Annotated in this window: 54 protein-coding genes and 5 tRNA genes (2 of these 59 cut by a window edge); 30 read left to right on the top strand and 29 right to left on the bottom strand. The window is 59.3% G+C overall.

From position 1 onward, the window contains the following. From sdaAA to PY311_RS03120, 5 genes are all read right to left on the bottom strand, one after another. A protein-coding gene (sdaAA, locus tag PY311_RS03140; protein ID WP_286147224.1) for an L-serine ammonia-lyase, iron-sulfur-dependent, subunit alpha crosses the window boundary here: on the bottom strand, positions 1 to 355 show its beginning. Its footprint begins 521 nt before the window's first position; 355 of the gene's 876 nt are visible here — the first part of the coding sequence; it begins with the start codon at positions 353 to 355; its stop codon lies off the left edge, out of view. Between the two features lies 1 nt (position 356). Beyond that, complete coding sequence (gene sdaAB, locus PY311_RS03135) at positions 357 to 1025, bottom strand: L-serine ammonia-lyase, iron-sulfur-dependent subunit beta (protein WP_286147223.1); 669 nt, start codon at positions 1023 to 1025, stop codon at positions 357 to 359. A 169-nt stretch (positions 1026 to 1194) separates the two neighbouring features. Beyond that, positions 1195 to 2064, bottom strand: coding sequence for a DegV family protein (locus PY311_RS03130; protein ID WP_286147222.1), 870 nt, complete (start codon positions 2062 to 2064; stop codon positions 1195 to 1197). A 99-nt stretch (positions 2065 to 2163) separates the two neighbouring features. Continuing rightward, positions 2164 to 3615, bottom strand: a complete 1452-nt coding sequence (locus PY311_RS03125; protein ID WP_286147221.1) for a DUF1576 domain-containing protein — start codon at positions 3613 to 3615, stop codon at positions 2164 to 2166. A gap of 120 nt (positions 3616 to 3735) precedes the next feature. After that, entirely contained in the window at positions 3736 to 5505 is a 1770-nt protein-coding gene (locus PY311_RS03120) for an ABC-F family ATP-binding cassette domain-containing protein (RefSeq protein WP_286147220.1), read from the bottom strand. A gap of 105 nt (positions 5506 to 5610) precedes the next feature. On the opposite strand from PY311_RS03120, the gene PY311_RS03115 reads away from it, so the two are divergent. The 4 genes from PY311_RS03115 to PY311_RS03100 all read left to right on the top strand — a co-directional run bounded on the left by PY311_RS03115 (position 5611) and on the right by PY311_RS03100 (position 7906). After that, positions 5611 to 6456: a patatin-like phospholipase family protein gene (locus PY311_RS03115; RefSeq protein ID WP_286147219.1), complete on the top strand. Its 846-nt coding sequence runs from the start codon at positions 5611 to 5613 to the stop codon at positions 6454 to 6456. Next, positions 6456 to 7337: an RluA family pseudouridine synthase gene (locus PY311_RS03110; protein ID WP_286147218.1), complete on the top strand. Its 882-nt coding sequence runs from the start codon at positions 6456 to 6458 to the stop codon at positions 7335 to 7337. The genes PY311_RS03115 and PY311_RS03110 overlap by 1 nt, the downstream gene beginning before the upstream one ends. Positions 7338 to 7397: 60 nt before the next feature. Further along, positions 7398 to 7556 carry a hypothetical protein gene (locus tag PY311_RS03105; protein ID WP_286147217.1) on the top strand — a complete coding sequence of 53 codons (159 nt, stop codon included), beginning with the start codon at positions 7398 to 7400 and terminating at the stop codon, positions 7554 to 7556. Between the two features lie 65 nt (positions 7557 to 7621). After that, complete coding sequence (locus PY311_RS03100) at positions 7622 to 7906, top strand: putative quinol monooxygenase (RefSeq protein ID WP_286147216.1); 285 nt, start codon at positions 7622 to 7624, stop codon at positions 7904 to 7906. A 103-nt stretch (positions 7907 to 8009) separates the two neighbouring features. Here the strand turns inward: PY311_RS03100 and PY311_RS03095 are convergent, their stop codons facing one another. From PY311_RS03095 to PY311_RS03080, 4 genes are all read right to left on the bottom strand, one after another. Further along, a complete protein-coding gene (locus PY311_RS03095) occupies positions 8010 to 8909 on the bottom strand; it encodes a GerMN domain-containing protein (protein WP_286147215.1) in 900 nt (299 codons plus the stop codon). After that, the gene (locus PY311_RS03090; RefSeq protein WP_286147424.1) at positions 8906 to 10255 is read right to left on the bottom strand and encodes a sensor histidine kinase; all 1350 of its coding nucleotides are present in this window, start codon (positions 10253 to 10255) and stop codon (positions 8906 to 8908) included. The genes PY311_RS03095 and PY311_RS03090 overlap by 4 nt, the downstream gene beginning before the upstream one ends. A 67-nt stretch (positions 10256 to 10322) precedes the next feature. Continuing rightward, positions 10323 to 11000, bottom strand: a complete 678-nt coding sequence (locus PY311_RS03085; protein WP_286147214.1) for a response regulator transcription factor — start codon at positions 10998 to 11000, stop codon at positions 10323 to 10325. Beyond that, positions 10997 to 11374: a ComEA family DNA-binding protein gene (locus PY311_RS03080; protein ID WP_286147213.1), complete on the bottom strand. Its 378-nt coding sequence runs from the start codon at positions 11372 to 11374 to the stop codon at positions 10997 to 10999. The genes PY311_RS03085 and PY311_RS03080 overlap by 4 nt, the downstream gene beginning before the upstream one ends. Positions 11375 to 11494: 120 nt before the next feature. On the opposite strand from PY311_RS03080, the gene PY311_RS03075 reads away from it, so the two are divergent. Both PY311_RS03075 and PY311_RS03070 read left to right on the top strand, forming a co-directional pair. Then, positions 11495 to 12853 carry a D-alanyl-D-alanine carboxypeptidase family protein gene (locus PY311_RS03075; protein ID WP_286147212.1) on the top strand — a complete coding sequence of 453 codons (1359 nt, stop codon included), beginning with the start codon at positions 11495 to 11497 and terminating at the stop codon, positions 12851 to 12853. 341 nt (positions 12854 to 13194) lie between these two features. Beyond that, positions 13195 to 14382, top strand: coding sequence for a M20 metallopeptidase family protein (locus PY311_RS03070; RefSeq protein WP_286147211.1), 1188 nt, complete (start codon positions 13195 to 13197; stop codon positions 14380 to 14382). Positions 14383 to 14481: 99 nt separating this feature from the next. Here PY311_RS03070 and PY311_RS03065 read toward each other — a convergent pair whose 3' ends face one another. From PY311_RS03065 to PY311_RS03050, 4 genes are all read right to left on the bottom strand, one after another. Then, positions 14482 to 15435, bottom strand: a complete 954-nt coding sequence (locus PY311_RS03065) for an aldo/keto reductase (protein WP_286147210.1) — start codon at positions 15433 to 15435, stop codon at positions 14482 to 14484. Positions 15436 to 15555: 120 nt separating this feature from the next. Continuing rightward, positions 15556 to 16662 carry a CdaR family transcriptional regulator gene (locus tag PY311_RS03060; RefSeq protein ID WP_286147209.1) on the bottom strand — a complete coding sequence of 369 codons (1107 nt, stop codon included), beginning with the start codon at positions 16660 to 16662 and terminating at the stop codon, positions 15556 to 15558. 423 nt (positions 16663 to 17085) lie between these two features. After that, positions 17086 to 17703 carry a cytidylate kinase-like family protein gene (locus PY311_RS03055; protein ID WP_286147208.1) on the bottom strand — a complete coding sequence of 206 codons (618 nt, stop codon included), beginning with the start codon at positions 17701 to 17703 and terminating at the stop codon, positions 17086 to 17088. A 21-nt stretch (positions 17704 to 17724) separates the two neighbouring features. Then, entirely contained in the window at positions 17725 to 18321 is a 597-nt protein-coding gene (locus tag PY311_RS03050) for a TetR/AcrR family transcriptional regulator C-terminal domain-containing protein (RefSeq protein ID WP_286147207.1), read from the bottom strand. Positions 18322 to 18550: 229 nt separating this feature from the next. Here PY311_RS03050 and PY311_RS03045 point away from each other — a divergent pair, with 229 nt between their 5' ends. Next, on the top strand, positions 18551 to 21127 hold the full coding sequence (locus PY311_RS03045; RefSeq protein ID WP_286147206.1) for an efflux RND transporter permease subunit: 2577 nt from the start codon (positions 18551 to 18553) through the stop codon (positions 21125 to 21127). Beyond that, on the top strand, positions 21124 to 24375 hold the full coding sequence (locus PY311_RS03040) for a coiled-coil domain-containing protein (protein ID WP_286147205.1): 3252 nt from the start codon (positions 21124 to 21126) through the stop codon (positions 24373 to 24375). Before PY311_RS03045 ends, PY311_RS03040 begins: the two co-directional genes overlap by 4 nt. Before the next feature lie 164 nt (positions 24376 to 24539). Here PY311_RS03040 and PY311_RS03035 read toward each other — a convergent pair whose 3' ends face one another. The 3 genes from PY311_RS03035 to PY311_RS03025 are packed head-to-tail and all read right to left on the bottom strand — an operon-like array spanning position 24540 to position 26403. After that, positions 24540 to 25664 (bottom strand): hypothetical protein, encoded by a 1125-nt coding sequence (locus PY311_RS03035; RefSeq protein ID WP_286147204.1) that lies wholly within the window; start codon positions 25662 to 25664, stop codon positions 24540 to 24542. Then, entirely contained in the window at positions 25645 to 26181 is a 537-nt protein-coding gene (locus PY311_RS03030) for an RNA polymerase sigma factor (RefSeq protein WP_286147203.1), read from the bottom strand. Before PY311_RS03030 ends, PY311_RS03035 begins: the two co-directional genes overlap by 20 nt. Positions 26182 to 26235: 54 nt before the next feature. Continuing rightward, positions 26236 to 26403, bottom strand: coding sequence for a hypothetical protein (locus PY311_RS03025; RefSeq protein WP_286147202.1), 168 nt, complete (start codon positions 26401 to 26403; stop codon positions 26236 to 26238). A gap of 293 nt (positions 26404 to 26696) precedes the next feature. Between PY311_RS03025 and PY311_RS03020 the strand changes: the two genes are divergently transcribed. The 10 genes from PY311_RS03020 to PY311_RS02975 all read left to right on the top strand — a co-directional run bounded on the left by PY311_RS03020 (position 26697) and on the right by PY311_RS02975 (position 36444). Continuing rightward, complete coding sequence (locus tag PY311_RS03020) at positions 26697 to 28037, top strand: glucose-6-phosphate isomerase (RefSeq protein ID WP_286147201.1); 1341 nt, start codon at positions 26697 to 26699, stop codon at positions 28035 to 28037. An 18-nt stretch (positions 28038 to 28055) separates the two neighbouring features. Then, positions 28056 to 29000 (top strand): GTP 3',8-cyclase MoaA, encoded by a 945-nt coding sequence (moaA, locus tag PY311_RS03015; protein WP_286147200.1) that lies wholly within the window; start codon positions 28056 to 28058, stop codon positions 28998 to 29000. A 3-nt stretch (positions 29001 to 29003) separates the two neighbouring features. Further along, positions 29004 to 29483, top strand: coding sequence for a cyclic pyranopterin monophosphate synthase MoaC (gene moaC / locus PY311_RS03010; RefSeq protein WP_286147199.1), 480 nt, complete (start codon positions 29004 to 29006; stop codon positions 29481 to 29483). A 2-nt stretch (positions 29484 to 29485) separates the two neighbouring features. Beyond that, positions 29486 to 29920 (top strand): MOSC domain-containing protein, encoded by a 435-nt coding sequence (locus PY311_RS03005; RefSeq protein WP_286147198.1) that lies wholly within the window; start codon positions 29486 to 29488, stop codon positions 29918 to 29920. Beyond that, complete coding sequence (locus PY311_RS03000; RefSeq protein WP_286147197.1) at positions 29917 to 30936, top strand: molybdopterin-binding protein; 1020 nt, start codon at positions 29917 to 29919, stop codon at positions 30934 to 30936. Before PY311_RS03005 ends, PY311_RS03000 begins: the two co-directional genes overlap by 4 nt. 118 nt (positions 30937 to 31054) lie before the next feature. Beyond that, a complete protein-coding gene (gene modA, locus PY311_RS02995; protein ID WP_286147196.1) occupies positions 31055 to 31933 on the top strand; it encodes a molybdate ABC transporter substrate-binding protein in 879 nt (292 codons plus the stop codon). A 102-nt stretch (positions 31934 to 32035) separates the two neighbouring features. Beyond that, positions 32036 to 32722, top strand: a complete 687-nt coding sequence (modB, locus tag PY311_RS02990; protein WP_286147195.1) for a molybdate ABC transporter permease subunit — start codon at positions 32036 to 32038, stop codon at positions 32720 to 32722. Continuing rightward, a complete protein-coding gene (locus tag PY311_RS02985) occupies positions 32719 to 33765 on the top strand; it encodes a sulfate/molybdate ABC transporter ATP-binding protein (RefSeq protein WP_286147194.1) in 1047 nt (348 codons plus the stop codon). Before modB ends, PY311_RS02985 begins: the two co-directional genes overlap by 4 nt. Positions 33766 to 34244: 479 nt before the next feature. Beyond that, complete coding sequence (locus tag PY311_RS02980; protein ID WP_286147193.1) at positions 34245 to 34604, top strand: BlaI/MecI/CopY family transcriptional regulator; 360 nt, start codon at positions 34245 to 34247, stop codon at positions 34602 to 34604. A gap of 10 nt (positions 34605 to 34614) precedes the next feature. Further along, on the top strand, positions 34615 to 36444 hold the full coding sequence (locus PY311_RS02975) for a M56 family metallopeptidase (RefSeq protein ID WP_286147192.1): 1830 nt from the start codon (positions 34615 to 34617) through the stop codon (positions 36442 to 36444). Between the two features lie 65 nt (positions 36445 to 36509). Here the strand turns inward: PY311_RS02975 and PY311_RS02970 are convergent. After that, positions 36510 to 36597, bottom strand: a tRNA-Leu gene (locus PY311_RS02970). A gap of 57 nt (positions 36598 to 36654) precedes the next feature. Next, positions 36655 to 36746, bottom strand: a tRNA-Ser gene (locus PY311_RS02965). A gap of 260 nt (positions 36747 to 37006) precedes the next feature. Here PY311_RS02965 and PY311_RS02960 point away from each other — a divergent pair. The 4 genes from PY311_RS02960 (at position 37007) to PY311_RS02945 (ending at position 39923) form a co-directional block, all read left to right on the top strand. Next, complete coding sequence (locus tag PY311_RS02960) at positions 37007 to 37942, top strand: SPFH domain-containing protein (RefSeq protein ID WP_286147191.1); 936 nt, start codon at positions 37007 to 37009, stop codon at positions 37940 to 37942. 143 nt (positions 37943 to 38085) lie between these two features. Beyond that, positions 38086 to 38646, top strand: a complete 561-nt coding sequence (locus PY311_RS02955; protein WP_286147190.1) for an ECF transporter S component — start codon at positions 38086 to 38088, stop codon at positions 38644 to 38646. A 129-nt stretch (positions 38647 to 38775) separates the two neighbouring features. After that, complete coding sequence (locus PY311_RS02950; RefSeq protein ID WP_434059926.1) at positions 38776 to 39327, top strand: chromate transporter; 552 nt, start codon at positions 38776 to 38778, stop codon at positions 39325 to 39327. After that, positions 39324 to 39923, top strand: a complete 600-nt coding sequence (locus tag PY311_RS02945) for a chromate transporter (RefSeq protein ID WP_286147188.1) — start codon at positions 39324 to 39326, stop codon at positions 39921 to 39923. Before PY311_RS02950 ends, PY311_RS02945 begins: the two co-directional genes overlap by 4 nt. Positions 39924 to 40182: 259 nt before the next feature. Here PY311_RS02945 and PY311_RS02940 read toward each other — a convergent pair whose 3' ends face one another. Then, complete coding sequence (locus PY311_RS02940) at positions 40183 to 40611, bottom strand: DUF3842 family protein (RefSeq protein WP_286147187.1); 429 nt, start codon at positions 40609 to 40611, stop codon at positions 40183 to 40185. After that, positions 40608 to 41675 (bottom strand): uridine kinase family protein, encoded by a 1068-nt coding sequence (locus tag PY311_RS02935; protein WP_286147186.1) that lies wholly within the window; start codon positions 41673 to 41675, stop codon positions 40608 to 40610. Before PY311_RS02935 ends, PY311_RS02940 begins: the two co-directional genes overlap by 4 nt. Positions 41676 to 41928: 253 nt before the next feature. Here PY311_RS02935 and PY311_RS02930 point away from each other — a divergent pair, with 253 nt between their 5' ends. The 3 genes from PY311_RS02930 (at position 41929) to spoIIP (ending at position 44247) form a co-directional block, all read left to right on the top strand. After that, positions 41929 to 42090 carry a hypothetical protein gene (locus tag PY311_RS02930; protein ID WP_286147185.1) on the top strand — a complete coding sequence of 54 codons (162 nt, stop codon included), beginning with the start codon at positions 41929 to 41931 and terminating at the stop codon, positions 42088 to 42090. Between the two features lie 66 nt (positions 42091 to 42156). After that, positions 42157 to 42987, top strand: a complete 831-nt coding sequence (locus tag PY311_RS02925; RefSeq protein WP_286147184.1) for a deoxyribonuclease IV — start codon at positions 42157 to 42159, stop codon at positions 42985 to 42987. Positions 42988 to 43083: 96 nt separating this feature from the next. Continuing rightward, positions 43084 to 44247: a stage II sporulation protein P gene (spoIIP, locus tag PY311_RS02920; RefSeq protein ID WP_286147183.1), complete on the top strand. Its 1164-nt coding sequence runs from the start codon at positions 43084 to 43086 to the stop codon at positions 44245 to 44247. 67 nt (positions 44248 to 44314) lie between these two features. Here the strand turns inward: spoIIP and PY311_RS02915 are convergent, their stop codons facing one another. The 5 genes from PY311_RS02915 to PY311_RS02895 form a co-directional block, all read right to left on the bottom strand. Then, complete coding sequence (locus PY311_RS02915; protein ID WP_286147182.1) at positions 44315 to 45679, bottom strand: MATE family efflux transporter; 1365 nt, start codon at positions 45677 to 45679, stop codon at positions 44315 to 44317. A gap of 144 nt (positions 45680 to 45823) precedes the next feature. Continuing rightward, complete coding sequence (locus tag PY311_RS02910; protein WP_286147181.1) at positions 45824 to 46300, bottom strand: gamma carbonic anhydrase family protein; 477 nt, start codon at positions 46298 to 46300, stop codon at positions 45824 to 45826. Between the two features lie 38 nt (positions 46301 to 46338). Further along, the gene (locus PY311_RS02905) at positions 46339 to 47568 is read right to left on the bottom strand and encodes an aminopeptidase (protein WP_286147180.1); all 1230 of its coding nucleotides are present in this window, start codon (positions 47566 to 47568) and stop codon (positions 46339 to 46341) included. Between the two features lie 41 nt (positions 47569 to 47609). Beyond that, positions 47610 to 48464, bottom strand: a complete 855-nt coding sequence (locus PY311_RS02900; protein WP_286147179.1) for a YihY/virulence factor BrkB family protein — start codon at positions 48462 to 48464, stop codon at positions 47610 to 47612. Between the two features lie 25 nt (positions 48465 to 48489). Further along, entirely contained in the window at positions 48490 to 48825 is a 336-nt protein-coding gene (locus tag PY311_RS02895; RefSeq protein ID WP_286147178.1) for an arsenate reductase family protein, read from the bottom strand. Positions 48826 to 48863: 38 nt separating this feature from the next. Between PY311_RS02895 and PY311_RS02890 the strand changes: the two genes are divergently transcribed. The 3 genes from PY311_RS02890 to PY311_RS02880 all read left to right on the top strand — a co-directional run bounded on the left by PY311_RS02890 (position 48864) and on the right by PY311_RS02880 (position 49898). Next, positions 48864 to 49580 carry an NAD-dependent protein deacylase gene (locus tag PY311_RS02890; protein ID WP_286147177.1) on the top strand — a complete coding sequence of 239 codons (717 nt, stop codon included), beginning with the start codon at positions 48864 to 48866 and terminating at the stop codon, positions 49578 to 49580. Positions 49581 to 49700: 120 nt separating this feature from the next. Continuing rightward, positions 49701 to 49786 (top strand) — tRNA-Leu (locus tag PY311_RS02885). A 24-nt stretch (positions 49787 to 49810) separates the two neighbouring features. Then, positions 49811 to 49898 (top strand) — tRNA-Leu (locus PY311_RS02880). A 336-nt stretch (positions 49899 to 50234) separates the two neighbouring features. Here PY311_RS02880 and PY311_RS02875 read toward each other — a convergent pair. Both PY311_RS02875 and PY311_RS02870 read right to left on the bottom strand, forming a co-directional pair. Then, positions 50235 to 50311 (bottom strand) — tRNA-Val (locus PY311_RS02875). A gap of 255 nt (positions 50312 to 50566) precedes the next feature. Further along, the gene (locus tag PY311_RS02870; protein WP_286147176.1) at positions 50567 to 52171 is read right to left on the bottom strand and encodes an ABC-F family ATP-binding cassette domain-containing protein; all 1605 of its coding nucleotides are present in this window, start codon (positions 52169 to 52171) and stop codon (positions 50567 to 50569) included. A 311-nt stretch (positions 52172 to 52482) separates the two neighbouring features. On the opposite strand from PY311_RS02870, the gene PY311_RS02865 reads away from it, so the two are divergent. Next, positions 52483 to 53844 carry an MATE family efflux transporter gene (locus PY311_RS02865; protein ID WP_286147175.1) on the top strand — a complete coding sequence of 454 codons (1362 nt, stop codon included), beginning with the start codon at positions 52483 to 52485 and terminating at the stop codon, positions 53842 to 53844. Positions 53845 to 53847: 3 nt separating this feature from the next. Further along, a complete protein-coding gene (locus PY311_RS02860) occupies positions 53848 to 54678 on the top strand; it encodes a MerR family transcriptional regulator (protein WP_286147174.1) in 831 nt (276 codons plus the stop codon). Positions 54679 to 54888: 210 nt separating this feature from the next. Here PY311_RS02860 and PY311_RS02855 read toward each other — a convergent pair whose 3' ends face one another. After that, entirely contained in the window at positions 54889 to 55683 is a 795-nt protein-coding gene (locus PY311_RS02855; protein WP_286147173.1) for an ABC transporter ATP-binding protein, read from the bottom strand. Further along, positions 55676 to 55699, bottom strand: partial view of an ABC transporter permease gene (locus PY311_RS02850; protein WP_286147172.1) — the final stretch only. It continues 966 nt past the right edge of the window; the window shows 24 of its 990 coding nt (coding positions 967-990); the start codon falls outside the window, past its right edge; its stop codon occupies positions 55676 to 55678. Before PY311_RS02850 ends, PY311_RS02855 begins: the two co-directional genes overlap by 8 nt.

The following is a 55699-nucleotide window of genomic DNA, read 5'->3' as shown; positions in this document are numbered from 1 at the left end:
AGGCGCCCGCCGTAGGCGCCGCCACGATTTTTCTCATGCAGGCGTTGCACTCCCCCACGCTGAGGGCCGTGGCAATGACCTCCTGCACATAATCGCCGCTGTATGCCTTGCCGGAGGCGGCATACGCCCGCATCCGCGCACCGTTGCCGCCCACAAGGCCGCTGCGGGAGCGCTGCTCCGCCCGATAGCTCACAGCAGATTCCAGCATGGCCTCCCACGTCTGGCGCATTTTCTCCCAGGACTGCGCCTCCGTGACCTGCCGCTCCTCCATATCGGTCTCCAGCACCACCCGCCAGAAGGGGATGGCTTCGGCCTCCGCTCTTTCAAAAATTTCCTGCATGGAATCCAAGGCCATCTCAGTCGCCCTCCTTTTCGTAGTACACCACGCCGATCACGTGGGGCACTTCCTTCAGCTTTTCAATAACACCCGCCGGTACCGGCTGGTCGATCTCAAAAATCGTCATCACGCTGCCGCCCCGGCGGTCCCGCACAAGGCTCATGTTGGCGATGTTGATATCCGCGTTGGAAATCTCCCGGGTCAGCGTTGCCAGCTCACCCGGCACATCCATGTGCCGGACAATGAGGGTATTGAACGCACCGGTGAAATTCACCGCCACACCGTCCAGCTTGTCCACCCGAATGCGTCCGCCGCCGATGGAGACTGCCTGCACGCAGGTCTTTTTCCCGCTGATGCCCTCCACGGTCAGCACCGCCGTGTTGGGGTGCGCCTCCCGCAGCTCAACAGGGTGAATCGTAAAGGTCAGCCCTTCCTCCGCCGCCACGGTGAAGCTCTCCGGGATGCGAAGATCGTCGGGCCGCATTCCCAAAAGGCCCGCCACCAGCGCGCGGTCCGTGCCGTGGCCCTTTCCGGTCTCGGCAAAGGAGCCGTATAGACCGATGTCCGCCTTTACCGGCTTTTCTCCCAGCAATGTCCGGGCCATCCTGCCGATTCGCACGGCCCCTGCCGTGTGAGAGCTGGAGGGGCCGATCATAATGGGGCCCAGAATGTCAAAAATATCCAGCATATCCGTTCCTCCCATTTTCTGTTTCTGTTCCATGGCCCGCCATGTGGGCCTATTAAAATCATGGTATCACACCGCCGATGGCTTTGCAAGCATTTTCGCCGCATTCTGTCTTTGTTATAAAGACACCCCGCCCGGATTACCCGGCGGGGTGCTGCTCGTATTTCACTTGTCAGTCCAAAACCTGAACGGCGGCGCCCAGCACACCGTCCCCGATGTAAACGCTGAGAGTTCCGTCGATCTCCCCGTCCCAAAAATGCTCCCAACCGGGCAGCAGCGACGCCACCTGTTCCCGGAGCTTTTCCATTTCCTCCGGTGAGCCGCCGTTGGCTACCGCCAGATTGAAGCGCCGGTGCGCTCCCTTGCGGTTTTGCACCAGCTCCGCCAGCTTTTTCATGACCTGCTGGTGTCCCCGGACCTTGGCGATGGACTGGAGCTGTCCGTCCTCCGCGAAGGTAAGGATGGGCTTGATCTGGAGCATGGTACCGGCCATGGCCGTTACCTTGCCGATACGCCCGCCCTTTTGCAGATATTCCAGCGTATCCAGCGTGAAGAACGGATAGGTGTTGGCAATGAGCTGCGGTGCGCGGTGCTGCGTCAGCTCCTCCCAGCCCATGCCTTTTTTGATGTCCTCTGCAAGCTGCAAAACCGTCATGCCAAGGCCCAGAGAGCCGCTGAGAGAATCAAAGGCCGCCATGGCGCGGCCCTGCTCCTTGCATTCCTCCGCCACCAGCCGCGCCAGATTATACGTGCCGGAAAGGCCGCTGGAGAGCATGACCGCAATGACACCGTCATAGCCCTTTTCAAAAATCTCGTGGAGCTTTGCCGCAAAATCCTCCACCCGGGGCAGTGAGGTCTGCGGCAGCTCTCCCGCGTGAAGCCGCTGGTACACATCCGTTCCCCGGATGTCCACACCGTCTAAATATTCTCCGTCCCGACACAAAATCCGCAGCGGGACAAAAAAGATATTATTTTCCTCCGCAGTCTCCCAGCGCAAATCGGCGCTGGAATCTGTCAGCAGAGCGATTTTCTTGGGAGTCATGTTTTCAAGTTCCGCCTTTCTCCGTCAAACAATACTCAAAGCTATGCTATAAGGTGTAAAGAGCATTATGCCACACATTTCAAAAAACCGCAACAGCGTTTATTCCTGTTTTTCTCCCGGCAGCAGGTCATCCGCGCTGCGCAGGTCCGTGGCATCCGGCTCATCCTCCGGCATTTTGGTATCCGGCTTCTCCTGCAAATGGGTCTTTTCATCCGTTTCCGGCTTATGGGTGTGCCAATAGGACATATTGATAGGCGCCTGCTCGCCGAACAGGTCGAAGTAATCGGCGTCCCGCATCTTGGGCCGGCGGTGACGGACGATAGCTGTCAGCGTGGGGTAGAGCACAATGGCGATGAGGCCGCCGGAAAAGCCGTTGTTATAAAGGTTCAGCCCCGCCACAGGGCCGCCGGTCTGCAGCACCAGCGCCGAATGGATAAAGCCCGCCAGCACGCCGAAGGGCGCGCCGAAGTGGCCGGAAATGGGAGCCAGCGTTGTTCCGAAGAGACCCGCCAACTGTAAGGCCGGGTAATTCGGCTCATAGTGCATTCCGTAGGCCCCCATCCAGACTCCGACCATCACCGGAATGATGTTCCGGGGATGCTTGCCGAAGGCAGAAAAGCCCATGATGGTGAAGATACCGCCCAAGGTCGGGCCGTTGAGGTCGCCGCCGATGAGCAGGATATACGCCATACCGATGAGACCGTTGACGCCAATGTTCACCAGCACCGGCCCGGTGCCGAACATACGCAGATAATCGCTGGGTACCCGGCCGGTGGTGGTCAGAAGCCGCCGGTAGCCGGCCCACACGGCCCATGACGGTACGCCGCTGCCAAAAAAGCCCACCAGAATAAACGCCGTGCACAGCACGGTGAGCACCGTCACCAGCTCCGTGTTATGCCCCGTGGACCAGTAGAGCGCGGAGTCCGGCTTATCGCCGAAGGCCGTGAGAATCGGCACCACCATCATGGCGAACAGTCCGCAGGCAAAGCCCATGTTGTAAAGGTTCATGCCGTTTTGAATTTTATAGGTGTAGGCCGAAAGGCTGGGCAGCAGAAAGCCCACGGCCACGCCGGTCAGCACCCCCAGCGGGATACTGGCATGAACGCTGCCCAGCGCCATATAGCTCACCAGCGGCGCAAGGGATGTAGAAAGCAGCGCCACGGAGGCGTATTTGGAAAACGGCTCCCGCTGATACCGGGCGTACAGCCACGTTCCCAAAATGATGGGCCAGATATTAAAAAGATTCTTGCCGAACAGGGAAAAGCCCGCCATCAGTCCCATCTCCACAATGGTGAAGCCGTTAAAGGGGTCCTTGGCAAGCCAGATGAGGCAGATGGAGATGATGGTCACAAGCCCCGCGTTGACAAACGCCGCAGCCGGGCCCGCAATGTCGATATAATCCGTGATGAGCAGATCCTGCATGGTCACGATTTTCCAAAGCCCCGGCAGAATCTCCGAGGCATCGCCGATGCAGATGCCGATCAGCATTAAAAAAATAGAAAAAACGATGGTTCCGGGCAGAATATACTGGTATGAGCGGGTATGCTTCACTGTGCGTTCCCTCCGTTTTCCTAACGGTTTCTAAATACCATTATACAGGCTCTCCGCCTGCGCGGCAACCCAATTCGTGAAATTTTTCACCACTTTTTTCATTCTGCCCCAAAATGCCGATTACTGCGCGTCGATTTTCTCCTTCAGCTCTGTGAGATACATCCACCGCTCCGTTTTTTCCTCCAGCGCGGCCTCCAGTTCTGCCTGCCGAGCCTGCAGCTCCTGCAGCTTCACATAGTCGCTGCCGCAGGCGCTCTGCGCTGCCTCACAGTCCTTGATCTGCTGCTCCAGCGCCGCAAGGTCCGCGTCAATGGTCTCAAACTCCCGCTGCTCCTTGAAGGAGAATTTCAGCTTCCGCTCCCGGGGCCGCTCCTGTGCCGCCTTGGGCTTTTCCGCCTTGGCGGGCGCTTCTTCCTCTTTCCGCTTGGCCTTCCAGTCGGACCAGTTGCCGCTGTAACGCAGCACCTGCCCGTCCCGCACCTCAAAGACCTGCTCCGCCAGCTTGTCCAACAGAAAACGGTCATGGGACACGATAAGGATGGGGCCCGGGAAGCCCTGCAAATAGTCCTCCAGAATGGAAAGGGTCATCACGTCCAGATCATTGGTGGGCTCGTCCAGCAGCAGGACGTTGGGGGCTTCCATCAGAATGGACAGCAGGTACAGCCGCCGCCGTTCTCCGCCGCTGAGCCGTCCGATGGGGACTGACTGCAAATCGCTGGGGAACAGGAACCGCTCCATCATGGCCTTAGCGGTGAAGGTACCCTCGTCGGTGCGGACCTCGTCGCCGATGTCATGGATAAAATCGTAGACACGCTGGTTCAGATCCAGCTCCCGGCCCTCCTGAGAAAAGTGGCCGATCTTCACAGTAGTGCCGATGTCCACCGTGCCGCTGTCCGGGGACAGCTCCCCGGCAAACAGCCGCAGCAGCGTGGATTTTCCGGCGCCGTTGTGTCCCACAATGCCGATGCGGTCATTCCGCAGCAGATTGTAGGAAAAGTCCCGGATGACGGTTCGGCCCTCGTAGGACTTGCTGACATCATGCAGCTCAATGAGCTTTTTGCCAAGGCGGCTGGACGCCGCAGCCATCTGCACTGTATCGTCCGTCTCCGGGGCGTCCTGATTTTTCAGCGCCTCGTACCGCTCGATACGGTCTCGGCTCTTGGTGGTCCGGGCCCGGCAGCCCCGCATGATCCACTCCCGCTCCGTTCGCAGAATGGACTGCCGCTTCCGCTCGCTGGCTTCCGCCATCTCCGCCCGCTGGGCCTTCAGCTCCAGATATTTCGAGTAATTTGCCTCGTAATGGTAGAGCTTGCCCCGGGAAAGCTCCGTGATGTGGTTCACCACCCGCTCCAAAAAGTAGCGGTCATGGGTCACCATCACCAGCCCGCCCTTAAACCGGCGGAGCCAGTCCTCCAGCCACATGGTCATCTCCGCGTCCAGATGGTTGGTGGGCTCGTCCAAAATCAGCACATCCGCCGGGTGGATGAGGGCCGCCGCCAGCGCCACCCGCTTCCGCTGTCCGCCGGAGAGAGTGCCCACCCTCTGCTCGTAGTCCGGCAAGCCCAGCTTATTGAGCATGGTTTTTGCCTCGTACTCGTTCAGCTCCCGGAATTCCTTGGGAAAATGCAGAAATACCTGCTCCAAAACCGTGGCGTCATCCTCCATGGGCGGATTTTGCTCCAAAAGGCTCACCTGCACATTGGGGTTTCGGGAGATCGTCCCGGCGTCGGCCTCCAGCCTCCCGGCCAGTACCTTCAAAAATGTGGACTTTCCGGTGCCGTTGATGCCGATGACACCAACCTTGTCCCCCTCATTCAAATAAAAATTCACATCCTCCAGCAACTGGCGGCTGCCGAAGTTAATGGAAAGATGCTCTGCGGATAGCAGCATAACGGTTCTCCTTTTCCGGCAATCCATGATTGCCGTTTTATTTTTTCCGTGGTATACTATACCGTAAATTCACTCATCAGGCAAGTGCCGCGAGGAGGCTTATCTATGAAAACCTGTCTTGTTTTGGAAGGCGGCGCCATGCGGGGAATGTACACCGCCGGGGCGCTGGACGTCTTTTATAACGCCGGAATCAAATTTGACGGAATCATTGGCGTGTCCGCTGGGGCGGCTTTCGGCGTCAACTATCTCTCCGGCCAGCCGGGGCGGGTCATCCGCTACAACAAGCGCTTCAACGCCGACCGTCACTACATGGGGCTGATACCCCTGCTGAAAACCGGCAACATCGTGGACACGGACTACGCCTACGATAAGGTCCCCCGGGAGCTGGACCCCTTTGACGGGGACACGTTTGACGCCTCCGGCGTCCCGTTCTGGGCTGTGGTCACCAATGTGGAGACCGGCAGGGCGGAGTATATCCGCCTTGAACACGCTATGGAGCAGATGGACGTGATTCGGGCCTCCGCCTCCATGCCCTTTGTGTCCAAGCCCGTGAAGCTGGGCGGAAAGCTGTATCTGGACGGCGGCGTGGCGGACTCCATTCCCTTCAAGGCCGCCGAGAAGCTGGGCTTTGACCGGGTAGTGGTCATCCTGACCCGGGACCGGAGCTATGTAAAAAAGCCCATGGCATCGGGGCCCATTGAGGTCTGGTACAAGCACTATCCCGCGTTTATGGAGCAGCTCAAAAACCGCCACAGCACGTACAACAACGCGGTCCGCGAGCTATTGAACTGGGAGCAGCAGGGCAAGGCGTGGGTGCTGCACCCCAGCCTCCCCATTGAGATCGGGCGGCTGGAGCGCCATGCCGACCGGCTTCAGGCGGTCTACGATCTGGGGACCGGGGACGCGAAGGCGGCGCTGCCCGCCCTGCGGACCTATCTCGGACAGCCCTGATGGAGCGCATCACCTATACCGTGCCGCCGGAGGAGGATGGAGTCTGCGTCCGGCACATTCTGAAAGCCAGGCTCCATTTTTCCACCCATGCCGTCGCCCGGCTCACCCGGGCCGAAAACGGCATCACGGTCAATGGCGCTCACGCCCGGACGGTAGACATCGTTCACGCCGGGGACACCGTATCGGTGCGCTCCGATGATTTGCGGCCGCCAAGGCTCCTGCCGACGCCGGGGGACTGGCCGCTGCCTGTCGTCTATGAGGACGCCCATCTGATGATCGTCAACAAGCCTGCCGGCATGACCGCCCACGCCTCCAACTTTCTGCCGGACACGCCTACGGTGGCCGGTGCGCTGGCCTACCGGCGGGGGAGCGATTTCATTTTCCATGTGGTAAACCGGCTGGACAAGGGCACCACCGGCCTCATGGCCGTGGCCAAAAGCGGATATATCCATGACCGTCTGCGGCGGATGCTCCACACCACTGACTTTCACCGGGAATACCGGGCGGTGTGCGTGGGCTGCCCCGCGCCGCCCGTTGGAACCGTCAACGCCCCCATCGGCCGGGACGAGACCTCCGCTGTCCGCCGCATGGTGCGGCCGGACGGGCAGAGCGCTGTCAGTCATTACGAGGTCCTCTCCCGGCGGGACGGTCTCTCCCTTTTAAAGCTGATACCGGAAACGGGCCGCACCCACCAGCTTCGGGTCCACATGGCCTATCTCGGCTGCCCCTTAGCCGGGGACTGGCTTTACGGCACGGAGGACACGGCCCTCATCGCCCGCCCCGCGCTCCACGCCTATGCCCTGTCCCTGACCCACCCCGTCACCGGGGAACACCTGTCCTTTACCGCCCCCATTCCGGCGGATATGGAAAAACTGATTTAAAGAAAGAATGTCATTTACATAAAAAAATTAATTCTCGGCTGCACCCTGATGCTTTGCGGAGTGATTGACGGAACCGGCTGGCTGATGACAGCTATGACTCTGATTTCACACAATTTCCTTAAATTGGGCCGTGAAAGCCTGATTATCCTTCTTCCCTTCTATATTCTTGCCATTGCCGGTGCGGTCATCGCTGTCAAGGCGATGAAAGAGGAAAAGTAAGCGCCCGTTCGAGCGCTGCGGCAATACGCCGATAACCCCCAAAAATATTTTACGGAGGAACCCTTATGCTGACTTGGAATGTCACCTATCACTGCAAGCCCGGCAAGCGCGACGCCTTCTATCAGGCCATCACGGAGCTGGGCGTCCGGGCCAATTCCCGGAGCGAGGACGGAAACGTCAAATACGATTACTTCTTTGACGCGCAGGACCCCGATGTACTCCTGTTGGTGGAAACATGGACGGAGCCTGCCTTGCAGGAGTCCCACTGCCGCACAGAGACCTTCGACAAGCTCCAAATCCTGAAGGCGGAATACTGCGACAGCGTCACCGCCGACAAGTTCTATGACTGAGCGCCGCACCAAGCTATCAGCGAACGCGCCCCGGCTCTGCGATCTTGCAGAGCCGGGGCGCTGTTATGCTTCTTTTCTTCTGCCTCTGTCACTTTCCGCTCCGTCAGGGCAGCGGCACCGGGCCGTAGGCGTCGGCAAACTCACCGTCCACAAGGAAGCGCACCTCCTCCACGGACTCCAGCGACAGCAGCGACCGCTCCAGCGCGTCAATGGCCAGCGTCAGCGCCGCCGGGTCCGGGCGGCCCTCCAGCAGCGCCGAGGAAAGGCTCACGTAGCACACGCCCTCCTCCGCCCACACCTTGCGGACCTTAAAGCCCTCCGGCAAGGCGCTCTGCAGGCCCTTTGCCTCCGGGCCGTTTTCCAGCGCCCGAATCACGGCGCCGCCCTGTGTGTCACCCTCATAGAGATTCAGCGTCCGCTTTTCCTCCGTCAGCACACCGTCCCCATCCGGGAAGTACAGCGACACCGCCACGGTGCTCACAACATCCTCCTTGGGGGCCAGCAGCACATCCCGGCTCAAAAATACCTGCCGGCTGCGGTAGTCCAGCTCCTCCCCCAGCACGGTGATTCGCACCCGGGCCACATCCGGGAGCTGGGTCAGTGTCAGCGTGATGGCATAATCCGCCAGCGACAGTTCCACGCCGGAAAGCCCGCCATAGGCCGCCGAAAGGTCCACCCGCAGCTCCGTTCCCACCCGCTCCGCGGATACAAGGGACGTTCCCTTGGGAAACGGACTTTCCAGCAGCGGGTCCTTCGGTCCCCGCAGCAGCGCTTCCAGCAGCAGCCGGGCCGTTTCCTCCGCCGTGCAGCCGGTATCGTCGATGGCCCGCTCCTCCGCCCGGAGGGCGTCACCGCCATCGGCGTCCGCCAGCGTCCGCTCCAGAAAATAGAGCTGATACGCCGTTCCCTCCGGCTCCTGCCGGACAGTGGCCGTTCCCACGGCGCAGCCGATGACCAGCAGCACCAGAGTGCAAAGCGTCAGCACGATCCATCTTTTCCTCACGGCTCCCGGCCCCCTTCCGCGTCCGGCCAGCGGACGGTGAACACCGCGCCGCCGCCCGGGGCGTTGGTGGCCGTTACCGTGCCGCCCCGCTTGTGCACCGTGTCCTGCACGATGGAAAGGCCCAGTCCCGTTCCGCCGGCGGCCCGGGAGCGGGCCTTGTCCACCCGGTAGAACCGCTCAAATACCCGGGGCAGATCCTCCTCCGGAATGCCGGGGCCGTTGTCCGCCACGGTCAGCACCACACAGCCCCCCTCCCGGAACAGCCGCACCCGGATGCTGCCGGCGCTGCCGCTGTACTTTACGGCGTTGTCCGTCAGGTTGTAAATGACCTGATGGACCTCGCCCCGGGTGGCCATCACCGCGCAGCCCTCCTCGGCCTGATACGTCAACTCCGTTCCCTTGTCCTGCGCCAGAAAGCTCATCATCCGCATGACCTGCTCCAGCACCGGGACGACCTCTACCCGCTTCGGCTTGTCTACAAGGCCGCTGTCCAGCCGGGTCAGCCGCAGCAGGTCCTCGGTGATGCTGCTGAGGCGCTGGGCCTCGCTGCCGATGTCCGTTACAAAATCCCGGACGGTAGCCATGTCCATATTGTCCGTCTGCAAAATGGAATCCGTCAAAAGCCGGATGGCCGCCAGCGGCGTTTTCAGCTCGTGGCTGGCATCGGACACAAAGCGGCGGCGCAGATCTTCCGTGGTCTGCAGCCGGTCGGTGAGGCTGTTGAACTCCTCCCCGATCTGTGCGATCTCATCGTGGCCGGGGATATGGGTGCGGTGCTCGTAGGAGCCCTCCCGCACCTGACGGATGGCGGTGAGCAGCGCGCCGATCTTCCGCGTCAGCATCCGGGAAAGCAGCACGCTCAGCAGCACCACCGCCAGCGCAATGCCGACAGAAAGCCGCATCAAATTCGTCTGCAGCCCCTCCAGCAGCGCCGCCTGCTCCGTATCGTATTCATAGGCATACACCGCGCCGATGATGCGGTTCTGGTACAGCACCGGCGAGGAGGCCCGGCTGCGGAACGCTCCGTCCCGGTAGGAGCTGGAAAAGGCATCATTGCCCTCCAGCGCCTGCACGATCTCCGAATAGAACGTATATTTCCCCACGGCGCCGCCGGTTTCCCGGGTATCGTAGAGCACCAGCCCCGCGCTGTCCGTCACTAAAATACGGCTCAGCCCGGTCTCCTCCACCACGGCCATGGCCGCCTCCACATTTTCCTGCGTCAGCCGGTTCAGCCCGGAAAGGGAGTATACCATCACCGACACGCTGCCGGTCATAGTGGTCTCCTTGGAGCGGAACACAAGGTCCTCGCTGACAAGCAGGGGGTATGTATTGAGCAAAAGCAGCACCCCCGCGATCACGGCGATGTAGCTCAGGCCGAATTTTAATTGCAGACTGCCCCAAAAGGCCCTGTGCTTATCCTTTGAAATAGTAGCCCACTCCCCACTTGGTCATAATGTGCTCCGGCTCCGCCGGATTTTCCTCCAGCTTTTCCCGCAGGCGGCGGATGTGCACATCCACAGTGCGGTAATCTCCGGCGTAGGTATAGCCCCACACCACGTTCATCAGATTCTCCCGGCTGTACACCCGCCGGGGATTTCGCATCAGCAGCTCAATGAGGTCATACTCCTTGGCGGTGAGGTCCACCGGCTGTCCGTCCCGGATGGCGACACGCTCCTGCGTGTCCAGCGTGAGCTTCCCCACCGTCAAAAGCCCGCCCTGACTGCGCTGCACACCGGCGGCCCGGCGCAGCAGCGCCCGCACCCGGGCCTTCAGCTCCAGAATGTTGAAGGGCTTCGTGAGATAATCGTCCGCCCCGCACTCAAAGCCCATAAGCTTGTCGGCGTCCTCACTCTTGGCGGTGAGCATGATAATGGGAACGTTGGAAAATTCCCGTATTTTCATGCAGGCCTCCAGCCCGTCCATCTCCGGCATCATCACATCCAGCAATATCAGGTCGAACCGCCCCTCCCGGGCCAGCTCCAGCGCCGATGCACCGTCATAGGCGCACTCCACCTCGTACCCCTCGTTTTCCAGATTAAACTTCATGCCCTTGACCAGGGTTTTTTCATCGTCTACCACTAAAATTTTCAAGGCTGTGCTCCTTCGTTCACTGTGATATAGTCCCGCAGCTCCTCCAGCTTTTTCTCCCCGATGCCGGATACCTCCGTCAGCGCCTCCACGCTTTCAAACGCGCCGTTGGCCTCCCGGTAGCGGACGATCCGCCCCGCAAGCCCCTCGCCGATTCCCGGCAGCGTGGAAAGCTCCTCTACACCGGCGGTGTTGATGTCCACCAGCGTCAGCTCCACCTGCTCCGGCGGCAGATTTTCCTCCGTAACGGCGCTGACCGCCGCCGTGTCCGCCGCCATGCGGTCCCGCCGGGCAAGGCCCGTCAGGCCGAAAAGGAATACCGCTGTCATGATTAGAAGAATCAATTCCGTTTTGACAGCCCTTAACTTTGCGCGCATGGTTGAACTCCTCCGTTTTTTTTGCTATACTGAAGCAAATCGGAATTTGTCGAACGGTGCCGCCCCCGGCGGCCGCCGCCTTTCTTACTTTCAGTATATCATACATCATAGGAGAAAGATATGAAAATCAAACGCCTTTTGTCTGTTTTTTTGCTCTGCGTCTGTCTTTCCGTTCTGCTGGCCATTCCCGCGCAGGCGGCGGACGCGCCGGACATCCGTGCCAAGGCGGCGCTGCTGGTGGATGTGAACACAGACGCCGTAGCCTATGCCCAAAACATCCATGAGCAGAATTACCCCGCAAGTCTCACTAAGGTCATGACCGCCCTGCTGATTCTGGAAAAGGCCAGCGGCAATGACGCGCTGCTGACGCAGGAGGTCACCGCCCCGGAAAGTGCCTTTGCCTCCCCCTACTACGCTGCCGACGGAAGCACCGCCGGCATCAAGGCCGGCGAGGTGCTGACGGTAAAGCAGCTTCTTCAGTGTATGCTCATCGTCTCCGCCAACGAAGCCTGCAATATCCTTGCAGAATGGCACAGCGGCTCCATTTCCGCCTTTGTGGACGCCATGAACGCCAAGGCGGAGGCACTGGGCTGTGAGGATACCCATTTCGTCAACCCCAGCGGCATCCATGACCCGGACCACTACACCTCCGCGTGGGACCTGTATCTCATCACCAAGGCAGCTATGGAATACCCGGAGTTCATGGAGATTTGCGACAGTGCCAGCGCCACCATTCCCGCCACCAATCTAAGCCCGGAGCGGACGCTCTATACCACCAACAACCTCCTGTCCAACTGGCGGGTCATCGGCTACCGGGATAAGCGGGCCCACGGCATCAAAACCGGCTCCACGGACGCCGCCGGACACTGTCTCATCTCCTCCGCTCAGCAGGGAGAGCTGCACTATGTCAGCGTGGTCATGGGAGCGGAGCGCATTGAGGAAAACGGCGTGGGAAATCTCCTGAACTTCTCCGAGACCTCCCGCCTGTTCGACTACGGCTTCGGCAGCTTCTCCTACCGCACCATTTTAAAGAATACGGAGATCATTCAGGAGGTCCCGGTCTCTCTTTCCAAAACGGATTACGTCACCGTCCACCCGGCGGCGGATGTAGAGGTCTTATTTCCCAAGGACCTTGACCCGGCAGAGCTGGAGCGGGTGGTGACGCTGCCGAAGGAGCTGGAGGCTCCCATCACCGCCGGGCAGAAGCTGGGTACGCTGGAATTGAAGAAAGGCGACATTTCCTATGCCACGGTGGACCTTTTAGCCAGCAGCGCCGTAGAGGCGGACCGCTTCATGACCTTCCGACATAATACCGTGCTCTTTTTCCAAAAGCCCGCCGTAAAAATCATTGCCATTGTATTGGCCGTGCTCCTCGTAGTACTGCTTTTGCTGCGGCTTACGGGGCTTTCCCGCAGGCGGCGCTACGGCCGCAGCGCCCGGGGCTACAGCAGCGGCTACCGCGGCAGACGCCGCCGGTAAGTTGTCCACAGCGCTGCATAAACTACTTCAGTTTATCAAATTATCAAAAGCCTCGCAGAGTTTCACATCCGCAGATGTGAAAGCTGTGAAATCCGTATTCTGCCGCGACCTGTGCGTGGCAGAATACACCTTGCACGGAGCGAGTGTCGAATTGTTCGCTGTAAGTGGACAACCGAGGCACAGAGCGCAGTGAAGCCTTCTCGAAAAAGTGGCTTTACCACTTTTTCGACAGCCATAGGCGGAGCCGTTTTCCGGCTCCGCCTGTTTTTTTCATTTTCCTTGCAAACTGCGGAAAATAGTATATAATGAGAGGCAATCATTCAAGAAGGAGTTGGAGCACTATGGATTTTAAGAAAATCAAGAAGCTGGCAGAAGCCCAGCAGGATTACATGGTGGAGATGCGCCGCTATTTCCACACCCATGCCGAGGTCTCCGATCATGAATTTGGAACGCGCAAGGTCCTTCAGCGTGAGCTGGACAGCCTGAACATCCCCTATGAGCTGCTGGAGGGCACCGGTATCATCGCCACCATTCAGGGCGGCAAGCCCGGTAAGCACCGCCTGCTGCGCTGTGATATTGACGCACTGCCTCTTCAGGAGGAAAAGGAAAATCTATCCGGTGCCAAGGTCTGTGTCTCCGAAAATGACGGTGCCTGCCACGCCTGCGGCCATGACGCCCACATGGCCATGATGCTGGGTACCGCCCGTGTGCTGGCACAGGTCAAGGACGAGCTGGAGGGCACCGTGTACTGCTGCTTTGAGGAGGGCGAGGAGTCCAACGGCGGCATCGCTACCATGATGAAGGCGCTGGAGAAGTACACCGTGGACGAGTGCTTTGCCCTGCACGTATATAATGCGTTGGAGGTCGGCAAGATCAGCATGGTGGCCGGTCCCCGGATGGCCGGTGCCGTGCGCTTTGACATGACGTTCCACGGTCGTGCCGGTCACGGCTCCCGTCCGGACCTGTCCATCAATCCCATCGTTCCCGCCGCGCACATGGTCGGCGAGCTGGATTCCGCTCTGCGCAACCAGCTCAACGCCGAGTCCATCGCCACGCTGGGCCTGTGCACCTTCCGCGCCGGCGACACCTGGAACATCATCCCCGAAACGGCGTTCCTCTCCGGCAGCGCCCGCTATTTCGACAAGGAGGCCGGTCCGCAGGTCCTTGACCTTATCAAAAAGAGTGCCGAGGCCACTGCCTCCATCCACCGCTGCACTGTGACCTATGAACCCACCACCAAGGTCATTCTGGAGCCGGTCATCAACGATCCCGCCGTGGCCGCCCGGGTCAGCGACGGTCTTGCTGAGATGTGCGGCGCCGATGTTCTGGATCAGGGCTGCGGCCGCTGGTACGCCTCCGAGACCTTCAGCCGGTACATGGAAAAGTGCCCCGGCGCGCTGGGTCTGTTGGGTATCAAGAACGAAACGCTGGGCAGCGGCGCCCCCCACCATAACGGCAAATTCGACCTTGACGAGCACGCCATGGTCCTCGGTGCCTGCTCCGAGCTGGTGTTCGCACTGAAAAACTGAGCCGCGGCAAACAAAATCAAACACGCAAAACCGGCCCCGGAGGATGATCCTCCGGGGCCGGTTTCATGTTTATATTTTCTTTTATTTTACGCAGTTTTATCAGTCTGCCGCGTCCAGATAGCGGTGGATGGCCTCGTCCAGCGTCCGCATTTCCGTCTCCGTCAGGGACCAGTCAAAGCAGGCGCAGTTTTCCTCGATCTTTTTGCGGGTCTGCGCGCCCACGATGCAGGAGGAAATGAAGGGCTTCTGGGCCGCCCAATTGATAGCGATCTGGGACAGGGGCACCTGCCGCTGCGCCGCGATCTCATCCATGACGCCCAGCAGCTTCATGACCTTGGAAAACATCGGCTCCTGAAAATGCTTATAAAAACGGCTGCGGTTATCGCTGGCGGGGAAATTCGTCAGCGTCCGGTAGGCGCCGGTCAGGATGCCCGCGCCAAGAGAGCCGTAGGCCATGACGCCCATTCCCTGCTCCGCCGCCCATTTGATCTGCGCCTCATTGCTGCGGCAGACCATGGAATACTGGGGCTGGTACGCCTCAATGGGGCAGTATTTGCCTGCCTCCTCCATCTGCTCCACAGAGAAGTTGGACACGCCCACGTGCAGGACCTTGCCCTGCTCCTTCAGCAGCGTCAGCGCCTCCATGGTCTCCTGAAACGGCACCTTGACATCCGGCCAGTGGATCAGATACAGGTCGATATGGTCAGTCTGAAGGTTCCGCAGGGATTCCTCGCACTCCCGCAGGATATTGTCCCGGCTGCCGTTGCGGACATACGCGCCGTTGATAAAATCGTTGCCGCATTTCGTGGCGATGATCACCTTGTCCCGGACGCCCATCTCCTTAACGGCCTTCCCCACAAAGCGCTCCGCCACGCCGTTATTGTAGGCCGGCGCCGTGTCGATGAAATTCACGCCGCATTCCACGGCGGCCCGGATAGCGTCCAGCCGGGTATCCTCGGAATAGTCATCCCAGCCGGAGCCGCCCATCCCCCATGTACCGAGGGCCATTTCGGAAACCTGCAGGCCCGTGCTTCCAAATGCTTTATAACGCATAGTGCTTCCTCCAGAGTTCAACGCGATTTTTAATGCCGCCGCCCGGCCGCAAAAGCGGCACAGCCGGTTCGCTTCCAAATATAGCATGCGGGCCGAAGCCTTGTCAAGCCGCGCCGCGCGTTACTGCCGCAGCACCAGATAGAGAAGCGCCGCGTCCCGGGGGCGGCGCAGGTCCAGCCCCGTTTTCCTCTTCACTGTATCCATGCGGTACTGAAACGTATTGCGGTGGACAAACAGCTTCTCCGCACAGCGGCGCACATCTCCGTCCTCCGCAAAATACAGCGCAACCGTCTGGGCCAGCTCCTCCGCCTCCTGCGGCGTGCAGCGGGCAAAAATACGCGCCCGCGCAGCACGGCGCACCGCCGACGGGATGCAATCCGCCAGAAATTCCAGCGACGCCTCATCGTAAAATACCACCCGGCCGCGCTTGGGCTGCTCCGCCGCCGCTGCCGCCGCCACGGCCTCCCGGTAGCAGCGGCGGAGAGTCTCCGGTGCCTCGCTCCGACTGCTGATACCAGCGCTGACATGGCCACCGCACACCGTCTCCGCCATGCGGCAGAGCTCTCTCACCCGCCGGGCGGCCTCGCTCCGCTCCGTCCGGGACAGCAGTAAAATCACCCGTCCCCGCAGCACGGCGCAGAAGCCCCCGCCGTTTTCCGCAAGTCCTGTCTGCACGCGCTTCATGACCCGATCCAAGCTCAAGGTGTCCTCCTCGTCGCCGCCGGTATTCAAAACGGCCACGGTGTAGGGCTGGCTGATGTCGATCCCCAGCAGCCGCCCCCGCACCTGCAGCTCCGTCCAGTCCGGCTGCGCGTCAAACAGCCAGTTTTCCACAAACAGGCTCCGGCTCCGCTGTAAAAGCTCCAGCTCCTCCTGCTGATAGGCCGCCTCCAGCATGATCTCCGTCATGTGGCGGATGATCTCGCCGAATACGGCCACCTCCTCCGGCTCCCCGGTGATGCCGATGACACCTTCAAGCTGTCCCCGGAGGGTCACAGGCAGATTGACGCCCCTTTGAATTCCACGCTCCGGCTCGTCCTGCCGGACGGTCAGACAGTCCAGCCCCTCCCGGATGATGGCAAGCGCTCCCTGATGCAGCTTACCCCGGCGGGCGGGGTCCGTGCTGGCAAGAATCACGCCGTTTTCATCCATGATGTTGATGTCCCGGTGGATGGACGCCTTCATCTCATTGACGATGTTCTGCGCGCTTTTCTGGGTAATGTGCATGGCCGCCCTCCCTTATTTCTCTTTTACCCTTTTTATAGCACGCTTTGTCCCCTACGGCAAGCGTTCCGTGAAAAAACCGGCCTGACTTTCGTCAGGCCGGTCAGCGTGTCGAAAAAGTCTTTTCTCCCCGCTGAACAAGTTTTCAGAACTTCATAAAAGTTCTGAAAACTAAGGATTTCAATGGCGCAGGGAAATAGGCGAAGCGCCGCCGGTGGCGGATCAAGCGAGCTTGTTTCGAGGAAGGCTCCCAAACAGCGGATACGCAGTATCCGCTGTTTGGTCTGAGCCGACGGTGTATCCCTTCTTGGGTTTCCTGCGCACACCCTTCCTTACCGCTGCGGAGGATTTACCACTTTATCGACAGTCTCACCGGCCTGACTTTCGTCAGGCCGGTTTCCATTTAAAATCACATATCCTACCCACTCAGGGCAGGTCATTGAAAAGCTCCCGGCAGTGCTGCGCCAGCAGGGACGCGGTGCGGTCAATGCCGAGGCGGGCGCTGTTGATGCAAAGGTCATAATTTTCCGGCAGGCCCCACGGGCGGGCGGTATAGTGGGTGTAGTATTTCTCCCGCTGCTTGTCCGTTTTTTCCACCAGCGCCGCGGCGGTCTTTTCGTCCACATTTTCGATCTCCATGCGGTGATGGACACGCCAATCAAACGGCGCGCAGATAAAGAGGCTCAGGCAGTCCACGTGTTTGCTCTCCAGCACATGATCCGCGCAGCGGCCCACAATGATGCAGTCCCCCTTCTCCGCCAGCTCCAAAATGATCTCGCTTTGCATATCGTACAAAACGTCCTCGGCGGACTGGCCCTGCTTTACCTTGGGACCGCCCTCATAAAAGCCCTTGAACAGCCACGGATTCGCCGCCTTTTCGTCCTTATCGGCAAGCAGCTCCTCTCGGACCTCCGCCCGCTTTGCCGCCAGCGTCAGCAGCTCCCGGTCATAATAGGCAAAGCCCAGCGCCTCGCCCAGCTTCCGTCCGATCTCCCGTCCGCCGCTGCCGAACTGTCGGCCCAGCGCAATGACATGATTTCCCATAGAAAATACCCCTCCTAATTTCTATCTCCGTGTTGTGGCCGGCTCCTTCAAGCGAAGGGCCACGCCGCGAATATAATCCTGTACGATTTCATCGACCTGTCGGGTCAGTTCCTCCGGCGTCTGCGTCAGCTCGCCCCGCAGCCAGCCCTCCAGCACACCGCCGGCGGCAATGGTGAGAAAGCGGGTTGTCAGCTCCTCCCGCTCCGCATCCTCGGGAAAGCCGTTTTCCAGCGCCATCTGCCTGACAGCGCTGCGGACGATGCTCTTGATGTCCGCCCCAAAAATTCCCTTCAGATATTCGCGCCCCAGCGAATCCAGCGCGCACAGGCAGATGTCCCGGTTTTCGGCAATATAGCGGAACAGCCGCAAAAAGCCCTCTTGCCAGCCCTGTCTGTCCACCTGGCAGCGCGCCAGCTCCAGCGCCTCATTCTCAAAGGCCCAGCGGAGCAGATCGTAAATATCCGTAAAGTAATAATAGAAGTGCTGCCGCCGCATCCCGCAGGAGTCCATGATCTCCGCCACGGTAATCCGCTCCAGCGGCTTTTGCGCCATGAGCTGCTTCAAAGCTCCGCAGATGGCCTGCCGGGTGACCTCGAACGCCTTGTACCGTCTGCCCATAACGCCATCCCCCCATATTTTTAAAGAGTATAGCATAGTTTTTACAGGCTGTCACTGTTCATTTCCGGCGGTTTGTTTATATTTCGTCAAAAAACCGGGCCGCTGTCATAATTCTGACAAATGACCAAATTTGACTGTTGCTCTTGGACGGATTTGCGGATATAGTAATATTGATTTTATATTGGTATTTTTGCGGCGGAGCGGGTTCCGCCGCTGAAAGGGGCATTCCATGAGCGACCAGCCGAAAAAAAGTAGTTTTTTTGAAAAATTAGCCACATTTATCGTCGATAAACGAAACCTCATCTTCTTTCTCTATGCCATTGCCATCTTTGCCAGTCTCATCACCCAAAGCTGGGTCAGCGTGTGCAATGACCTGACGGAGTATCTGCCGGAAACCACGGAGACCCGCCGGGGCCTGACGCTGATGGACGAGGAGATGAAGACCTACGCCACCGCCCGGGTGCTGGTGGCCAACGTCACGTATGACATCGCCCGCGATCTGGCCGACCAGATTGAGGACATCGAGGGCGTTTCCGCCGTTGACTTCTGGGACGCCGACAAAAGCCCGGACGATACCACCCTCCCCTCTGCCGCCAACAAAACCATTGACGATTACATACAGGGGACGGACGCCCTCATCACCGTCACCTTCCGTGGCGAGAATGATGACCAGACCTCCAAGGACGCCCTTGCCCGCCTTGAGGCGTTTTTAGAGCCCTATGACACCCATATCGCAACGGAGGTGGGCTATTCCAAGTCCGATACGCTGAATCAGGAAATGGGCATCATCCTTGTGGTGGCGGCCATCGTCATCGTTGCCGTGCTGCTGCTGACCTCCCGCTCCTACGCCGAGGTGCCGGTGCTGCTCATCACCTTCGTGGCGGCAGCCCTGCTGAACAAGGGCACAAACTTCATCTTCGGCGAAATTTCCTTCGTATCCGATTCCGTGACGGTGGTTTTGCAGTTGGCGCTGGCTATTGACTACTCCATCATCCTGCTCCACCGCTTCTTAGAGGAACGGGAGCACGCGCCGGATGACCGGACGGCCTGCATCATCGCCGTCAGCGCAGCCATTCCCTCTATCTCCGCCAGCAGCCTGACCACCATTTCCGGCCTTGCCGCCATGATGTTCATGCAGTTCCGCATCGGCTTTGATTTGGGTCTGGTGCTCATTAAGGCCATTTTGCTGAGTATGTTGTCGGTGTTCACGCTGATGCCGGGCCTGCTCATGCTGTTCTCTAAGGCTATGGAGCGGACACGGCATAAGAATTTCATTCCTCAGATCGACCGCTGGGGCAAGCTCGTCTACGCCCTGCGCCATGTCGGCGTGCCGGTGTTCATTGTCTGCGTCATCGGCGGCTTCGTGCTCTCCAACCAGTGTCCATATGTGTACGGCGACAATGCGGTCATGACTGTTCGCCGCAATGAGCATCAGGCGGCTACAGACCGGGTGGAAAACACCTTCGGCACTCAGAACATCATGGCCATCGTGGTCCCCAAGGGCGACACCGCCAGTGAAAAAATCATTTTGCAGAAGCTCTCCGCACTGGACGAGGTGGACTACGCCATGGGCCTTTCAAATGTGGAGGCCAAGCCCGGCTACTGCCTCACCGACCAGCTGACGCCCCGGCAGTTCTCCGAGATGATGGGCCTTTCCTACGAGGAGGCCTGTATCCTCTACGCCGCCTACACTGCCGACCACGAGGATAACTACGGCCCCATCGTCGGCGGTATCGACAGCTACACCGTCCCCGCCATGGATATGATTCTCTTTATCTATGACGAAAAGGAAAAGGGCTATGTGACGCTGGATGACGATGATGAAAAGGACATCGATGACGCCTATCAGCAGATCACCGACGCGCAGGCTCAGATGCTCGGCCCCAATTATACCCGCATGGTGCTGAACCTGAATCTCCCGGAGGAGGGAGACGAGACCTTCGCCTTCCTGAAAACGCTCCACAGCATCGTGGATCCCTACTACGGCGAGGACAATGTATATCTTGTCGGCAACTCCACCAGCGACTATGACCAGTCCGTGTCCTTCGCCCGGGATAACCTGATGATTAGTGTCCTGTCCGTGGTGTTCGTCATTTTGGTGCTGGTGTTCACCTTTATGTCCGTGGGCCTGCCCATTTTGCTGATTTTGGTCATTCAGGGCAGTATCTGGATCAACTTCACCTTCCCCACGGTGATGCACACCAACATCTTCTTCATGAGCTACCTCATTGTTACCTCTATTCAGATGGGCGCCAATATCGACTATGCTATCGTTATTTCCACATGGTACTCCGACCTCAAGCGCCAGATGACGCCCCGTGAAGCTCTCATCAAGGCGCTGGACCTCTCGTTCCCCACAGTGCTGACCTCCGGCTCCATCCTCTCTGCCGCGGGCTTCCTCATCGGGCAGATCACCTCGGAGCCCTCCATTGTCGGCATCGGCCAGTGCCTCAGCCGGGGCACGATCATCTCCATGTTCCTTGTCATGTTCGTGCTGCCGCAGATTTTGGTGCTGGGCGATAAGATCGTGGAAAAGACCAGCTTCAAGGTCAGCCTGCCCTCCGCGCCTATCGTGTCCCAGCGGCTCAGCGGCACCACGTTTGTCAACGGCCGCGTCCGCGGCCGCATCTCCGGCTTTGTGGACGCCGAGATTCACGGCGTTGTCAAGGGCGACATTTCCGCTATCATGTCCTCCGGCAGCTTTGATAAATTACCGGAGGGCGCGGCCTCCGGCGATTCGCCGCAGGAGCCGCCGGAGACAGCCGTTACACCGGATACCCATGAGGAAGGAGGGGACGCACAATGAAAACCTGCATGAAAAAGCTGACCGCCCTCCTGATGGCCGCCGTGCTGATGTGCACACTGGCCGTTCCCGGTATTTTGGCGGCGGAAAATACGATCACCATTAAAACCGTGGAGGACCTGATGGACCTCTCCCGCAACTGCACGCTGGATACGTGGTCTCGGGGCAAGACCGTGATTTTGGGAAATGATCTGGACCTTCAGAGGACGGACTTTACCCCCATCCCCACCTTCGGCGGGACGTTTCAGGGCAACGGCCACAAAATTTCCGGCCTGAAGCTGGGCGGCAGCGGCAATGTGCGGGGTCTGTTCCGCTATATCCAAAGCGGCGCCACCGTGCAGGACCTCACCGTGGCGGGCACCATCCACCCCAGCGACCGGCAGAATGATCTGGGCCTGCTGGCCGGCAGCAATGCCGGGCGCGTCCTGAACTGCGCGGGCCTCGGCACCATTATCGGAGATAACCGCATCGGCGGCCTCATCGGCACCAACGAAACCGGCGGTGAGCTGGTAAGCAGCCGCTTCTCCGGCAGCGTCACCGGCAAACACTCCGCCGGCGGCGTGGTGGGCGAAAATCACGGCACGATGACCCGCTGTGAAAACAGCGGCAGCATCAACACCAAGGATCTTGAGGATAACCCCAAAACGGATTACACCGGCCTCGCCCAGCTCAACTCCATGGATAATATTCCCGCCTATACGGACATCGGCGGCGTGGTGGGCCTGTCCGACGGTACGGTGCAGAGCTGCGTCAACACCGGCACCGTGGGCTATGACCAGATCGGCTACAACATCGGCGGCGTGGCGGGCCGCAGCAGCGGCTGGCTGGATGGCTGCACCAACACCGGCGCCGTGGCGGGCCGGAAGGACGTGGGCGGCATCGTGGGCCAGTTGGAGCCGGAGGTGCTGAAGACCTTCAGTCAGGATTTCCTCGATAAGCTGCTGACCCAGTTGGACTCCCTTCAGGACATCATGGACCGCACCGCCAACCATGCCGACAGCATTTCCGATTCCGTCCATCACCAGATGAATGACCTCTCCGCCAAGACCCGGACGGTCAAGGACATCGCCAAGGACCTGACGGACGCCATGACGGACTGGGCCAACGGCAATATCGACCAGATCAATGAGCTCTCCGCCCGAATCTCGTGGTCGCTGGACCAGTTAGATGACATCATGGATGACGCCGTGGGGTTGACAAAGGAACTGGATACGCTGATCAGCGAACTGGAAAAAGTACGCAAGAGCTTGTTAAGTGCCTCCGGCGTCGGTGACGCAGCAGCCGATGATTTTCAGAACGCGCTGAGCGACCTGAAGGAGGCCGCTGACGCCATCGCCGGTGCCCTCCCCGGCATCACCAGTGCTATGAAAGACGTTATCAGTGCCATCAACCGCGGCGACCCAGATGAAATTTCCGCCGCGCTGGTGGAATTGGCGGCTTCTCTGGATGGCCTCGGCGGTGCCATTGGGCCGCTGACAAATGCCCTTGTCTCCATCGGTAAGGCACTTGGCACTCTGATGTCCTTCAGCAGTGCCGTAAAGAACGCATTGAACCAGTTGGAATTCGTAAACAAGGCTGCAACTCGGGTTAATGACAGGTTGACGGACGTGGCCGTGGGCCTGAACGACATGATCCACGAGCTTTCCGAAAAGCCGGACATCAAGATCGACCCCATCGGCCCGGAGATCACCGACAAGGGTGACGCCCTGAATGACGCCATGGACGCTCTGCTGGACAGCGGGGACGCTTTGAACCGCCTTCTTGATGATTCCGCCGATACCCTCATCGGCGATCTGAAGGCGGTCAACAGCCAGTTCCGCTCCATCACCAACCTGATCCGCAGTGAAAAGTCCGACTGGGAGGCGGACCGGGACAAGAGCCTTGAGGATCAGATCAAGGACCGCTTTCAGGACCTCTCCGACACCTGTGACCTTGAAAAACAGCATGACGGCCGGGTCTCCGGCTCCGAAAACAGCGGTACGGTCACCGGCAATACCAATATCGGCGGCATCCTCGGCTCCATCGGTCTGGAGCTGGATTTCAGCGTAGAGGATGATGTCACCAAGGTGGGCGATTCCTCTCTAAATTTCCGCTATCAGGCCCGTGCGCTGGTCTCCGGCTGCGTGAACAACGGTGCTGTTGCCGGCAAGGATGACTACAGCGGCGGCATTGTGGGCCTTGCGGAGCTGGGCCGCGTCACCGCCTGTGAAAGCTACGCTGCCATCAGTACAGACGGAAGCTATGCCGGCGGCATCACCGGCAGCTCCTACGGCAGCGTGGACAACAGTTGGGCCAAGTGCAGCGTTTCCGCCGCAGACTACGTGGGCGGCATCGCCGGCTACGCCGAAACGCTGACGGACTGCCGCGCCCTGACCACCCTCACCGCCGACGCCTATGTTGGCGCCATCGCCGGTGACGTTTCCGATGACGCTACGGTTTCCGGCAACCGCTTTGCCGGAGAGATTCCCGGCGGCATTGACGGTATCAGCTACGCGGGATTGGCAGAGCCGGTGGACTTTGATACCCTCTGCGCCGACGAAAACGTTCCCAAGGCCTTCACACAGTTAGAGCTGACGTTCCGCGCCGACGGGCAGATCGTAGAGGTTGTGCCCTTCCAGTATGGCCGGGCTCTTGACCGTCTGCCGGACATCCCGGCGAAAAAGGGCTGCTCCGCCGCATGGCCGGACATTGACTACACCTGCCTTACCGCCAGCCAGACGCTGGACGCCATTTACACGCCCTATACCTCCGCGCTAACGGACTCCGCCGATGGTCTGCCCCAGCTTTTGGTGGATGGCAGCTTCAGCTCCAACGCAACAGTCTCCCACACCACGGAGCCGGTGACCTGGACGGACGAGAAAAACGTCACCCGCTCCGGCGAGGCCGTGACTGTAACCGTGGAGGACCCCGACCTGCTGGAAATTTCCTATACCGTCCACTACCGTCTGCCGGACACCGGCAAGCGCTATGATCTCTGGGTCAAGACGGAAACCGGCTGGGAAAAGCAGGACAATACTGTGGACGGCAGCTATTTGCTGTTCACCTCCGACCGGGAAACCGTCACCTTCTGTGTGCAGGAGCGGACCGCCAGTCCTCTGCTGTGGGTCTTGCTGGCAGTTCTGAACCTTTTGGCTCTAATGCTGGCGGTGATCCGGATCCGCAAAAAGCGGGGCCTGCCCCGGCACCGTCTGCTGAAAAAGCTCCGCAATGCCCGCTCCGCCAAACACGATAAAGAAGCGTTACCCAAGTAAAGCAAGCCCGCCCGTGCCGTATTTTCCATACAGCGCGGGCGGGTCTCCAATTATAACAACGGCATACAGGTGTCTATACACCTGTATGCCGTTGTTTTGCTTTTCATTTGCATACTGCTGCAGCGTTCCGCTCCGACAAGCCGGGGTGTATAGACACCTCGGCTCTACGGCTGGAGCAAAAGCTCCTGTCCGCCGATCTCAATCGCGGCGATCTCCGTGCGGTCCACCGGCAGGGCAAATTCATAGCCGACCTCGTAGTCAGCCGCGCTGCCGCCGGCCTGAAAGCCCACGGTTTTCAGCGTTTTCCCGTCCTTCATCCGCAGTGTCGCCTCCCGCAGCAGGTCAAACAGCGCATCGGTATCCGCTTCCTCTCCGCCGCAGATGCTCATGCTCAGAGACAGGGCGGAGATCCGCACCTCTTTCACGGTGAGCGTCATTTCCGGCAGCCGGAGCGTCTGATTTTCCGCCGCGACGATACCTCCGTCAAAGTGCAGCGTCATCCGCAGCGTCCACGGCCCGGAAAGCAGCACCGTTTCCTGCCGCACAGACTCATTTTCCCCGGTATATTCCACAAGGCCCAAATCCCGGAACGTGATGTCGCACTCCCGCTTCGTGTCCGCCTCATTCTGGCTGCTGCCGATGATCATAAGATACTGGTTATTGTCAAGGCTGTGATTGTCCACCGGGTATGTCCATGAAACGCTGCTGGAACCGGAATCGAAAAAGCTGCCCTCGATATTCAAAAAAGCAAGGCGCTCTATGCCGTATTTTTCCAACAGCTCCGTATCCTTTACCGTCACCCGCACCGCCGCCAGCGCGTTTTCCCCTTCGGAAATGGCGTCCAGCAGCTCCAGCCGGAGATGCTCGTCCTCCGCCACGGCACCGATGCCCGTGCCGCCCAGCTCTGTGAGCTGCTCCGTGTCCGCCGTTCCCGCGTAGTCCTCCGCCCAGGGGCTCTTTTCAAAAAAGCTCTGGAAGAACGCGCCGCCCCGAAGCGCGTAGCCGGTAACGGAGACCGTCAGCAGCAAAACTGCCGCCGCCAGCACCGGCCAGCGCAGGTGCCGCACAGGCGTTTTGACCTGCATTTTCTGCTGCGCCTCCATCTGCTTTGCCGCGCGGCTGCGCCGCTCATAGCCCCATGGGTCCGCCAGCATCCGCCGCATCCGGCGGCGCTGCCGCAGGGAGGTGTGTCCGGTGTGCTTCTGCTCTGCCGGGGCCTCCCGGCAATCCTCCTCCAGCGCCTCCTCCAGGGCGGTGCGGAGCATGGCGTCAAACAGTTGCTCGTTCATCCAGATACCCCTCCTTTTTCAGTGTGTCAATGAGCAGCTTACGTCCCCGGAACGTTCGGGTCCGTACCGCGCTCTCCGTCAGCCCCAGCTCCCGGGCGATGTCGCTTATGCTCCATTCCGCCACGAACCGCAGCTCCAGCACCCGGCGGTAATCCTCCGGCATCCGGCGGATGATCTCCACCAGCGCCCGGAACTCCCCGCCGTCCGCCGGAACAGACTGCCCTTCCGGCAGCTCCTCGCAGGCGTTTTCCCATTTGTCCCGCCGCAGCATATCCAGCGCCGTGGTCTTGACCACCACCAGAAGCCACGAGGCCAGCCGCTCGTCCGAGCGGTCCCGCAGCTCGTCATAGTGGCGGATGAGCTTCATGAAGGTATCGTGGACCGCGTCCTCCGCCCGGTTTTGATCGCCTAAAAGCTGCCGTGCCAGCCGCTCCATCCGGGTGTGGTTCATCTGATACAGCGCGGCAAAGCGGTCCCTGTCCGGGTCCCGTTCAAAGCGCATGATAAAGGAAAGCACGGTCCATCCCTCCCATTCCCGCCGGAGCCGTGTCCGGCAGTGTTTCTTTCGATTTTACAGTCCTGCCAGCAGGCTGTCAAACAAAACGCCCGCGCTCTCATTCACGCCGCCGAGATCAAAGGCGCTCATGAGCAAAATCGCCAGCAGCGCCGCGTTGACAAGGCACAGCACCGCAGCGGCGGCCTTTACGGAGTCTCTGATTCCATAACCCATATTCTTCATACCATGATCTCCTTTCTCTCTTGGCGCATGGCGCGCGTCTTCTGTTTTCATTCATCGGCGGCCGCTTCCTCAGCGACCCCTCTGTCTTATAGACGCTTCAGGGCGCCGGTTTGTTGCAGGATTTTGAAAATTTTTTCAAAATATTTTTTCGCCGCTCCCGCCGCCCTGTTTTTCCCCTGCTTTTCCCTTGCTGTTTCCCGGCGCAATATGGTATACTGTGAACAAAGCAAGGTCCCTTTGCCTTTATTTTTTCAGGCACATGACGGTGCTTTATTTACGAAAGGGTGGTTTGTATGTTGGATGTTCAGCTCTTTGATCTGCAATCGTTCCTGCCCCTGCCCTATCAGGAAGCCCTGCTGCCCCGGCTGAAGGGTGCCCACGAGAAGCTGCAAAACGGCAGCGGCCTCGGCGGAGAATTCACCGGCTGGGTGCACCTGCCCCGGGCCTACGACCGGGCGGAATTTGCCCGAATCCAAGCCGCCGCCCGAAAGATTCAAAGCGACTCTCAAGCGCTGGTGGTCATCGGCATCGGCGGCAGCTACTTAGGCGCCCGGGGTGTCATCGACTGTCTGTGCTCCCCCAACTATAACCTGAAGCATAAATCCACGCCCAACATTTATTTCATCGGCAACGGCCTTTCCTCCGACGCTCTGGACGAGGTGCTGGAGCTGGTGGCGGATGTGGATTTCTCCGTCAATGTCATTTCCAAATCCGGCACCACCACGGAGCCCGCCGTGGCCTTCCGCTTTTTCCGGGATGCGCTGGAGAAAAAATACGGAAAAGAGGGCGCCCGCGGACGTATTTACGCCACCACCGACCGCGCCCGCGGCGCGCTGAAATCACTGGCGGACAGTGAGGGCTGGGAGACGTTTGTAGTGCCGGATGACATCGGCGGGCGATACTCCGTACTCACCGCCGTGGGGCTTCTCCCCATCGCGGCAGCCGGTGTGAACATTACCGCCTTGATGGAGGGCGCGGCGGACATGATGGCCCGCTGTGCCGACACCTCCTTTGGAAGCCCCGCGTGGCAGTATGCCGCGCTGCGGCACGAGCTGTACCACAAAGGCTTTTCCGTGGAGCTGCTGGCCTGCTATGACCCGGCCTTCCGCTTTATGGCGGAGTGGTGGAAGCAGCTCTTCGGCGAGAGCGAGGGCAAGGACGGAAAGGGTCTGTTCCCCGCCAGCGTGGAATTTACCGCCGACCTGCACTCCATGGGCCAATACATTCAGGCGGGCCGCCGCATTCTCTTTGAGACCGTGGTGCGCCTCGGCCCCTCGGCCCGGCAGCTCACCGTCCCCCGGGACGCGACGGACGGTGACGGGCTGAATTTCCTTGCCGGAGCCTCTATGGACCATATCCGGGACCGTGCCATGGAGGGCACGCTGCTGGCCCATAGTCAGGGCGGCGTCCCCAACATTATCATTGAGGCCGAGGGCAAAACGCCCCGGGCGCTGGGCGAACTCATTTACTTCTTTGAGTACGCCTGCGGCCTTTCCGGCTATCTGCTGGACGTGAACCCCTTTGACCAGCCCGGTGTAGAGGGGTACAAGAGCAATATGTTCGCCCTGCTGGGGAAGCCGGGCTATGAGACGCGGCGCGCCGAGCTGGAGGCAAGGCTGAACGCCCGCCGCTGATAAAAAGGAGGTCCTGCCATGAAGGATCAATATGGCCGGACCGTTGATTACCTTCGGCTCAGCGTCACCGACCTGTGCAATTACCGCTGCCGGTACTGTATGCCGCCGGAGGGAGTGGAAAAGCTGCCCCATTCCTCCATTCTTTCGCTGGAGGAATATGTGGAGATCGCCGCTGCCGCCGTGGGGCTCGGCATTATGAAGATCCGCGTCACCGGCGGTGAGCCGCTGGTGCGGCGGGGTATTGTGGAGCTCTGTCGGGCGCTTCGGGCCATTCCCGGCCTGCGGGAGCTCTGCCTCACCACCAACGGAAGTCAGCTCACCGCTCTGGCCGCCCCTCTGCGGGACGCCGGGGTGGACCGGCTGAACATCAGTCTCGACACCCTGCACCCGGAGCACTTCCGCGCCATGACCCGCACCGGCTCCTTGGAGGATGTCCTCTCCGGAATCCAAGCGGCGGAGCGGGCCGGCTTCAAGCAGCTCAAGCTGGACACCGTGCTCATCGGTGGCTTTAATGACAACGAAATCCGCCCGCTGGCGGAGCTGACCCTGACCCACCCGTGGGAGGTGCGGTTCATTGAGCTGATGCCCATGGGCCCCTGCGCCGGATGGGACAAGGAGTGCTTTCTCCCGGCGGACACCGTATTGGCGCGTCTACCGGAGCTAAAGGCACTGCCGCCGGAGGGCGTAGCGCGGCGGTTCCGTCTGCCGGGGGCTGTTGGAACGGTGGGGTTGATCGCCCCCCTGAGCCACGAATTTTGCGGGGACTGCCGCCGAATCCGCGTCACGGCGGACGGGAGGCTGAAGGGCTGTCTCCACAGCCGGGAGGAAATTTCCCTCCGGGGGCTCCACGGCCCGGCGCTAAAAGACGCCCTTCGCCGGGGCATTTTTCAAAAGCCAAGGGGGCACTGCCTGACGGAGGGCCCCAGCGGGACGCCCCGCACTATGAATGAGATCGGAGGCTGAAGCATGGGAGAGCTGACCCATTTCAATGAACAGGGCCGCGCCCGGATGGTGGACGTGACGGAAAAGCCCGTCACCCACCGGCGGGCGGTGGCTGCCGGTGAGATTCACATTGCGCCGGAGACCATGGCCCACATTAAAAACGGCACACTGAAAAAGGGGGATGTGCTGGCCGTGGCACAGGTGGCGGGGATTCAGGCCGCTAAGCATAACTGGGAGCTGATTCCCATGTGCCACCCCCTGCCCCTGACAGGCATCGACATCACGTTCCGCCTGTGCGATACGCCCTGTAGGGTGGAAATTCAGGCCGCCGTTGCCTGCACCGGCGTCACCGGTGTGGAAATAGAGGCGCTGACCGCCGTTTCCGTGGCCGCCCTGACCATTTACGATATGTGCAAGGCCGTGCAGAAGGACATGAAGATCACCAATCTCCGTCTGCTGGAAAAAACAGGCGGCAAGAGCGGCGATTACCGGGCGGAGGAATAGTCATGGCAAGGGTTCTGTCCGTCAACATCAGCGAGAAAAAGGGAACCATCAAAACGCCTGTAGCGGAAATTCAACTGAAGCTGCGCCACGGCATCGTGGGGGACGCCCACGCCGGGGACTGGCACCGGCAGATTTCCCTGCTGGCCTCGGAAAGCGTGGACACCATGCGCGCCGCCTCCCCTATCCCGCTGAACGCCGGTATCTTCGCGGAAAACATCAATACGGAGGGCATCGACCTCAAGGGCCTGCCCGTGGGAACCCACCTGCGGATCGGTGAGACGGAGGTGGAGGTGACGCAGATCGGCAAGGAGTGCCACAATGACTGCGCCATCAAAAAGGCGGTAGGCAAGTGCGTCATGCCCACGGAGGGCATCTTCGCCGTGGTGGTCAAGGAGGGCACAGTCCGTGCCGGAGATGAAATCGAGGTGCTGAAATGAAGCTGATTCGCACAGAGGACGCCGTGGGCCATGTGCTGTGCCATGACATGACCCAAATTATCAAGGATCAGTATAAGGACGCCCGGTTCCGTAAGGGCCACATCGTCACGGAGGCGGACATTCCCGTGCTGCTCTCCATGGGAAAGGAGCACCTTTACGTATGGGAAATGACCCCCGGCATGGTGCACGAAAATGACGCGGCGGAGCGGCTTCTGGCCCTGTGCGGTCAGGAAAACATGACCCGCAGCGAGGTCAAGGAGGGCAAGATCGAGCTGAAGGCCGCCTGCGACGGTTTGTTTCAGGTGGATTCCCGGCGGCTCATTGCTGTCAACAGCATTGAGGACATCATGATTGCCACGCGGAAGGGCAATACCGCCGTGAAAAAGGGGGACAAGCTGGCAGGAATGCGGGTGATTCCCCTCATCATTGAGGAAGAAAGGCTGCGCGCCGCCGAAGCAGCGGCGGGAACCGCCCCCCTGCTGAAGCTGCTGCCCTACGTAAAGAAAACCGCCGCCATTGTGGCCACCGGCAGTGAGGTAAAAAACGGCCTGATCCAAGATACCTTCACCCCGGTGGTACGGGACAAGCTGGCCGCCTACGGCATTGAGACCGTTTCCGTCCTCTACTCCGGGGACGGGGTTGACAACGTGGCAAACGCCATTGCCGAGGCCCGGCAGACGGGCGCCGACCTCATTCTCGGCACCGGCGGCATGAGCGTGGACCCGGATGACAACACTCCCGGCGGAATCCGGCAAAGCGGCGCCCACATCGTCACCTACGGCGCTCCGGTGCTGCCCGGTGCCATGTTCCTGCTGGGCTATTTCGAGGATGACACACCCATAATGGGTCTGCCCGGCTGCGTGATGTACGCCGGAGCCACTATTTTTGATCTGGCCCTGCCCCGCATCGCCGCTGGGGTGGAAATGACCCGGACGGACTTCGCGGTGATGGGCGAGGGCGGACTATGCCTTGGGTGCAGGCCGTGCCACTGGCCTGACTGTCCCTTCGGAAAATAAAAGCAAGAGCGCCCAAGTGCGCTCTTGCTTTTCCGAACCGTTCATCTTAATTGAGTATCACGCTTTACTCCGTAAAGTCGAGATCAATTTTCCATCGAATCAAAAAGGAAGAACCAACATGAAAAAGTATTTGTCCCTGCTGCTGGCCCTGTGCCTGACCCTGTCCCTCGCCGCCTGCGGCGGCAAGACCGACAGCAATGCCGATGCCGCCGGCAATACCCAGACCGGGGACAACGCCACAGAGCAACCCGCGGATGAGCCTGTAGAGCTGATCGTGTTTGCCGCCGCCTCCATGACGGAGACCATGAACACCCTCAAGGAGACCTATCAACAGGCCCACCCCAATGTCACCATCACCTATAACTTCGATTCCTCCGGCACACTGCTCAAGCAGCTCAAGGAGGGCGCGGACTGCGATCTGTTCGTTTCCGCCGCACTCAAGCAGATGGATGCCGTTGACGGAAGCCTGAAGGATGACACCGAGAAGAATCCCGACGGTCTGGACCTCATTGTCACCGACAGCCGCGTGGACCTGCTGGAAAACAAGGTCACGCTGACGGTGCCCGAGGGCAATCCCAAGGGCATTGAGAGCTTTGACCAGCTTGCCGAGTTGCTGAAGGGCGGTGATGTGCTGCTGGCCATGGGCAACAGCGATGTGCCCGTGGGTCAGTACACCATGCAAATTTTTGATTATTACGGCTTGGATGAAGCTGCATTGGCCGCCTCCGGCGTTCTGACCTACGGCAACAACGTGAAGGAGGTTGCCTCTCAGGTCAGCGAGGGTGCCGTGGACTGCGGCATCATCTACGCCACCGATGCCCACTCCGCCGGTCTGACGGTGGTGGACAGCGCCACTGCCGAGATGTGCGGTCAGGTCATCTATCCCGCCGCCGTACTCAAGGGAGACAAGGAGGATGCCGCCCAGGACTTCCTGGCCTATCTCCAAACCGACGCAGCCATGACCGTGTTTGAGTCCGTGGGCTTCTCCGCCGCTTGACCGAGAACTATTTCTGAAAAGGCCGACGATAAATCGCTTGCCCGCCGCTGATACGGCGGCGGGCCGTCGGTCCTTCATCCCTTCCCCCTCAGGAGGTAACTTATGGACCTGTTTCCCCTATGGAACTCGCTGCGGATCGCGCTGATCTCCACGGTCCTCATTTTTTTCCTCGGCATCCTCGCCGCCTATTACATCGCCCGCCTGCCCCGCGTCCTCAAGGGGATTCTGGATGTGGTGCTGACGCTGCCGTTGGTGCTGCCCCCCACCGTGGTGGGCTATCTGCTGCTGCGCCTTTTAGGGCCGAAGCGCATCATCGGCGCGTGGCTGCTAAAGCAGTTCGGCATCAAGGTGGTAATGACCTGGTGGTCCGCCATCTTCGCTACCGCCGTGGTGATCTTCCCCCTGATGTACCGCACGGTCCGGGGGGCCTTCGAGGCCTTTGACGAGACGCTGGCTTACGCTGGCCAGACGCTGGGTCTTTCCAACACATGGATCTTCTGGCGGGTGCGGATGCCCTGCTGCCGGCAGGGCATTCTTGCCGGCACGGTGCTGGCCTTTGCCCGGGCACTGGGAGAATATGGCGCCACCAGTATGATTGCCGGGTACACCCCCGGCCGCACCGCTACCATCTCCACCACCGTTTACCAACTCTGGCAGACGAATGATGACGCGCTGGCCATGAAATGGGTCATGGTGAACCTTGCCATTTCCGCCGTGGTGCTGCTGGCGGTCAACCTGTTGGAGCGCCGGGACTTTCTGGTGAACGCGGGAAGGAGGCGGCGGGGATGAGCCTGCTGATCGATATTGAAAAAAGGCTGGGCAGTTTTCACCTTCAGGTGCAGCTTCAGGCACAGGACGAGGTAACTGCCCTATCAGGTGCCTCCGGCTGCGGCAAAAGCATGACCCTCAAATGCATTGCCGGCATCGTCACGCCGGACCGGGGCCGCATCGTGCTCAATGACCGGGTACTGTTTGACAGCGCGGCGCACATCGACCTGCCGCCCCAGCGGCGGCGGATGGGGTATCTGTTCCAGAATTATGCTCTGTTTCCCACGATGACCGTGGAAAAAAATATCCTCTGCGCCATCCCCGGCAGCAAGACGGAAAAGGGCGCCGCCCTATCGGATGCTGTCCGCCGGTTCCGGCTGGAGGGGCTGGAGCATCACTACCCCGCCCAACTCTCCGGCGGACAGCAGCAGCGGGTGGCGCTGGCCCGAATCCTCTGCGCCAAGCCGGAGGCTATTTTGCTGGATGAGCCCTTTTCCGCGCTGGACAGCTATCTGAAGTGGCAGCTTGAACTGGAACTTTCCGATTTGCTGGCCGCCTTTCGTGGGCCGATTCTCTGGGTGTCCCATGACCGGGGCGAGGTATTCCGCAGCTGCCGACAGATATGCGTGCTGGACCATGGGCACTCACAGGGGACGCTGACACCGGAGCAGCTGCTCCACCGGCCGGGAACGGAAAGCGCCGCCCGGCTGTCCGGCTGCGAAAATATCGTAGAGGCCCACCCCGCCGGGGACGCCGTGCTGCTGCCCCAGTGGGGGCTGACGCTCCCTTGCGGCCGCGCCGTGCCGCCGGACTGCGGCAAAATCGGAATCCGGGCGCATCAGATCACGCCGGTGCCGCCGGAGACCCCCGGTGCGTTCCCCTGCCGCGTGGAGCGGACAATTCGGGACGCCTTCACCGTCACGGTACTCCTTGTCCCGGAGGGCTCCCCCGACCATGCCGCCTGCCTGCGGATGGAGCTGTCCCAGAGCCGTTGGGAGGAGCTGCAAGCACCGCCGCGCCTGTGGGCCGCCGTGCAGCCCGAGGATATTCTGCTTTTGCAATAAGCCTCAAAAATTACAGACGGGATATGAACCGGGAGGGCCGCTGATACGGCCCTCCCGGGAGACTGTCGATCAAGTGGTAAATCCTCCGCAGCGGTAAGGAAGGGTGTGCGCGGGAAACCCAAGAAGGGATACACCGTCGGCTCAGACCAAACAGCGGATACTGCGTATCCGCTGTTTGGGAGCCTTCCTCGAAACAAGCTCGCTTGATCCGCCACCGGCGGCGCTTCGCCTATTTCCCTGCGCCATTGAAATCCTTAGTTTTCAGAACTTTTATGAAGTTCTGAAAACTTGTTCAGCGGGGAGAAGAGACTTTTTCGACACGCTGCCGGGAGGGCCGCTGATACGGCCCTCCCGGTTTTGTTTTTTACTCGCGCCTCAGAATTTTTTCAAAATACTACCGCAGTCGTATTGACAGCAATATAAGACTGCGGTAGTATACGTTCACAGATACTACTGCAGTCTTATCTGGAGGTGCTTTTATGGATAATAAGCTGTTTGACTCAGAGCTGAAGGTCATGGACGTTCTCTGGCGCGAGGGAGATACCCCGGCCAAGGAAATCGCCAAAACACTATCACAAGAGGTGGGCTGGAATGTAAACACCACCTACACCCTTATCAAGCGCTGCATAAAAAAGGGCGCTGTTGCGCGCAGTGAACCGGGCTTTCTGTGCCACGCTTTAATTCCCAAGTCGGCGGTTCAGGAGGCGGAAACAAATGAACTGATCAACAAGGTCTATGATGGCTCTGCCGACAAGCTGTTTGCGGCGCTTCTCGGCAGAAAAAAGCTCTCTGCCGAACAAATAGAAAGGCTCAAGCAAATCGTCGGAGAGCTGGAATGAGGGACGCGATATGAGCTTGCTGCAAATGAGCCTCGCGGGCGGCGTCATGATTTTAGTCATCACAGTCATCCACGCTCTTGCAATGGACCATGTGCCGAAAAGGACATTTCCGGTGCTTTGGGGCATCGCGCTTTTCCGGCTGCTGATTCCCCTTTCTCTCCCCTCCGCTCTGAGCATCTATTCCCTGCTGAAACGGACTCCGGCGCCGGTAACGGCGAATATCCCCGCCGCGGCAGTCTCCGCCGTTCTGGCAGGACAGGCCGCCGCTTTGCCCCAGTCCGTTTCCGTTTCTGAAGCGGCGCTTCCCGTAGGGAGCATTATCTGGGCGGTGGGCACGGCTCTTTGTACGGTCACCTTCGCCATGGCCTACCGGAACTGTTATCGGGAGTTCCAAATGTCCCTGCCGGTGGAAAATGACGCCTCCCGGCGTTGGCTTCAAGCGCATCCCCTGCGGCGCACAATTACGCTCCGCCAGACCGACCGCATTTCCTCCCCGCTGACCTTTGGCCTCCTGCACCCGGTCATTTTGATGCCGAAGGAAACGGACTGGGACGATGAAGCATCACTGCAATTCGTTCTGGAGCATGAATTTGTCCATATCCGACGGCTTGACACGGCCGCCAAGCTCCTGCTGATCACCGCTGTCTGCGTGCATTGGTTCAATCCGGCGGTGTGGGCGATGTATGCTCTCGCAAACAGAGACATAGAGCTATCCTGCGACGAGGCCGTTATCCGCCGCTTCGGCCATGACGCAAGGGCCTCCTACGCCCGCGTCCTCATTCGTATGGAGGAGGTCCAAAGCGGGCTGATGCCCCTTTGCAATCACTTCAGCAAAAACGTAATAGAAGAAAGGATCACAGCCATTATGAAAACGAAAAAAATTACGGTCATATCCCTGCTTCTGGCGGCGGTACTTGTTGCCGGAACGGTAACAGTCTTTGCCACCTCGGCCAAAGAGGATACTGCCAATACCGCACACGGCTCAATCTCCGGCAGAAATACGGAGGCTGTCGAGTCCGGTGAGCCACCGAAGCCAAGTGCGGAATACCTCGCCGCCGGAATCTCCTTGCAAAAGGACCATTGGTACTATCAGAAAAGTCCCATTGCCGGAATATACGATGACAATGGCGGCATCTACACAGATGATTCCGCTGCCAACGGCATTTATTTAAACGTCAGACGCGGCAGCGGCGATAAGCTTACCGAGCTTGCAGCAATCACCAAAAAGCAGTTTGTCGAGCTCGTTGACCGCCGCATGAACAGCGTGGAAACCGAGGCCGAAGACGGGTCGCTTATGTCCTATGTGAATCCCGATGATGGAAGGACCTATTATAGCTTCGATGACGGCAAGACCTTTGAGCCGCTGATGGACGCGGAATTTGAGGCCCGTTTCCCCACGCCGGACGTCGAATGGTGGACGTATGACGAGTACAAGGCATGGCTGGACAAGGAAAAGGTGCAGCTGCAAAGCCTGCTGGGGGAGAGCGCGTGGACAAGCGGCAGCGGCAGCTTCGTTTGGACCCAAGAGAAGATCGATGAGACCATCGCCATGTACGAGGACATTCTGGCGGACATCAAAAACGGTGTCATGTACTCCAAATCCGTGGACGGGCAGGACCAGTTGATGATGAGCTACAACCCCGCCGACATCGGCACCTCAACGGACACAAAGGAGCTGTACGTCAAGTTAGACAACGGCGAGGAGCACACCTTCGGCCCCTATGAAACAAATGCGGAAATGCTGGCCGCCGTAAAGCCCTTTTGTACCGAACAGGTAAAGCTGGGGAACATGAAGCAGAGCGAAGCGGACGAAATTCTCAGCCGCTACGCCGCCGAATAAAGCGCTGCGATGAGGCCAATATAAAAAAGGAACAGGGCATCCGATTGGATACCCTGTTCCTTTTTTGGTGCGCGAGGCGGGACTTGAACCCGCACGTGCGTAATGCACACTAGAACCTGAATCTAGCGAGTCTGCCAATTCCACCACTCGCGCATTGATGAGCCTCACCCCAAAAGGGGACCCATCGGAGAATCACTCCGATGGGATTTGTGGCGGAGAAGGAGGGATTCGAACCCTCGAGACCCTTTAGGAGCCTACATGATTTCCAATCATGCGCCCTCGACCAACTAGGCGACTTCTCCATAGCTGTGTCCAGTTCACGAAAACTGATTCACTTGACTGTCCTGTGAGACAGCGTTATTAGTATATCAGAAACAGGTAAAAAGTCAAGCCCTTTTTGGAGTTTTTCAGAAAATTTTGCGTTTCCGATCGGAGCGCCTCACTGGAACTGTCATCCTGCCGGGGCGGAGATGTGAATTCTCTCTTGCGCCGCCGGGAAAAATAAGGTAGAATATAGCTTACAAACACAGCCGGATACCGCTATGAAAATGGAGGAGTTCTTATGGAGTGGATCATTGTTCCCATCCTTATCATCCTGATTTTGCTGCTGATCGTCAGCAACATCGTCATCGTGCAGCAGTCCCGGGCCTATGTGGTGGAGCGCCTGGGCGCGTTCCGCACCGTATGGAATGTGGGCCTGCACTTGAAGGTGCCCTTTATTGAGCGCGTGGCCAAAAAGGTCAGCCTGAAAGAGCAGGTAGCGGACTTTGCGCCCCAGCCCGTGATCACCAAGGATAACGTCACCATGCAGATCGACACGGTCATTTATTTCCAGATCACCGACCCCAAGCTGTACACCTACGGCGTGGAGCACCCCATGAACGCCATTGAGAACCTGACAGCCACCACCCTCCGCAACATCATCGGCGATATGGAGCTGGACCAGTCCCTCACCAGCCGCGACACCATCAACTCCCGGATGCGCTCCATTCTGGACGAGGCCACGGATCCGTGGGGCATCAAGGTCAACCGCGTGGAGCTGAAGAACATCATCCCGCCCAAGGAAATTCAGAACGCCATGGAAAAGCAGATGAAGGCGGAGCGGGAGCGCCGGGAATCCATTTTGCAGGCCGAGGGCCAGAAGCAGAGCCAGATTCTGGTGGCCGAGGGTGAGAAGCAGTCCGCCATTCTCCGGGCTGACGCCGCCAAGCAGGCCAAGATCATGGAGGCCGAGGCGGAAAAGACCGCAAAGATTCTGGCGGCCGAGGCAGAGAGCGAGGCCATTATGAAGGTTCAGCAGGCCACGGCGGACGCCCTGAAGCTGCTGAACGAGGCGGCCCCCAACGATCAGGTGGTGAAGCTGAAAGCGCTGGAGACCATGACGAAGGTGGCGGACGGCAAGGCCACGAAGATCATCATCCCCAGTGAGCTTCAGGGTCTGGCGGGCTTGGCTGCCGGTGCCAAGACCGTATTTGAAACGGAAGACCCCAAGGCATAATATCGATAATCAGGCCCCGCAGTCCTCTGACTGCGGGGCTTTTTTCACAAGCACTGAACCTATTAAAAAATTCATATCTGGCATTTGAAATAGGTTCAGCTATCTGCTACCATGAGGGCATCTCAAAATTGGAAGTGTTTTTTATGGAACAGAACAAGCGAAATATCAACAAGCTGACCATGCTGGGCATGATGACCGCACTGGTCTTTGTCAGCAACTATCTCCGTGTGACCATGCCTATCGCCATTGGTGGGCGGACCTCCTTCACGCTGGCAAATATCATGTGCTGCCTGTCCGGCCTGCTGCTGGGACCTGTGGGCGGCGCGGCCTCCGGCGTGGGATCCGCCCTGTATGATCTGACGAACCCCGCCTACGCGCCGGAATGTTGGATCACCCTCATTACCAAGGGCGTGATGGGACTGGTGGCCGGTCTTGCCATGGCGGATCGTGAAGAACCCAAGTATGGCCGCTGCACCGTGGCCGCCGCACTGGGCTGCGTGGCTTATTACATTCTCTATTTCTTCAAGTCCTTTGCCTATGACGGGCTGCTGATGGGCGGCCTCACCGCCGCCACGGCGGCTGCGGCCCTGCCTCTGAAAATCCCCGCCTCTCTTTTTAATGGCGCGGTGGCCATTCTTCTATCGCCCCCGCTGTGCCTCGCTCTGCGGCACGCGTTGAAGCGGGCGCATATCCAGCTCCCCTGATATACGGCCATCCCAAGCCCGGTCCTTGCGCGGCGGGTCCCCCTGCGGGCCGCCCGGAAAGACCGGGCTTGCTTTTTGCCGGAAAATAAGTATAATGAAAAAAGTTACATTTCCCAGTAAAGGAGCTTTATGCCTGTGAACGAATTTTTAGAGCTGTTTTTGACCTTCGCCAAAATCGGTGTCATGACCTTTGGCGGCGGCTACGCCATGCTGCCGATTCTTCAGCGGGAGGTTGTGGAAAATAAGCATTGGGCCACAGAGGAGGAACTGATGGACTATTACGCCATCAGCCAATGTACGCCGGGCGTCATCGCCGTGAACATCGGCACATTTATCGGCCAGAAGTACAAAGGGGTTCTGGGCGGCATTGTTGCCACGCTGGGCGTTGTGCTCCCCTCGCTGATCATCATCTCCATTTTAGCGGGCCTCATCACCAATTTCTCTCACCTTGCCTGGGTGCAGAACGCCTTTGCCGCAATTCAGGTGTGCGTGTGCGTGCTGATTTTCAATGCCGTTTTAAAGCTGCTGAAAAAATCCGTCATTGACAAGCGCACCACCGTGATTTTTCTGCTGGTAGCGGCAGGCAGTCTGTTTTTGACCATTTCCCCGGTGTGGTTCGTGCTGCTGGCGGCCATTGCAGGACTTGTGCTGAAGAATCTGGAAGAGAGGGCCGTGAAATGAGCATTTACATTCGTTTATTCTGGGAATTTTTCAAAACCGGCCTGTTCGCCATTGGCGGCGGCATGGCCACACTGCCCTTTCTGAAAAACATCGGTGCCGTCACCGGCTGGTACACCCAGACGGAACTGATGAATATGGTGGCAGTCTCGGAGTCTACTCCCGGCCCCATCGGCGTCAATATGGCAACCTATGTAGGCTTTGCCGTGGCCGGTATCCCCGGCGCGGTCATCGCCACCATCGGTGAGATAACGCCCTCCATCATCGTGATTCTCATTGTGGCGGCCATGCTGACAAAATTCCGGGACAGCAAATATGTAGCCAACGCCTTTTACGGTCTGCGCCCCGCCTCCTCCGGCCTTATTGCCGCCGCCTGCGCCGGTGTGGTGCTTCAGGTATTGCTCCGGGTCAACAGCTCTGCCACCGGTCTATGGAACAGCTTCCAGTGGGCCGGTTCTCTGAACTATATGGGCCTTGTCCTTGCGGCGGTGCTGCTGGTGCTGACCAACTGTGTCAAGGCCACTAAGGGCTGGCACCCCATCGTGTTCATCGGTATTTCCGCCGTGGCGGGCATTGTTCTGCGCTTTGGCGGCGTATAATTCACTGCTGCTTAAAAAGCGGGTCTGAGTAAAACTCAGACCCGCTTCAGCGTGTCGAAAAAGTCTTTTCTCCCCGCTGAACAAGTTTTCAGAACTTCATAAAAGTTCTGAAAACTAAGGATTTCAATGGCGCAGGACACCCTTCTTGGGTTTCTCGCACACACCCTTCCTTACCGTTGCGGAGGATTTACCACTTGATCGACAGTCTCAAGCGGGTCTGAGTAAAACTCAGACCCGCTTTTTTGATACTGCAAATGTCTCACAGCGTTGTGGCCTGCGGCGCACACAGCTCCCGCAGTACCTCCACGGCCTCGTCCATAATACGGGAGAGCGTCAGCTCTCGGACGCCCACCACGATCTTGCCGCAATGGCTGTTCACTGGCAGCAGCACCTTCTGGGCGCGGCTCTGGCCGATAGCCACGGCGATGGCGGGGGTGATCTCCCCCATCAGGGCGTCTGCCATCAGAATACCGATGGGCCCGGCGATGATGTCCGCATCCCGGCAGGCTACCAGCACCGGGTTTTCCCCGGTAGCCCCCCGATCCGCCCCTGCTTTCATCATGGCGGCGGTGGCAATGGCGTTGGTTCCCACCACCAGCGTTTCAAGGGGCAGTCCGGCGGCCTTGACCCGCTCGGTCAAAAGCGCGCCCATGCGGCCGTTCTGTCCGTCAATAATGACCAGCTTCATACGTCCTCCTTCAGCCGCAGCGTACAGCGCGCCACTGTGGCAGTTTCCTGAAAATAGGCGGTCTCCAGCGGAATCCACCGCTCAAAAAAGCGCTGTCCCCATTCCGCTCCGTTTCGGGATAAAATCCGGCGGCGCTGGGTCTCCGGCGTGACGTCCAGAAAAACGGACAGGTCATAATACTTCTCCAGCGATGGGTGGAGGCTGTAGGCCCCCTCCACGATGTTCAGCCGCGCGGGCCGCACCGTCACCGGCGGCCGCAGGGTCATGGTCCCGCAGTCAAAGGGGCGGTAGACCGCCGCCTCGCCCCGGCGGAGGGGCACCAGCACCTCCGCCTCCAGCCGCTCCCGGTCCATGTTGCCCCCGGGCTGGGCGAAGCGCTCCGGCGTCCGCTGCTCCGGCCGGAGGAAGAAATCATCCGCGTGGAAAACGGCGCTGTCCGGGTACAGCTCCGAAAGCTCCCGCGATAGCGTGGTCTTGCCGCCGGCAGCGCCGCCCTCAATGGCCAGCAGCACCCGCTCCTGCGCTGCCAGCGCACCGTCAATGGTCTCCAGCAGCGGCAGCAAATGGGTATAGTGCCGGTGCAGCACCCGGTAGGCCGGGTGGTAGGCCGCCCGGTAGTCTGCCGAGTGGTGACAGGCCGGATAGCCCGCCATCTGCCAGCGTGCCAGCTCCGCCTCTGCCTCTGCGGCGTTATAGGGCAGCGCACCCTCCGCCAGCAGCGCCCGCAGGACGTCCAGCCGCGCCTCCAGCGCCGCCGTGTCCTCCCGGGGCATGGCAGCAGACAGCGCAAAGGCCCGGGCCAGCGTAGCAGGTGTCAAGACACCTGCTAAAATTCCCAGCGGCACCCGGTCCCACAGCCCATCCAGCGGCTCGATGTCCCGGCAGGACGGAACCCCCGCCGCCAGCTCCTCCCGGATGCTCTGCTCGGCAGCAGCGACGTCGGAGATGAGATGACCGCAGCCGAATGTGCTCTGGTACAGCGCCTTGCAAAGGTCCTGAAGCCGTGATTCCGGCCGGTTTGCCATCTGCGCGCGTAAAAATTCTCTTGTCGCTGCCGTGTCCATGTCCGCTCGTTCCTTCCCGATCTTGTTTTCTGTCCCTTATCATACCCTGTTCCGCCCCCGCCTGCAAGCCCTTTTCCCCCGTAATTTGCGGGATATTAAGCCTGTGTGAATTTTTTTGATTCTCTCGACAAAAAGGGACAGAAAATGCAGTCGGATGTCTGTATGATAGAGCCAATCACCGCAGAAAATGCTTTTCAAGACCGTATCAAAAAATTATGAGAACAAATGTGGAAGGCAGAAAGGACAACTGAACATGAATACATTAACGAAGGAATACACCCTGCTGTTCAACACCATCACCGATGCGGAGGAGGCCCTCCGCCAACTGAGCCTGACGCTGATGGAGGCCCAGCGGCGGGCCGAGGAGTTGTTTTTGGAGGCGGAACAGGAGGCGCCCGCCGAAAAAGGCGCATAGACACCGTGACAACTGCCGCCAAACGTGGTATGCTATACATACTTACTTTTACCACAGGAGGCGGCTATGCTGCACATCGGCTGTCATTTATCCTCTGCCAAGGGGCTTTGCGCCATGGGACGTCAGGCATTGGCATTGGGCGCGGACACATTCCAGTTTTTTACCCGCAATCCCCGGGGGAGCCGCGCCAAGGCGCTGGACGCCGCCGATGCGGACGCCCTGACGGAACTGCTGCGGGAAAACCGCTTTGCCCCCATCATCGCCCACGCGCCCTATACGCTGAACCTCTGCGGCGCGGCGGAAGAAAACCGCCGCTTCGCCCAAGCGCTCATGCGAGACGATCTGGAACGGATGGAGCACATTCCCGGTCAGCTCTACAATTTCCACCCCGGCAGCCATGTGGGACAGGGCGTGGAGACCGGCATCGCCTACATAGCCGAGGGGCTGAACGCCGTTCTGACCCCGGAGCAGACCACCACAGTCCTGCTGGAGACTATGGCGGGCAAGGGCACCGAGGTCGGCAGCCGCTTTGAGGAGCTGCGGGAGATCTGGGACCGCGTGGAGCAAAGGGATAAGGTGTACATCTGTCTTGACACCTGTCATGTGTCCGATGCCGGATATGACCTTGTGCACGATTTGGACGGGGTTTTGACGGAGTTTGACCGCGTGATCGGCCTCGACCGGCTGCGGGCCGTGCACCTCAATGACAGCCTGAACCCCTGCGGCAGCCACAAGGACCGCCACGCCCGCATCGGCGAGGGTCAGCTCGGCTTAGAGGCCCTGACCCGAATCGTGACGCATCCCGCGCTGCGGGGATTGCCGTTTTGTCTGGAGACCCCCAATGACCTGCCGGGCTACGCCCGGGAGATCGCGCTGATGCGTGAGCGGGCACAATAGCGAAAAATATCTTTCATTCGTCAAAATACCCCACGGAAAACCGTGGGGCATTTTTTCATCTCCGGGCGCATAGGTTTGTCCCAAGAGGTGAAGCGCATGAAACGAAAGAACCGATTTTCCGAGCTGCTGCGGCCTCTCGGCGCACTGGCCCTTGCCGGGGCAACGCTGTGGACTGTCAGCGTCACAGCAGGCAGCACCACCGCCGCCGACGCATGGGCGGCGCTGCGGCAGGAGGTGCCGCTAACGCTGCTGCGGTGGCAGTTAGGGGACCCCGGTTTGCCGGACGGACTTTCCCCGGCGGCGGTGCTGACGCTGAGTCAGTCCCCGCTGCTACTTTCCGCGCGGCGGGACATTTACGAACTCCGCCGCCAAAGCGAGGAAACGCCGGAGGCTGAGGCACCTGCCCCGGTGACGCAGCCGATAGAGGAAACACCCCAGACGCCGGAGGCCGAGACTTCCGCCGGAACGGACAACGGCGTGGCCGCCAAGACGCTGATTCCCACAGACCCCAGCGGCTACACGGTTTTTGGCCGGGTGTACATCAGTAATTCCACAAAATACACCCTCTCCAGCGAGGAGCTGCAAAAGCCCTTTGCCGCCGAGCTCACCGGCGAGGCGCCGCAGGTGCTGATTCTCCACACCCACGGCAGTGAGGGCTACACGCCGGTACCGGGTACGGAGGTGGTCTGGTCCGGGGACTGCCGCACCACGGACACCCGGTACAATGTGGTCCACATGGGGGACGCCATTGCGGAGGAACTGGGGAAGGCGGGTATTTCCGTGCTCCATGACCGCACGCTCTATGACTATCCCGAATATGCTGGGGCCTATGACCGGGCGCTGCCGGCCATTGAGGCGGCGCTGAAGCAGTATCCCTCCATCCACTTTGTCCTCGACGTTCACCGGGACGCCATTGAGGACAGCGCCGGGAACCAAATCAAGGTGGTGTCGGACATCGACGGTGTCGGCACCGCCGCCCAGCTTTCACTGGTGGTAGGCAGCGATGGCGGCGGGCTGAGCCATCCGGACTGGATAGAAAACCTCCGGCTGGCCGCGGCGGTACAGGAACAGGTGCTCACGGACTACCCCACGCTGATGCGGCCGCTGCTGCTGCGGAACTCCCGCTACAATCAGCATGCCACCCACGGCTCGCTGCTCCTTGAGGTTGGCACTGCCGGCAACGCCCCGGAAGAGGCGGAGCTGTCCGCCCGCCTGTTTGCCCGGGAGCTGGTGCAGGTATTGGAGGAACGGAGCAAATAGGTGCACAACAGACCACGCCCCCGGCCGTTGGCCGGGGGCGTGGTGCGTTGATAGAATTGCTTTTTGCTCAATCCTGCTTCGGCAGGCCGGACACCAGCCGCTTTTCCTTCCACTTCCCCCGCTGGAAGCGGATGGTGAACAGCAGCCCCCGGAGACATTCGTCACAGGCCATGGCGATCCAGATACCGGCAAGGCCCCAGCCCAGCACATCGCCTAAAAGCCAGCTTCCGCCGACGGACACCAGCCACATACTGAAAATACCAACGGTCACGGGATACCAGACATCGCCGGCGGTGGTCAGCCCCCGGACCATAACGATGTTGATGGAGCGGCCGATCTCCAGCGCAAATTCCACGTAGAGAATCTGGCGGCCCAACTGGTGAATCACAGGGTCGGCGGTGAAAATACTGTAAATGGGGTCGCAGAAAATGAGGATCACCAGCGTCAGAAGCTCCGAGGCCGCAAGGGCAATGCGGATGGTGGACCAGACCCGGGGGCACACCTCCTTCAGCTTTCCCGCGCCGATCATGTAGCCCAAAATGATTTGAGTGGCCTCCGCCGCGGCGATGGAGTACACGTAGGCAATGTTGGCCAGCATACTGCCGTAGACCTTGGCGCTGACCGCCGCCGTACCCATGAGATTGATGAAGCGGAGGATGAATGTCTGGGACACGTTATAGGAAAGGGACTCCGAGCCGGAGGGCAGGGCGATCCCCAGCAGGGAGCGGAACGTAGACGCCGGGAAGGGCCGGAGATATCGGAGGGAAAAGCGGACGGGGCACTTTTTCTTCAGCGTGAGATAGGCCAGCGTCAGCCCTACGGCCTTGGAAATATCCGTGGAAATGGCCGCGCCGGTGACGCCCAACTGCGGCAGGCCGAAAAAGCCGTTGATGAGGATGGCATTGCCCGCCACGTTCAAAAGGTTCATCACCACGGAGACCGCCACCACCTCCTTGAGCAGCGTATAACTGCGGAGAATGGCGCACAGCTCGATATAAAGGCCCTGCAGCAGCACGCCGCCGCCCACAATACGGGTATAGAGGCAGGCCCCGGCAAAGGCGTCCTCCGGCGTCCGCAGCAGGCGGAACAGCACCTCCGGGTCCAGCAGCAGGAAAAGTCCCACCGCAAAGCTGAACACGGCAATGACCGTCATGCCCACTGTGGCGATCTCATCGCATTCCTCGCCGGTGCGGCCCGCGCCGATGTGCTGCGTCAGCAAAATGGTGGAGGCGGTGCTCATGGTGGTCAGCACAATGATGACCACGTTCATCACCTGATTGCCGTTGCCGATGGAGGCTACGGCGGCAGAGCCGAAATGGGCGATCATGAACTGGTCCATGTTGCCCACTAAAAGCTGCAGCAGCAGCTCGGCAAAAATCGGCAGGGACAAATGAAAGACCCGCTTTGTCTGCGGGGAAAAATGCAGCGGCATATCGGTACTCCTTTATGGGAAAAAGCGTAAGATCGTTTATATCGGAGCAAGTATATGCAAAACCGGGCCGCGCCGCAAGCGGCAAAGCGCCGAAAGATACGCCAAAAGGGCCGTATCTTTCGGCGCTTTTTACGGTTTGTGCGTTTATTTCCGGTACTCCTCCGCCAACTGGCAGTAGCCCCGGGCGGATTCCCGCACACCCTCGATCTCCGCCTCCGTCAGCGGGCGGATGACCTTGGCAGGGCTGCCTAAGAGCATGGAGCCGGCAGGGGCGTCCATTTTTCCGGTGACCAGCGCGCCGGCGCCCACAATGCAGTTATCGCCGATTTTCGCGCCGCTTAAAACGGTGGCGCCCATACCGATGAGCACGTTGTCACCCACGGTACAGCCGTGGACAATGGCGCCGTGGCCGATGGTGCAGCCCGCGCCCACGTGGGTCTCCTCGTGCAGTACGGCGCAGTCCTGAATGTTGGTATTCTCTCCCACAGTGATGGTCCCTTCATCCCCGCGGAGCACGGCGTTGTACCACACACTGACGTTTTTCCCCAGCGTGACGTTCCCAACAATAGCGGCGCCGGGACAGACCAGAACGGTTTCATCAAAGCTCGGTTTAGCGAACATGGTAAGTCTCTCTTTCCTTTCGATTGACTGCCACCAGATTAGATGGCAAAATTTCCGTTGACGAACACCGGCACCTCACGCCCGTCATGAGTAGTGCCGACAATGGAGAGGTCGGCAGTGCCCACCATGAAATCCACATGGGTCATGGAGTAGTTCAGGCCGTGGGCCTGCACCTCCTCCCGGGTCATGGACTCGCCGCCCTCAATGCACTCGGGATACGCCTCGCCGAAGGCCAGATGGCAGGAGGCATTTTCATCAAACAGGGTATTGTAAAACAGAATCTTCTGGTTGGAAATGGGACTGTCATAGGGCACCAGCGCTACCTCGCCGAAGTAGCTGGCCCCCTCGTCCACACTGATGGCGGCCTTTAAAAATTCCTCGCCCTTTTCGGCGTGGGCCTCCACGATTTTTCCGTCCCGGATGACAAAGTGGAATTTGTCGATGATGTTTCCGTCATTCACCAGCGGCATGGCGGCGTAGACCACGCCGTTGATGCCGGTTTTCAGCGGCGCGGTGAAAATTTCCTCCGTAGGCATATTGGCTACAAACTCCACGCCGTTTTTCATCACGGAGTTGCCCGCCGCCCACAGGTGGTCTTCCGGGAGCTGGATGGTCAGGTCGGTGCCGAGGCTGTTGGTATAGTGCAGATACTTGAAGTGATAGCGGTTCAGCAGGTCCTTGCGGCGGGCCAGCGTTTCCAGATGGCGGCGCCAGGCGTACACGGCGGAGCCATCCCCCTGAATGCGGACCGTTTTGAAAATGGCCTCCCACAGCCGCTCCATGGCCTCGTCCTCCGGCAGATCCGGGAACACGGTCCTGGCCCATGAGGGAATGGGGACGGAGGCGATGCACCACGGGAAGCCGTTGCTCATCTGCAGCCGGTCAAAGACCTTTCGCATAACGGAGCCGGACTTCTGTGCCCGTACCAGCCGGTCCGGGTCCACGCCCTTCAGCGTCTCCGGGTCCGAGGCGGCAATGGCCAGATAGGCCGCGCCCAGCTCGGCATAGTGGGTGAAATATTCCTCCCGCCACGCCAGCACCTCGTCAAACACCGCACTGTCGGCCCGGAGGTATTTCTGCCGGGTGAGATGATCGTCGCTCCAGTTCATGACCACCTCCCGGCAGCCGCAGTTGTAGGCGGCGTCGGCGCACAGGCGGGCAAAATGGGCGCATTCCACCGGGCTTGAAATAATGACGGTCTGGCCCTTCTGGACGTTCAGGCCCACCTCCATGACCAGCTTTGCGTATTCAAACAGCTTTTCTTCCATGCTTGGTATCCTTTCCCGCATTTTCTGCGAACGATTTTACTTCACTGCTCCGTCAGGCGGTCCTTACGCATACTGATGAGCACGCCGTTGACCTCCGCCCCTAAAATCAGCGTCACGGCGGTGAGGTTCAGCCAAATCAGCACCACAATGATAGCGCCGATGGAGCCATATAAAAGAGAGTAGTGTGAAAAATGATTGGCGTAATAAGAATAAAGACCGCTTACAACCATCCATGCCGCAAGGGAAAAGAGCGTCCCCGGCCAGATGTTCCGCATGGGCTGGAGCGTATCCTGCGCCAACGCGTACAACAGCAGCAGTGCGAAAAAGCTCACGGCTCCCGCCGCCGGGAACCGCAGGTGCACCCACAGTGCCGCCATCCACTCCGGCAGATGGAAATGATTTACGGCGTACCACAGCGCCCGCTCCCCGAAGGTCATCAGCGTCAGCGTCAGGGCAATGGCGGCAATGAGCGTCACCGTGTAAAGCAGCACCCGGAGCCACTGGCTCACGGCTCCCCGGGGCGGCCCGAGATGATAGGCTGTCCGCACGGCGCCCATAAGAGAGTTGGTGGCCCGCATGGGGAAGTACACGGAAAATACCAGACCGAATACCATGAGCTGCGGGCTTGGGTTTTCCCGCACATAGGTCAGGTACAGCTCCGTCAGCTCCAGCACGACCTCCGGCAGAAAATCCGCAAGGACGGACACAATGCCCGCAACGTTCAGATTCAGCAGGCCCAGCAGAGCGCTGATGAAAATAAGGAACGGGAAGATCATAAACAGCAGATAAAACGCCAGCGCCGCGCTCTGGGTAGCCACGTTATGCTTGAGATAGCGGTGTGCCAGCAGCACCCAGAAGCGCAGAAATCGGTTTTTCGGCAGGGTATCGCCCCACATAGCAGTGTCTCCCTCTGAGAAAATTTTACTCCCACTTCGCCCAGATGTCCGGGCAGTAGCCCACGGTGGCGTCCTTTCCATTGCGGACGATAGGGGCATTGAACAACTCCGGGTACATCAGCAGCTTTTCCTCCCGGGCCTCCGGGGTGATATAGGGCATATAAAGCTCCTCATAGGCCCGGCATTTTGTGTTCACCAGCGCGTCAAAGCCAACTTTCTGCTTGACGGAGTTGTACTCCCGGGGGGATAATCCCTTTGAGAGAAGGTCGATATATTGGTATTTGATGCGGCGCTCCTTGAACCACCGCTCGGCCTTTTTCGTGTCAAAGGACTTGGAGGAGCCAAAGATCTGAATATTCATAGCCATTTCCCTATTCTATCAAATTGGAGGAGCTCTTTATGACGGATGCAGTCAAAACATTGAAGGAATGGACCGATGCGGCCCATAAAATCGTCTTTTTCGGCGGAGCCGGCGTTTCCACAGAGTCCGGCATCCCGGATTTCCGCAGCACCGGCGGGCTGTACCATCAGGAGTGGAGCTATCCCCCGGAGACTATTTTAAGCCATACGTTCTATAAAAGCAATCCCGAAGAATTTTTCCGTTTTTACCGGGCCAAAATGCTCTGCCCGGAGGCCAAGCCAAACGCCGCCCACAAAAAGCTGGCCCAGTGGGAGCAAGAGGGGCGGCTGCTGGCCGTGGTAACGCAGAATATCGACGGGCTCCATCAGGCGGCGGGCAGCCGAAACGTCTATGAGCTTCACGGCAGCGTGCACCGCAACCACTGCGAGCGCTGCGGCAAATTTTACAGTCTCGACCACATTCTGCATACCACCGGCGTTCCCCGGTGCGCCTGCGGCGGCATCATCAAGCCGGATGTGGTGCTCTATGAGGAAGCGCTGAACGAGCAGGTGATGGACGGGGCCGTGCAGGCCATCGCCGCGGCGGATATGCTCATCATCGGCGGAACATCCCTGAACGTGTGGCCTGCGGCGGGGCTTATCAACTATTTCCGGGGAGAGCATCTGGTGCTCATCAACAAGTCAGCGGTGGCCCGGGACCTGACTGCGGACCTTGTCATCACCGACCCCATCGGAGAGGTCCTTGATCAGCTTTGACCCCTTTCCCGGCCCATTTTGGGCCGGGAAAAATTTTTCAAAAAATACAGAATCATGGTTGACATTGGGGGCTTGAACGGATATAATAATCAAGCAGTCTTTTTAGGGCGGTTTTATTTTGCGGCTGTGCTGGAACTGGTAGACAGGCCAGCTTGAGGTGCTGGTGTCGATTCGACGTGTGGGTTCAAGTCCCGTCAGCCGCACCAGCTTTCCCAAAAAGATTGCCATACGCGCGAGTGGTGGAATTGGCAGACTCGCTAGATTCAGGTTCTAGTGTGCATTACGCACGTGCGGGTTCAAGTCCCGCCTCGCGCACCAAAAAAAGGAACAGGGTATCCAATCGGATGCCCTGTTCCTTTTTGTATATTTGATTTTGCTCTAAAGCGTGGACACATGACGGGGATATATAGGCTATACTTCCGCGCTCCGCACCACCCGTGAGAGACTGCATATTTAAGAATTGTTCGGCACAGTCGCGCCTTGCATCCACTTGTTCCACACATTCACAATAGAGCGTATGCACTCCGTCAGTGCACAGCCTGTGGAATGCTTCATTACAGATGTTTTCAATTTATAAAAGATAGGATAAAGGGTAAAAGTTGTTTCAGGGCAACAAAAAAACCTTGAAGCTATGGAAGCTTCAAGGTTTTGCGTTGGTGGACGGTACAGGACTCGAACCTGTGACCCCCTGCACGTCAAGCAGGTGCTCTAGCCAGCTGAGCTAACCGTCCGAAACGGAACAGGTATATGATAGCGGAAATATGCCCGTTTGTCAACCCCCTTTTTTCTCTTTTTTGCTTTTTTTCGTTTTTCTCCCTCTCAGCCGCAGAGGCACTCCATATTTATCGCGGAAAACGGTCGCCCAATTTCATGAGAAATCCCGCTGTGCAGTCCCTCTGCCAAAAGGCGGTCTCAAAAGCTGCACGCACAAAGGCCCCGCCTGCCGGCATGGCAGGCGGGGCCTTCCCTCTTTATTTATGCTACGCTTACGCCTGTGCCATAGAGGCGATATAATCCTCGTAGGTCCCCAGACGGTCCGTCAGCTTGCCGTCCTCCAGTACCATGATGCGGTTGGCGATAGTCTGGACAAACTCATGGTCATGGCTGGCAAAAAGCACCACGCCCTTGAAGTCCACGAGGCCGTTATTCACAGCGGTGATGGACTCCAGATCCAAGTGGTTTGTGGGCTGATCCAGCACCAGCACGTTAGAGCCGTAGAGCATCATGCGGGAGAGCATACACCGCACCTTCTCGCCGCCAGAGAGCACCTTCACCGGCTTGAACACATCGTCGCCGGAGAACAGCATCCGTCCGAGGAAGGCCCGCTTGAAGGACTCGGTATTGGCCTCGGGAATCTTGGGGGTAAACTGCGCCAGCCAGTCCACCAGATTCAAATCGCAGTCATTGAAAAACGCGGAGTTATCCAGCGGGAAGTAGCTGGTGGTGATGGTGGTGCCCCACTTATAGGTGCCCTCGTCTGGCTCCAGCTCGCCCATGATAATCTTAAATAGAGTGGTCTTGGCCAACTCGTCCTCCCCTACAAAGGCGATCTTATCGCCCTTGTTCACCCGGAAGGACACATTGTCCAGCACCTTGCGGCCATCCACGGTCTTGCTCAGGCCCTCTACCGCCAGAATCTCCTTGCCGCACTCCCGCTCCATGGTAAAGCCCACAAAGGGATACCGCCGGGAGGAGGCGGGCATTTCCTCTACCGTCAGCTTGTCCAGCAGCTTACGGCGGGCCGTGGCCTGCTTGCTCTTGGACTTGTTGGCGGAGAAGCGCTGAATAAAGAGCTGCAGCTCCTTGATTTTTTCCTCGTTCTTGCGGTTCTGGTCCTTCATCATCCGCTGGACCATCTGGCTGGACTCGTACCAGAACTCATAGTTGCCCACATACATCTTGATATGTCCGTAGTCCACATCCACGATGTTGGTGCAGACGGTGTTCAGGAAGTGACGGTCATGGCTCACCACAAGGATCAGGCTCTCGCAATCCATCAGGAAATCCTCCAGCCACTCGATGGCCTGAATGTCCAGATGGTTGGTGGGCTCGTCCAGCAGGATGATGTCCGGCTTGCCGAACAGCGCCTGAGCCAGCAGCACCTTCACCTTTTCCTTGGCGGTCAGGCTGGACATTTCGCTGTACAGAATATCGTTGGAGAGGCCAAGGCCCTGAATGAGCCGGGACACGTCGGATTCGGCCTCCCAGCCGCCCATTTCGGCAAACTCCGCCTCCAACTCGCTGGCCTTTACACCGTCCTCATCGGTGAAGTTCTCCTTCTCATAGAGGGCGTCCTTTTCTTTCATGATGTCATAGAGCCGCTGGTTGCCCATCATCACCGTATCCAGCACGGTAAAGGCGTCATACTGGAAGTGGTCCTGCTTGAGAATGGACATCCGCTCCTCCTTGGGGATGATGACCTCGCCGGTGGTGGGCTCCAAATCGCCGGAGAGGATGCGGAGGAATGTGGACTTGCCCGCACCGTTGGCACCGATGATGCCGTAGCAGTTGCCGGGGACAAATTTCAAATCCACATTTTTAAATAGTGTCTGACCACTGAAGTTCATGCTGACATTGTTGACTGTAATCATGCTGTTTCCTTTCCTTATGGAGCCGCCGGGGCGGCTCATTTATGGCACCGGGCCAAGCCCGGAGACGTTTTCACATCGGAGGCCGCATAAAAAAGCGACGGTTAACCGACCGTCGTACCATTTGCGCCTCAAGCAGCTCCTATTATGTTGTGTTTTTTGCCGTTTGTCAAGCACAGGCCGCTATTTTTAACGGATATTTGTGAGAACGCGGCAGTTTTCGCCGGTTTTGGTACAAATCCCTCTTGACTCTATATCTGTTATAGAGTTTATAATAGAAAGAAATTCCGCGATACGCGGCAAGGAGCACCACCATGAAAAACGATCTGACCCAAGGCAGCGTCCTGAAAAATGTGATTCGCTTCTCGCTGCCCTATCTGCTTTCCTATTTCCTCCAAACGCTTTACGGCATGGCGGACCTGTTCATCATCGGCCAGTTTGAGGGCGTTTCCAGCACCACTGCCGTGGCCGTGGGCTCACAGGTCATGCACATGCTCACCGTAATGCTGGTGGGCCTTGCCATGGGTGCCACGGTGAGCATCGGGCAGTCCGTGGGCGCCGGGGACCGGCGACAGGCCGCCCTGTATACCGGCAATACGGTGACGCTGTTCATGGCACTCTCCCTTGTGCTTACCGCCGTGCTGCTTTTGCTGCGGCAGAGCATCACCGCCGTGATGTCCACCCCGGCGGCAGCCGTGGAGGGGACAGTGGCGTATCTTACTGTCTGCTTCCTCGGCATCCCCTTCATCACGGCGTACAACATCATCAGCTCCATCTTCCGGGGGCTGGGAGACAGCAAAAGTCCCATGTACTTCATCGCCATTGCCTGCGGGGCCAACATCGCTCTGGACTATTTCTTCATGGGCGCGCTCCATTTGGGGCCGGTGGGCGCCGCGCTGGGCACCACGCTGTCGCAGGCTGTCAGCGTGGTGATCTCGCTGATTGCGATTCGCCGGCACCAAATCGGAATTTCCGTCACTCCCGCAGACCTCCGGCCCCAGCGGGCCGTAATGGGAACGCTGCTGCGGCGGGGCGTTCCCATTGCCGTGCAGGACGGACTCATTCAGGTAGCCTTCCTCATCATCACGATCATCGTCAACCGCCGGGGCCTCAATGACGCGGCGGCTGTGGGAATCGTGGAGAAAATCATCAGCTTCCTGTTCCTCGTCCCCTCCTCCCTGCTCTCTACCGTTTCCGCGCTGGGCGCGCAGAATATCGGCGCGGGCAAGCCGGAGCGTGCACGCGCCACGCTGCGCTACGCCCTGCTCATTGCCGTTTGCTTCGGCGGGGCCGTGATTTTGACCATGCAGCTTTTTGCGGAGCCGGTGGTATCGCTGTTTACCGACAGCACCACGGCGGACGGTGCCGCCGTGGTGCGTCTGGGCGGACAATATCTGCGGGGCTATGTGTGGGACTGCCTGTTTGCCGGACTCCACTTCAGCTTCAGCGGCTATTTCTGCGCCTGCGGCCGCTCGGAGCTGTCCTTCCTCCACAATATCATCGCCATCGTGCTGGTGCGGGTTCCCGGCGTGTATCTGACCTCCAAGTTCTTTGCGGATACCCTGTATCCCATGGGCCTTGCTACGGCGGGCGGCTCCCTGCTCTCCGCGGTCATCTGCGTCATTGCCTATCGAATCATCACCCGCAAAGCCGCCTTGTGCGCGGTCGGGGAATAGCCCATGGAGCAGCTTTTTTCCATCGGCGATGTGGCCAAGCTCTTTCACCTCAGCGTCAGCTCTCTGCGGCACTATGAGGCGCTGGGCCTGCTGACGCCGGAGCGGGTGGACCCAAATACCGGCTACCGCTCCTACAGCATCCGGCAGTTTGAGGTCCTCAACACCATCCGCTACCTCCGGGCACTGGATATGCCGCTGGAGGAGATCGCCGATTTTCTCCGGGACCGGGATGTGGAGCGTATTGAGGAAAAGCTCTCCCGGCAGCGGGAGGCCGTGCTGCAAAGGCAGCGGGAGCTGGAGCGCGTCCGGCGGAAAATCGACAACCGCCTGCACCAGCTCCGGGAGGCCCGCACCGCCGTGTTAGACAGCGCGGAGCTGATCTGTGCCCCCGCCTGCCGCATGGTCTGGATGGCGGACCGGCTGCGGCCCCGCAGCTTTCTGGACATGGAGGCCTCCATCCGGCGGCTGGAGGGGCCAAACACGGAGGCGCTGGTCTTTCTCGGCAAGGTGGGTGTGTGCATTTCGGAGGAGCACCTGTGCCGGGAGGAATTTTCGCAGTACGATGGCAGCTTCCTTCTGCTGGACCGGGAGGATCACTACGATGGGCCGTTCCTCTCACTGCCGGAGACCCAGTGCGTGCGGCTCCGCTTTCGGGGCAGTCACGGGGACGCCCCGGCGCGCTACCGGTTCCTGACCGCGTATATCCGCGCCCACAGCCTGAAAATCACCGGCTTTTCCCGGGAGATCACCCTCATTGATAACGGTCTGACCCCGGACAGTGAAAAATTCGTGACGGAGATCAGCATTCCCGTAGAAAATACCGAAGGACAATAAAAAAACAGGGCGGAACGCTAAAAAGCGTTCCGCCCTGTCAGCGTGTCGAAAAAGTCTTTTCTCCCCGCTAAACAAGTTTTCAGAACTTCATAAAAGTTCTGAAAACTAAGGATTTCAATGGTGCAGGACACCCTTCTTGGGTTTCCCGCGCACACCCTTCCTTACCGTTGCGGAGGATTTACCACTTTATCGACAGTCTCCTGTTCTTTATCAGGACAGCAGCAGCTTGTCATCGGCTTCCTCGGAGCCGCTGGCCCGGCTGAACAGCGCCAGCAGGTCCGGCACCGTCAGCTTTTTCTTCTCCTCGCCGGAGATGTCCACCACCACCCGGCCTGCGTCCATCATAATGAGCCGGTTGCCGTGCTGGATGGCGTCCTTCATATTGTGGGTAATCATCAGTGTTGTCAGGCCGTTCTCCTCTACGATCTGGTCGGAGAGCGTCAGCACCTTGGCGGCGGTCTTGGGGTCCAGAGCGGCGGTGTGCTCGTCCAGAAGCAGCAGCTTCGGCCGCTTCAGCGCCGCCATCAGCAGCGTTAGCGCCTGCCGCTGGCCGCCGGAGAGCAGGCCCACCTTGGCGGTCATGCGGTCCTCCAGTCCCAAATCCAGACTGCGGAGCAGCTCTTTATAATCCGCCCGTTCCACGGCGGTAATGCCCCATTTCAGCCCCCGGCGCTGGCCCCGGCGGGCCGCCAGCGCCAGATTTTCCTCGATCTGCATAGTGGGGGCCGTTCCCATCATGGGGTCCTGAAATACGCGGCCCAGCAGGGACGCCCGCTTATGCTCCGGCAGACGGGTCACATCCTGCCCGTCAATGACAATGGAGCCGCTGTCAACGGTGAAGACGCCCGCCACCGCATTGAGCATGGTGGACTTGCCCGCGCCGTTGCCGCCGATGACCGTGCAGAAATCCCCGTCCTTCAGCGTCAGGTTCAGGTGGTTCAGGGCCACCTTGGCATTGATGGTGCCGGGATTGAACGTCTTGCAGATATTCTTCAGCTCAAGCATTGCGGTCACCTCCGAT

It is taken from the genome of Neopoerus faecalis (genome assembly GCF_029218125.1).
In the GTDB taxonomy this organism is placed as follows: Bacteria; Bacillota; Clostridia; order Oscillospirales; family Oscillospiraceae; genus Oscillibacter; species Oscillibacter faecalis_A.
The sequence above is the reverse complement of the archived record's forward strand: the minus strand, read 5'-3'. Positions and strand labels throughout refer to the sequence as shown.

What these genes read in the sequence shown, in the direction of transcription:
- PY311_RS03080 (WP_286147213.1), bottom strand. Translation starts at nt 11,374, where the DNA reads ATGCGCGCAAAGTTAAGGGCTGTCAAAACGGAATTGATTCTTCTAATC.
- PY311_RS02900 (WP_286147179.1), bottom strand. Translation starts at nt 48,464, where the DNA reads ATGTGGGGCGATACCCTGCCGAAAAACCGATTTCTGCGCTTCTGGGTG.
- PY311_RS02980 (WP_286147193.1), top strand. Translation starts at nt 34,245, where the DNA reads ATGGATAATAAGCTGTTTGACTCAGAGCTGAAGGTCATGGACGTTCTC.
- PY311_RS02930 (WP_286147185.1), top strand. Translation starts at nt 41,929, where the DNA reads ATGAATACATTAACGAAGGAATACACCCTGCTGTTCAACACCATCACC.
- PY311_RS03025 (WP_286147202.1), bottom strand. Translation starts at nt 26,403, where the DNA reads ATGAAGAATATGGGTTATGGAATCAGAGACTCCGTAAAGGCCGCCGCT.
- PY311_RS03120 (WP_286147220.1), bottom strand. Translation starts at nt 5,505, where the DNA reads ATGCTGCTATCCGCAGAGCATCTTTCCATTAACTTCGGCAGCCGCCAG.
- PY311_RS03020 (WP_286147201.1), top strand. Translation starts at nt 26,697, where the DNA reads ATGTTGGATGTTCAGCTCTTTGATCTGCAATCGTTCCTGCCCCTGCCC.
- PY311_RS02935 (WP_286147186.1), bottom strand. Translation starts at nt 41,675, where the DNA reads ATGGACACGGCAGCGACAAGAGAATTTTTACGCGCGCAGATGGCAAAC.
- PY311_RS03040 (WP_286147205.1), top strand. Translation starts at nt 21,124, where the DNA reads ATGAAAACCTGCATGAAAAAGCTGACCGCCCTCCTGATGGCCGCCGTG.
- PY311_RS02925 (WP_286147184.1), top strand. Translation starts at nt 42,157, where the DNA reads ATGCTGCACATCGGCTGTCATTTATCCTCTGCCAAGGGGCTTTGCGCC.
- sdaAB (WP_286147223.1), bottom strand. Translation starts at nt 1,025, where the DNA reads ATGCTGGATATTTTTGACATTCTGGGCCCCATTATGATCGGCCCCTCC.
- spoIIP (WP_286147183.1), top strand. Translation starts at nt 43,084, where the DNA reads ATGAAACGAAAGAACCGATTTTCCGAGCTGCTGCGGCCTCTCGGCGCA.
- PY311_RS03070 (WP_286147211.1), top strand. Translation starts at nt 13,195, where the DNA reads ATGGATTTTAAGAAAATCAAGAAGCTGGCAGAAGCCCAGCAGGATTAC.
- PY311_RS02945 (WP_286147188.1), top strand. Translation starts at nt 39,324, where the DNA reads ATGAGCATTTACATTCGTTTATTCTGGGAATTTTTCAAAACCGGCCTG.
- PY311_RS03000 (WP_286147197.1), top strand. Translation starts at nt 29,917, where the DNA reads ATGAAGCTGATTCGCACAGAGGACGCCGTGGGCCATGTGCTGTGCCAT.
- PY311_RS02860 (WP_286147174.1), top strand. Translation starts at nt 53,848, where the DNA reads ATGGAGCAGCTTTTTTCCATCGGCGATGTGGCCAAGCTCTTTCACCTC.
- PY311_RS02895 (WP_286147178.1), bottom strand. Translation starts at nt 48,825, where the DNA reads ATGAATATTCAGATCTTTGGCTCCTCCAAGTCCTTTGACACGAAAAAG.
- PY311_RS03130 (WP_286147222.1), bottom strand. Translation starts at nt 2,064, where the DNA reads ATGACTCCCAAGAAAATCGCTCTGCTGACAGATTCCAGCGCCGATTTG.
- PY311_RS02905 (WP_286147180.1), bottom strand. Translation starts at nt 47,568, where the DNA reads ATGGAAGAAAAGCTGTTTGAATACGCAAAGCTGGTCATGGAGGTGGGC.
- PY311_RS02950 (WP_434059926.1), top strand. Translation starts at nt 38,776, where the DNA reads ATGCCTGTGAACGAATTTTTAGAGCTGTTTTTGACCTTCGCCAAAATC.
- PY311_RS03050 (WP_286147207.1), bottom strand. Translation starts at nt 18,321, where the DNA reads ATGGGCAGACGGTACAAGGCGTTCGAGGTCACCCGGCAGGCCATCTGC.
- PY311_RS02865 (WP_286147175.1), top strand. Translation starts at nt 52,483, where the DNA reads ATGAAAAACGATCTGACCCAAGGCAGCGTCCTGAAAAATGTGATTCGC.
- PY311_RS03035 (WP_286147204.1), bottom strand. Translation starts at nt 25,664, where the DNA reads ATGAACGAGCAACTGTTTGACGCCATGCTCCGCACCGCCCTGGAGGAG.
- modA (WP_286147196.1), top strand. Translation starts at nt 31,055, where the DNA reads ATGAAAAAGTATTTGTCCCTGCTGCTGGCCCTGTGCCTGACCCTGTCC.
- PY311_RS02915 (WP_286147182.1), bottom strand. Translation starts at nt 45,679, where the DNA reads ATGCCGCTGCATTTTTCCCCGCAGACAAAGCGGGTCTTTCATTTGTCC.
- PY311_RS02985 (WP_286147194.1), top strand. Translation starts at nt 32,719, where the DNA reads ATGAGCCTGCTGATCGATATTGAAAAAAGGCTGGGCAGTTTTCACCTT.
- PY311_RS02910 (WP_286147181.1), bottom strand. Translation starts at nt 46,300, where the DNA reads ATGTTCGCTAAACCGAGCTTTGATGAAACCGTTCTGGTCTGTCCCGGC.
- PY311_RS03045 (WP_286147206.1), top strand. Translation starts at nt 18,551, where the DNA reads ATGAGCGACCAGCCGAAAAAAAGTAGTTTTTTTGAAAAATTAGCCACA.
- moaA (WP_286147200.1), top strand. Translation starts at nt 28,056, where the DNA reads ATGAAGGATCAATATGGCCGGACCGTTGATTACCTTCGGCTCAGCGTC.
- PY311_RS03100 (WP_286147216.1), top strand. Translation starts at nt 7,622, where the DNA reads ATGCTGACTTGGAATGTCACCTATCACTGCAAGCCCGGCAAGCGCGAC.
- PY311_RS02870 (WP_286147176.1), bottom strand. Translation starts at nt 52,171, where the DNA reads ATGATTACAGTCAACAATGTCAGCATGAACTTCAGTGGTCAGACACTA.
- PY311_RS03060 (WP_286147209.1), bottom strand. Translation starts at nt 16,662, where the DNA reads ATGCACATTACCCAGAAAAGCGCGCAGAACATCGTCAATGAGATGAAG.
- PY311_RS02890 (WP_286147177.1), top strand. Translation starts at nt 48,864, where the DNA reads ATGACGGATGCAGTCAAAACATTGAAGGAATGGACCGATGCGGCCCAT.
- PY311_RS03075 (WP_286147212.1), top strand. Translation starts at nt 11,495, where the DNA reads ATGAAAATCAAACGCCTTTTGTCTGTTTTTTTGCTCTGCGTCTGTCTT.
- PY311_RS03115 (WP_286147219.1), top strand. Translation starts at nt 5,611, where the DNA reads ATGAAAACCTGTCTTGTTTTGGAAGGCGGCGCCATGCGGGGAATGTAC.
- PY311_RS02940 (WP_286147187.1), bottom strand. Translation starts at nt 40,611, where the DNA reads ATGAAGCTGGTCATTATTGACGGACAGAACGGCCGCATGGGCGCGCTT.
- PY311_RS02855 (WP_286147173.1), bottom strand. Translation starts at nt 55,683, where the DNA reads ATGCTTGAGCTGAAGAATATCTGCAAGACGTTCAATCCCGGCACCATC.
- modB (WP_286147195.1), top strand. Translation starts at nt 32,036, where the DNA reads ATGGACCTGTTTCCCCTATGGAACTCGCTGCGGATCGCGCTGATCTCC.
- PY311_RS03055 (WP_286147208.1), bottom strand. Translation starts at nt 17,703, where the DNA reads ATGGGAAATCATGTCATTGCGCTGGGCCGACAGTTCGGCAGCGGCGGA.
- PY311_RS02975 (WP_286147192.1), top strand. Translation starts at nt 34,615, where the DNA reads ATGAGCTTGCTGCAAATGAGCCTCGCGGGCGGCGTCATGATTTTAGTC.
- moaC (WP_286147199.1), top strand. Translation starts at nt 29,004, where the DNA reads ATGGGAGAGCTGACCCATTTCAATGAACAGGGCCGCGCCCGGATGGTG.
- PY311_RS03110 (WP_286147218.1), top strand. Translation starts at nt 6,456, where the DNA reads ATGGAGCGCATCACCTATACCGTGCCGCCGGAGGAGGATGGAGTCTGC.
- PY311_RS02960 (WP_286147191.1), top strand. Translation starts at nt 37,007, where the DNA reads ATGGAGTGGATCATTGTTCCCATCCTTATCATCCTGATTTTGCTGCTG.
- PY311_RS02955 (WP_286147190.1), top strand. Translation starts at nt 38,086, where the DNA reads ATGGAACAGAACAAGCGAAATATCAACAAGCTGACCATGCTGGGCATG.
- PY311_RS03065 (WP_286147210.1), bottom strand. Translation starts at nt 15,435, where the DNA reads ATGCGTTATAAAGCATTTGGAAGCACGGGCCTGCAGGTTTCCGAAATG.
- PY311_RS03005 (WP_286147198.1), top strand. Translation starts at nt 29,486, where the DNA reads ATGGCAAGGGTTCTGTCCGTCAACATCAGCGAGAAAAAGGGAACCATC.